Source organism: Streptomyces sp. NPDC048106 (assembly GCF_040706415.1).
GTDB lineage: Bacteria > Actinomycetota > Actinomycetes > Streptomycetales > Streptomycetaceae > Streptomyces.
Genome location: NZ_JBEZND010000027.1, coordinates 57076 through 114163, shown reverse-complemented (window position 1 = coordinate 114163; position 57088 = coordinate 57076). Strand labels below are relative to the sequence as shown.

Genomic DNA, 57088 nt, shown 5'->3' with positions numbered 1-57088 from the left:
CCGGTACAGCGCCGGCGGAAGACGCGGGTCGAATGCCTGGACCTCGGCACGGCGGAACAACGTCGGCACTCCTCGTGTACAGGGACGTGCGTGATCGTGTGCGTCCAGCGAAACACGGCGGTACCGGGGCCGCATTCGGTGCGGACAACCGCGGGAGACGGAGGCGTCCCGCCACGCCTCACGGTGTCGGACGCAGACCGGCCGGCCGCTGCCCGCGACGGGCGGTGGTCCCCCTGAATCGGGGGTCGCCGCGGCATCAGCTCGGGCGGTAGCCGTCGAGCCGCCCGAGGTTGCGCAACGCCCGTGATCCAGGCTCGCGTCCGGGCGGGCGACCACACCGGGCACGGACAAGCCCGCCGATGGTGCTGGGGCCGCGCGAGCGAGGCATGCGGGTGACACCCTGGCGTGGCGGAACTTACGACTGCACCGCAAGTGAGAACGTATCTGCACCTGCGGCGACTGGTGGGGCGGGTGGGACTCGAACCCACGGCCGACGGATTATGAGTCCGCTGCTCTAACCGGCTGAGCTACCGCCCCATAGCGGTGTGTCGCGTACAAGTGTGCGCGCCGTCTGCCGCAGCATAGCCGCTCATACGATCTCCTGCTTCGGATGGTCGGCTTCCGCTCTGCTCATGACCTTGAGGACATCGGTGCAGGCGTGACGGTTCCGGCGGACATGAAAAAGGACCCCTGAGGGGCCCTCGTTCAGCGTGCTCCCCCGACTGGACTCGAACCAGTAACCTGCCGGTTAACAGCCGGCTGCTCTGCCAATTGAGCTACGGAGGACCGAAGCTCCCCCGACTGGACTCGAACCAGTAACCTGCCGGTTAACAGCCGGCTGCTCTGCCAATTGAGCTACGGAGGATCGCCTCGATCGCATCGAACGTGCCTCCCTGGGTATTCGCCGGGGGGCGGTCGCTCGCTGCGACACATACATTAGCGCAAGCAGGGGGGTGCTCCGCCAATCGGTACTCCGCGAAACCTGCGTCGCACCAGAGACCTACGCACGGGAAGGGTGGCAGCCATGCGCTACCGGCTCACGTTCATCGCCGGACTGGCCCTCGGTTACGTACTCGGCACACGGGCCGGACGCGAGCGCTACGAGCAGCTGAAGAAGTCCGCTCGGCAGTTCGCCCAGAACCCCGCCGTCCGCAACACCGCCGAAAGCGCGGCCCAGCAGGGCCGTACGTACGCCGGCAAGGCCATCCACTCGGTCACGGACAAGGTGGGCGACCACGTGCCCTCGTCCGTGGCCCAGCGGGTGCGTTCCCTGCGGGACCGCTCGTCGGGCGACGACTGGGGCACCAGCAACACGTAGCACCCCGGACATGCGGCAAAATCCTCCGCATGGGGATAGTCGCCGGTTTGGACAGCTCACCTGATTTCACCCGCATCGTGGTCTGCGACACAGACACCGGTGCCGTACTCAGGCAGGGGTACGCCGCCCATCCGGTCGACCCCCTCGAAGGCGGTGGGAAGTCCAGTGACGTCGACCCGCAGGCCTGGCTCCTCTCCCTCGGGGAGGCCGCCGGCGGGGGTCTGCTGGAAGGCGTCCAGGCCATCGGCGTGTCCGCCCAGCAGCACGCGCTGATCCCCCTGGACGCCCAGGGCAACACCGTGCGCCCGGCCCTCGTCGGCGGGGACCGGCGCGCGCAGGTCGCCGCCGCCGACCTCGTGGACGCCCTCGGTTCACGGGAGGCCTGGGCGCAGGCCGTCGGCTGTGTGCCGGGGGCCGCGCAGCCCGTCACCAAGCTGCGCTGGCTCGCCAGGACCGAGCCCGAGAACGCCCAGCGCACCGCCGCCCTGCTCCAGGCCCACGACTGGCTGGTGTGGCAGTTGCTCGGGCGCCCGCCGCGGCGTACCACCGACCGCGGCGGGGCCTCCGGCACCGGCTACTGGTCCGCGGCCACCGGCGGCTACCGCTCCGACCTCGTCGAGCTGGCGCTGGGCCACCAGGTGATGCTGCCGGAGGTGATCGGCCCGTCCGAGGCGGCCGGCACGACCCCGGAGGGGCTGCTGATCTCGGCCGGGACCGGCGAGACCATGGCGGCCGCGTTCGGGCTCGGGATCGGGCTCGGGGACGCGGTGGTCTCCCTCGGCGCCTCCGGCTCGGTGATGGCCGTACACCCCCAGGCGCTGGCCGACCAGTCCGGGATGATCACCTCGCTCGCCGACGCCACCGGCATGCACCTGCCGGTCGTGACCACCCTGAACGCCGTGCGCACCCTGCGCGGCACCGCCGAACTCCTCGGGCTGTCCGACCTGCAGAGCCTGTCCGAGCTGGCGATGAAGTCCACGCCGGGCGCGCACGGCCTCGTCCTGCTCCCCTACCTGGAGGGCGAGCGCACGCCGAACCTGCCGCACGCCGCGGGCACCCTCGCCGGGCTGCGGCGCGAGTCGATGAAGCCGGAGCACCTGGCACGGGCCGCGTTCGAGGGCATGCTGTGCGGGCTCGCCGACGCGCTGGACGTGCTGCGCGGGCGGGGCGTGGAGGTACGGCGGATCTTCCTGCTCGGCCCGGCCGCCGAGCTGCCCGCCGTACAGGCCGCGGCGCCCGCGCTGTTCGGCACGCAGGTCGTCGTGCCGCAGCCCGCGGACTACACGGCGATCGGCGCGGCCCGGCAGGCGGCCTGGGCGCTGGGTGTCTCGCAAGGCGCGCTGGACCCGCACACTCCGCCGGCCTGGCAGGGCGCGGCGGCGCAGGTGCTGGAGCCGGGCGAGGAGCTGGCCGTCGGGCAGGCGGTACGGCAGCAGTTCACGGCGGTGCGGGAGCAGACCCATCCGGGCGCGTTCCACTGAGCCACGCGCCATCAGGCGTGCAAACCGGCTCAAACCGCTCAACAACAGTCAGCACCCGTAAAGCCCTACACAAATCCGCCATCGGGTTAATCAGTTGAGGTAACGCGGGTGGAGTGTCGGACGATAGGGGCCAAGGGCACACCGACCAGCCCCTGTCGCCGACTCCGAGAGACGTAGCGTGCTCATACGACTTCTACGGACCTATCTCAGGCCCTACAAGAAACCCATCACCCTGCAGGTCCTGCTGCAGTTCCTGCAGACCTGCGCCACCCTGTACCTGCCCACCCTGAACGCCCACATCATCGACAACGGTGTCGTGAAGGGTGACACGGGCTACATCCTGTCCTTCGGCGCCCTGATGATCGGCATCTCGCTCACGCAGGTCGTGTGCAACATCGGTGCCGTCTACCTGGGCGCCCGCACCGCCTCCGCGCTGGGCCGGGACATGCGCGCCGCCGTGTTCGACCGGGTGCAGTCCTTCTCCGCCCGTGAGGTGAACCACTTCGGCGCGCCCTCGCTCATCACCCGTACGACGAACGACGTCCAGCAGATCCAGATGCTGGTCCTGATGACGTTCACACTGATGGTGTCGGCGCCCATCATGTGCGTCGGCGGCATCGTGCTCGCGCTCGGCCTGGACGTGCCGCTGTCCGGGGTGCTGGTCGCGGTCGTCCCGGTGCTGGCCGTCTGCGTGACGCTGATCGTGCGCCGGCTGCGGCCGCTGTTCCGCACCATGCAGACCCGCCTGGACAAGGTGAACCGGGTGCTGCGCGAGCAGATCACCGGCAACCGGGTGATCCGCGCCTTCGTCCGCGACGAGTACGAGCAGACCCGCTTCGGCCGGGTCAACGGCGAGCTGACCGAGATGCAGCTGGCCACCGGACGGCTGCTGTCGCTGATGTTCCCGATGGTGATGACCGTGGTGAACGTGTCGTCCATCGCCGTGGTGTGGTTCGGCGCGCACCGCATCGACAGCGGCGGCATGCAGATCGGCGACCTGACCGCCTTCCTCGCCTATCTGATGCAGATCGTCATGTCCGTGATGATGGCCACCTTCATGTTCATGATGGTGCCGCGCGCGGAGGTGTGCGCCGAGCGCGTCCAGGAGGTCCTGGACACCGGCTCCAGCGTGCTGCCGCCGCTCGCGCCCGTCACCGAGCTGCGCCGGCACGGGCATCTGGAGATCCGCGCGGCCGGCTTCCGCTACCCGGGCGCCGAGGAGCCGGTGCTGCACTCCGTACGGCTGGAGGCGCGGCCCGGTGAGACCACGGCCGTGATCGGCTCCACCGGCAGCGGCAAGTCGACCCTGCTGGGGCTGGTCCCGCGGCTGTTCGACGCCACCGAGGGCGAGGTCCTGGTGAACGGCGTGGACGTCCGCGAGGTCGACCCGGCGCTGCTGGCACGGACGGTCGGACTCGTGCCGCAGAAGCCGTACCTCTTCGCGGGCACCGTCGCCACGAACCTGCGCTACGGCAACCCGGACGCCACCGACGAGGAGTTGTGGCACGCGCTGGAGGTGGCGCAGGCCAAGGAGTTCGTGACCCGGCTGGAGGGCGGTCTGAACGCGCCGATCGCCCAGGGCGGCACCAACGTGTCGGGCGGTCAGCGCCAACGCCTCGCCATCGCGCGCACGCTCGTGCAGCGCCCGGAGATCTACCTCTTCGACGACTCCTTCTCCGCGCTCGACTACGCCACCGACGCGGCCCTGCGCGGCGCGCTGGCCCAGGAGACCGCCGAGGCGACCGTCGTCATCGTCGCCCAGCGGGTGGCGACGATCCGGGACGCGGACCGGATCATCGTGCTCGACGAGGGCCGGGTGGTCGGCTCGGGCCGGCACGAGGAGCTGATGGCGGACAACGACACCTATCGGGAGATCGTGCTCTCCCAGCTCACGGAAGCGGAGGCCGCCTGATGGCCGGGCCCATGGGACGCATGATGGTCAAGGGCGGCCCCGACCAGCGGTCGATGGACTTCAAGGGGTCGGGCAAGCGGCTGCTCACCCAGTTCAAGCCCGAACGGGTCACCGTGTACGTCCTGCTGGTGTGCGTGGTCGCCAGCGTGGCGCTCAGCGTGGTCGGCCCGAAGATCCTCGGCCGGGCCACCGACCTGGTCTTCTCCGGCATCATCGGCCGGCAGATGCCCGCCGGGGCCACCAAGGAGCAGGTGCTGGACGGGATGCGCGCCCACGGCAAGGGCGCCATCGCGGACATGCTCCAGAGCACCGACTTCACCCCGGGCAAGGGCATCGACTTCGGCGCGGTCGGCGACGTGCTGCTGCTCGCGCTCGTCACCTTCCTGATCGCCGGGGCGCTGATGGCCGTGGCGACGCGGCTGGTCAACCGGTCGGTGAACCGCACGATGTACCGGATGCGCGAGTCCGTGCAGGCGAAGCTGTCCCGGCTGCCGCTGTCGTACTTCGACAAGCGCCAGCGCGGCGAGGTGCTGTCCCGAGCCACGAACGACATCGACAACATCGGGCAGACGCTCCAGCAGTCGATGGGCCAGCTGATCAACTCGGTGCTGACCATCATCGGCGTGCTGGCGATGATGTTCTACGTCTCCTGGATCCTCGCGCTGGTCGCGCTGGTCACGGTGCCGCTGTCCTTCGTCGTCGCCACGCGGGTCGGCAAGCGCTCGCAGCCGCACTTCGTGCAGCAGTGGCGCTCCACCGGCAAGCTCAACGCCCACGTGGAGGAGATGTACACCGGGCACACGCTGGTGAAGGTGTTCGGGCGGCAGGAGGAGTCGGCGAAGCAGTTCGCCGAGCAGAACGAGGCGCTGTACGAGGCCGCGTTCAAGGCGCAGTTCAACAGCGGTGTGATGCAGCCGCTGATGATGTTCGTGTCGAACCTGAACTACGTGCTGGTGGCGGTGGTCGGCGGGCTGCGGGTCGCCTCGGGCGCGCTGTCCATCGGTGATGTGCAGGCGTTCATCCAGTACTCGCGGCAGTTCTCCATGCCGCTGACCCAGGTGGCCTCCATGGCGAACCTGGTGCAGTCCGGTGTGGCCTCGGCCGAGCGGGTCTTCGAGCTCCTGGACGCCGAGGAGCAGGAGGCGGACCCGGTGCCGGGCGAGCGGCCGGCGGAGCTGCGCGGGCGCGTGCAACTGGAGCACGTGTCCTTCCGGTACGACCCGGAGAAGCCGCTGATCGAGGACCTCTCGCTCACGGTGGAGCCCGGCCACACGGTCGCCATCGTCGGCCCCACGGGCGCGGGCAAGACCACGCTGGTCAACCTGCTCATGCGGTTCTACGACGTGTCCGGCGGGCGGATCACCCTGGACGGGGTGGACGTGCGGAAGATGAGCCGGGACGAACTGCGGTCCGGGATCGGCATGGTGCTCCAGGACACCTGGCTCTTCGGCGGCACCATCGCGGAGAACATCGCGTACGGCGCCTCGCGTGAGGTGACCCGGAGCGAGGTCGAGGAGGCCGCGCGGGCCGCGCACGCCGACCGGTTCATCCGGACGCTGCCCGAGGGGTACGACACCGTGATCGACGACGAGGGCACGGGGGTGAGCGCCGGTGAGAAGCAGCTCATCACCATCGCGCGGGCGTTCCTGTCCGACCCGGTGATCCTGGTGCTGGACGAGGCGACGAGTTCCGTGGACACCCGGACCGAGGTGCTGATCCAGAAGGGCATGGCCAAACTCGCCGCCGGCCGCACGTCGTTCGTGATCGCGCACCGGTTGTCGACCATCCGGGACGCGGACACGATCCTCGTCATGGAGAACGGCTCCATCGTCGAACAGGGCGCGCACGCCGAGCTGCTGGCGGCGGACGGGGCGTACGCCCGGCTGTACAAGGCGCAGTTCGCGCAGGCGGTGGCGGAGCTGGACTAGAAGAGGTGGGGGCCGCCGAGGGGTGGCCCCCACCGTCAGTCCAGGTAGCCCCTGAGCTGGTCCGCGTACGCGTGGTCCCTGAGCTTGTTCAGGGTCTTGGACTCGATCTGGCGTATCCGTTCGCGGGTGACGCCGAAGAGGCGGCCGATCTCCTCCAGGGTGCGGGGGCGGCCGTCGAGGAGCCCGTAGCGCAGTTGCACGACCTTGCGTTCGCGCTCGCCCAGCGTGGACAGCACCGCGTCCAGGTGCTGCTTGAGCAGGAGGAACGCGGCGGACTCCATGGGGCTCGCGGCGTCGCCGTCCTCGATGAGGTCGCCGAGCGCCACGTCGTCCTCCTCGCCGACGGGGGCGTGCAGCGAGACGGGTTCCTGGGCGAGCCGCAGCACCTCGCCGACCCGCTCGGGCGGCAGGTCGAGATGGGCGGCGACCTCCTCGGGCGTCGGCTCGTACCCCCGCTCCTGGAGCATGCGGCGCTGCACGCGTACGACGCGGTTGATCAGCTCCACGACGTGCACCGGGACACGGATGGTGCGGGCCTGGTCGGCGAGGGCGCGGGACATGGCCTGGCGGATCCACCAGGTGGCGTAGGTGGAGAACTTGTAGCCGCGGGCGTAGTCGAACTTCTCCACGGCGCGGATCAGGCCGAGGTTGCCCTCCTGCACCAGGTCGAGCATGGTCAGCCCGCGCCCCACGAACCGCTTGGCGACGGACACGACGAGCCGCAGGTTGGCCTCGATCAGCCTTCGCTTGGCCACCCTTCCCATGACCACCAGCCGATCCAGGTCCTGGGCCAACCGGCTGTCCAGATCAGGGGTGTTGCTCAGCTTCTCCTCCGCGAACAGCCCGGCCTCGACCCGGCGGGCGAGTTCGACCTCCTCGGCGGCGGTGAGCAGCGGGATACGGCCGATCTCGCGCAGGTACTGCCGGAACAGATCGGCGGTGGGCCCGCCGCCGCTCTCCGGATGCAGGGGTGCGCGGCCCTGCGGTGGCACGGCCACCAGAACGTCCGGCTCCGCGTCCGGCTCGTCCACGACGCCACCGGTGCTGTGCGCGGTAGGGGTGAGGGTCTGGGTCTGCACGAGGGCGACCTCCAGGATGTTCGCCACTGGAGCGGGAGGTCCGGCGACCTGCACTCCACGGACTCGGCACCCCCAACAGTGTGGGGTACGACACATCGCCGCCACGAGGGGTGTGCGGTGACTTTTTGCGTCCGGTTGGTGACCCGTTGCTGACGGCACCCCGTCGGGGGTCCTGGAGCGCCCTACAGGGCCTCCGCGCCCCGCTCCCGCAGGGACTGGTCGTACTGCTGGAGTATCCACATCTCGTTCTGGACGGCGGCCAGTTGGGAGGGGTCGCCGCCGCTGGAGAGGCGGGTCATCTGGAATTCGATGTCGCGGATGCGGCGCTCGACGGCGCGGCGGCGGATCTGGACCAGGACGGTGCCGGCGTAGGTCTCGTCGACGGTGCGGCGCAGGATCGGTTCGACGGCGAGTTCGGTGACCATGGCGCGCGCGGTGTCGTCCGGTGCGGCCTCGCGGACGCGGACCAGGTACTCCTGCGGGTCGGACGCGCCGTACTCCGCGCCGCCCGCCTCCGCGATGGTCTGCCGTACGGCGGCATACGGGGGCGCGGTGAACTCGTCCACCCCGTACGCGTCGAAGGCCGGTGAGACCAACTCGGGGCGCTGGAGGGCGAGTTTGAGGAGTTCGCGCTCGGCGGCGTACACCGGGTTGCGCAGGGTGAGGGCCGGGCCCGAGGTGGCGGTGCGCGGGGCGGCCGCCCAGTGCTGTTCCGCGCCGCGCGGGCGGTCCTGCTGGGGGCCCCGGCCGCCCCGGTCCCGCGCCCAGCGGGCGAGCTGGGCCACCCGTCGCACCACGAACTGCGTGTCCAGGATGCCGAGCAGACCTGCCAGCTCGACCGCGACCTCGTGCTGCGCGCCGCTGTTCTTGATGCGGGCCACGATCGGCGCGGCCTCGTCCAGGGCGGCGGCGCGGCCCCCCGAGGTGTCCAGGTCGTACCGGCTCACCACTTGGCGCAGCGCGAACTCGAAGAGCGGGGTGCGGGGTTCGGCCAGTTCGGCCACCGCCTCGTCGCCCTTGGCGAGCCGCAGCTCGCACGGGTCCATGCCGTCCGGCGCGATGGCGATGTACGTCTCGGCGGCGAACTTCTGGTCGTCCTCGAACGCCCGCAGCGCGGCCTTCTGCCCCGCCGCGTCGCCGTCGAAGGTGAAGATCACCCGGGCCGATCCGTTGTCCATCAGCAGCCGGCGCAGGATCTTGATGTGCTCGCCGCCGAAGGCCGTACCGCACGTCGCGATGGCCGTGCGCACCCCGGCGAGATGGCAGGCCATGACGTCGGTGTACCCCTCGACCACCACCGCCCTGCTGGACTTCGCGATCTCCTTCTTCGCCAGGTCGATGCCGTAGAGGACCTGCGACTTCTTGTAGATCGCCGTGTCGGGGGTGTTGAGGTACTTGGGGCCGTTGTCCGACTCGTACAGCTTGCGGGCGCCGAAGCCGACGACCTCGCCGCCGATGTCCCGGATCGGCCACATCAGGCGGCCCCGGAAGCGGTCGATGGGGCCGCGCCGGCCGTCCTGGGACAGCCCGGAGAGGACCAGTTCCTTGTCGCTGAAGCCCTTGCCGCGCAGGTAGCGGGTGAGGTGGTCCCAGCCCTGGGGGCTGTAGCCGACGCCGAAGTGCTCCGCGGCGGCCTGGTCGAAGCCGCGCTCGGCGAGGAAGACCCGGCCGGTCTCCGCCTCGGGGCTCGCCGCGAGCTGCTCGGCGTACCACTGCGCGGCGATCTTGTGCGCCTCGACCAGCCGGATGCGTTCGCCGCGCTGGTGGGCCGGGTTGTACCCGCCCTCCTCGTACCGCAGCGTGATCCCGGCCTGGGCGGCGAGCCGCTCCACCGCCTCCGAGAAGGAGAGGTGGTCCACCTTCATCACGAAGGTGATGGTGTCGCCGCCCTCCTGGCAGCCGAAGCAGTGGAAGAGACCCTTGCCGGGGCTGACCTGGAAGGACGGCGACTTCTCGTCATGGAACGGGCACAGCCCCTTGAGGTTGCCGCCGCCCGCGTTGCGCAGCTGGAGGTACTCGGAGACCACGGCGTCAATCGGGACCGCGTCCCGTACCGCCTTCACGTCCTCGTCGTTGATCCGTCCTGCCACGAGTGAATTCTACGGTGGCGGAGGGACAGCCCCGGGGTTCGCGGTGTTCAGGGGACGAGGCGGTCGAGGGGCACGTGGGGGTCGGCGAGGGCGTCCGTGTCCACCTGGGCCCGGGACCGGATGAGCCGCTGCACCTGCTCCGTGACGTTCCACACATTCACGTTCATGCCCGCGAGCACCCTGCCCTCGCGCGCCCAGAACGCGATGAACTCCCGCCTGCCCATGTCACCCCGGATGACCACCTGGTCGTAGGAGCCCGGCGGCGCCCACCCGCTGTACTCCATCCCCAGGTCGTACTGGTCGGTGAAGAAGTACGGCACCCGGTCGTAGACGGCGTCCTGTCCGAGCATCGAGCGCGCCGCGGCCGGTCCGCCGTTGAGCGCGTTGGCCCAGTGCTCGACCCGGATCCGGGTGCCGAACAGCTCCAGCGGGAAGGCGGCGACGTCACCGGCGGCGTAGATGTCGGGGTCGGACGTGCGCAGCCGCTCGTCCACCACGATCCCGCCGCCGTGGGCCCGGTCGGCGATCTCCAGTCCCGCCGCCTCGGCGAGCGCCACCCGCGGCACCGCGCCGATCGCCGCGAGGACGTCGTGCGCCGGGTGCTCCTCGCCGTCGTCGGTGCGCACGGCGAGGACCATGCCGTCCTGGCCGATGATCTCGGTGAGCCGCCGCCCGAAGTGGAAACGCACCCCGCGCTCGCTGTGCAGCTGGGCGAAGACATTGCCCAGCTCGGGGCCGAGGGCGCCGTGCAGCGGCGTCGGCTCCGGCTCGATCACGGTGACCTCCGCGCCGTACTCGCGCGCCGCCGCGGCGATCTCCAGCCCGATCCAGCCGGCGCCGGCGATCACGAGGTGCCCGTTGTCCCGGCCGAGGGAGGCCAGCACGCCCTTGAGCCGCTCGGCGTGGGCGAGCCGGCGCAGATGGTGGACGCCCGCGAGGTCGGTGCCGGGGATGTCCAGGCGGCGCGGCTCGGCGCCGGTGCACAGCAGCAGCTTGTCGTAGCGCACGAGGGTGCCGTCGTCGCCGTAGCGCACGGTCTTGGCCGTACGGTCGATTCGGTCGACGCTCTGGCCGAGGTGCAGCTCGATGTCGTTCTGCGCGTACCAGGCGGGCTCGTGCACGAAGACGCTGTCGCGCTCCGCCTTGCCGAGCAGGAAGCCCTTGGACAGCGGCGGCCGCTCGTAGGGGTGGTCGCGTTCGTCGCAGATCAGTATCGCCCTGCCGGTGAAGCCTTCCGCGCGGAGCGTCTCCGCCGCCTTCGCGCCGGCGAGGCCGCCTCCGACGATGACGAATGTCTGATCCGCGTCGACCACTTGTCTGCCTCCTCGTAAGGGTGCTGCCACAGGGGAGCGTCCCCCACCCGGCGTGCGGCGGGAAGGGGGGGTGACCCGATCAGGCCACCCGGTGTCACGTTCCTCTCACATATGCCCGGTCAGTCTCGCGTGCAGCGAGAGCGCGGAGGCGTCGGTGAGGGATGCGATCTGGTCGACGATCACCCGCTTGCGCGCGTGGTCGTCCGATGCCCCGTCGAACAGCGCCCGAAACTGCGGATCCAGGCCGTCCGGCGCGCGGGCGGTGAGCGCCTCGGCCAGTTCCGCCACGATCACCCGCTGGTCGGCGCGCAGCCGTTCCTGCTCGGCGCGCTGCATCACGTACCGGTCGGCGACCGCCTTGAGCACCGCGCACTCCATCCGGGTGGCGCGGGGTACGACCAGCCGCGCGTCGTAGCGGGTGAGCCGGCCGCCGCCGTACCCGGCGCGGGTGGCGCCCTCGGCCGCCAGGCAGAACCGTCCGATGAGCTGACTGGTGGCGTCCTTCAGGCGGGCCTGGGCGACCGCGGTGCCGTCGTAGCCGTGCGGCCACCACTCCTCGTCCTGGAGCCGGTCGAGGGCCTCGGCGAGTTCGGCCGGATCGGTGTCCGCGGGGACGTAGCGGCCGATGGCGACCTCGAACACGGCCCGCCGTTCGGGCTCCGCGTACAGGCAGTCGGGGTCGATGTGGCCAGCGTGCAGACCGTCCTCGACGTCGTGCACCGAGTAGGCCACGTCGTCCGACCAGTCCATGACCTGGGCCTCGAAACAGGTGCGGGTGCCGGGGGCCGACGCCCTGACCCAGTCGAACACCGGGCGGTCGTCCGCGTACACCCCGAACTTCCCCGACGCGGGGTCGGTGGGGTGGGCGCCGCGCGGCCAGGGGTACTTGGTGGCGGCGTCGAGGACGGCGCGGGTGAGGTTGAGGCCGACGGAGCCCTGCTCGGTGAACCGTTTGGGCTCGATGCGGGTGAGGAGCCGCAGGGACTGGGCGTTGCCCTCGAAGCCGCCGCAGTCGTCCGCGAAGGCGTTCAGCGCCTGTTCGCCGTTGTGGCCGAAGGGCGGGTGGCCCAGGTCGTGGGAGAGGCAGGCCGCCTCGACGAGGTCCGGGTCGCAGCCGAGGGCGGCGCCCAGTTCCCGGCCGACCTGGGCGCACTCCAGGGAGTGGGTGAGCCGGGTGCGGGGGCTGGCGTCCCAGACCTGGCTGTGGCTGCCCGGCGCGACGACCTGCGTCTTGCCCGCGAGGCGGCGCAGCGCGGCGGAGTGCAGGATGCGGGCGCGGTCGCGCTGGAAGGCGGTGCGGCCGGGGCGTTTGTCGGGCTCGGGCGCCCAGCGCGCCAGGGCGGCGGGACCGTAGGGGCCGGGGGGTGCGCTGCCTTCCATGATTCGACAGTAGGCGCAGGTGGCGGCGAACGGGGGGTGCCGGGCGGCCCGGTCGTACGGCGGGGCGGGGATCAGGCCGCATCCGGCGGGCGGCCGAATCGCACACCGAGGCGAACCGGATCGCCGCCGCCGGCGTCCTCCTTGGTCGGGACCGGCACCGGGTTCCGTACCGAGGGGGCTGTATGAGGATCCGTCGACCGCGGCTGCCGCGCACCCGCGCCGGGCAGCGGCGGCTGGTGCGGGCCGTGGTGGCCGTCTGCGTGCTGGCGCTGCTGCCCGCGGCCTGGCTGTTCACGTCCACGGCGGACCGGCTGCGCACGGTCGCGGACGCGCCGCCCGCGCCGGTCGCGGTGGTGTTCGGGGCCGGGCTGTGGAACGGGGAGCCGTCGCCCTACCTCGCGCACCGCCTGGACGCGACGGCGAAGCTGTACCGCGACGGCCGGATCAGGGCCGTCCTGGTCACCGGCGACAACAGCCGCAAGGACTACGACGAGCCGGACGCCATGCGCGCCTACCTCACCCGGCACGGTGTGCCGGGCCAGAAGATCGTGCGCGACTACGCCGGGTTCGACACCTGGGACTCCTGCGTCCGGGCGAAGAAGATCTTCGGCGTGGACCGCGCCGTCCTGGTCAGCCAGGGCTTCCACATCCGGCGGGCGGTCGCGCTGTGCGAGGCGGCGGGCGTCGACTCGTACGGCGTCGGGGTCGACGAGCCGCACGACGCCACCTGGTACTACGGCGGCACGCGCGAGGTGTTCGCGGCGGGCAAGGCGCTGCTGGACACGGTCTTCCACCCGGCCCCGACCTTCCTGGGGCCCCGGGACCAGGGGCTCGCGAAGGCGCTCGCGGGGACGGGGAGTCCGGCTCGGCGCGGGAACGGCTGAGCATGGGGATCACCGATGGGACCGCCGGGGGGATCACCGATCTGACGCCCGCCGAGCGGCGGGTATGGGACGCCTTTCCGCTCGGCGAGGGGGTCGACTTCCGGGAGGGGGACGACGACGATCCCGCGCGGGGCGCCGACTGGGGGCCGGAACGCACCGTACGGGCCGAGGTGCTGCGGGAGTTGCTGCTGGCCGGGCCGGTGCGGGAGGGCCGTACGCCCGGTCTGAAGGTGGCGGGCGCGCGCATCACCGGGCGGCTCGACCTGAAGTACGGCACCGTCGCCTGCGCCGTCCGGCTGCGCGGCTGCCACTTCGAGCAGGCGCCCGACCTGTACGGGGCGCGGATCGTCGCGCTCGCCCTCAGCGACTCGGTGCTGCCGGGACTGACGGCCGGGGCGCTGCGCGCCGAGGGGGTCGTGCGGATCACGTGCTGCCGCGTCACGGGCCCGGTACGGCTCCAGGGGGCCAGGCTGTCCGGGGCGTTCTTCGCCAACGGGGCGCTGCTCGGGACGCCCGGGGAGGAACCGGCGGAGCCCGTGCTCCAGCTCAACCACGCCGAGGTGGCCACCGACGTGTGGGCGGCGGGGCTGGTCGCGCACGGCGAGGTGCGGCTGAACGGGGCCGTCGTCGGCGGTCAGGTGAACCTCAACGACGCGGTGCTCGACGCCCCCGGCGGCACCGCGCTGCACGCCGAGGTCCTGGCGGTCGGCACCGATCTGCACGCGATGCGGCTGCGCGCGCGGGGCCGGGTCAACCTGGGCGGCGCCCGCATCCCCCGCCAGCTCAACCTCGCCCACGCCCGGTTGTCCAACCCGGGCGGGCAGGCCCTGCGCGTCAGCAGCGGCGTCATCGGCGAGCTGTGGCTGCGCGAGGCCGCGCCGGTCGAGGGCTCCGTCAACCTGCGCCGCGCCCAGCTCGACCTGCTGCACGTGCCGCCGGAGGTGTGGCCCGGCCGGGTCCAGCTCGACGGTCTGTCCTACCGCGTCCTGGCCCCGCACCTGCCCGCGGCACAGCGCCTGCCCCTCCTGGAACGCGAGCAGGAGGGCTATCTCCCGCACCCCTACGAGCAGTTGACCACCGCCTACCGCACGGTAGGCGACGAGGCCGCCGCCCGCACCGTCCAACTGGCCAAGCTCCGCCGCCACCGCCGCACCCTGCCGGCGTACGCCCGCCTGTGGGGCCACCTCCAGGACGCGGCCGTCGGCTACGGCTTCCGCCCCATGCGCGCCGCGCTCTGGCTGCTGCTCCTGCTGTGCACGGGCAGCCTCGCCTTCGCCCTGCACCACCCGCCCGCCCTCAAGCCGTCCGAGGCCCCCACCTTCAACCCGCTCTTCTACACCCTCGATCTGCTGCTGCCCATCATCGACTTCGGCCAGGAACCGGCGTACGCGCCGCGCGGCGGCTACCAGTGGCTGTCGTACCTGCTGATCGCGCTGGGCTGGGTGCTGGCCACGACGATCGCGGCGGGCATCACCCGTTCCCTGAACCGGCAGTGAGCCCCGGTCAGGGCGCTTCCTGTGAACTCCCTATGGACAGAGCTTGTCATGCCCCCTTAAATCTCAGGAGCGTCCAGCGTCATCCCACGCCAGTCCGACGCCCTTCCGAGGAGACCGATGAGCCGAATACGGCAGCACGTCCGAGGATCCCGTCGTCTCGCCACCGCCGGTGTCGCCGTCACCAGTGCGACCCTGCTGGCCGTCACCCTCTCCCCCGCCGCCCAGGCCGCGCCCACGCCCACGCGGGACGCCGCCGTGCGGCACGCCGCGTCGGCGCTCGTGGCGCACGCGTCGAGCCTGGGGCTCGACTCCGCGCAGGCCACGAGCGTGCGGGACGTGATCGTGGACAAGGACGGCACCCAGCACGTCCGCTACGACCGCACCTACCACCGACTCCCCGTGATGGGCGGCGACTTCGTCGTCCACCTCGGCCCCGACGGCGGCTACCGGGGCGCCGACCGGGCCGGCCACGCCCCGATCGCGCTGCCCTCGACCACCCCGCGGGTGTCCGCCCCCCGCGCCGCCGGCCTCGCGGCGGACGCGTTGCGCGCGGCCCGTCACGGGGACCGGCTGCGGCAGGTACAGGCCAAGCCGCAGCTGGTCGTTGACGCGCTGCACGGCACCCCCCGGCTGGCCTGGCGCACCGACGCCGTCGGCCTCGACTCGCTCGGCAACCCGGTCGCGCGCACCGTGCTGACCGACGCCCGCACCGGTGCCCGGATCGACGCCTGGGACAGCATCGAGACCGCCACCGGCGACGGCCGGTCGCTGTACAGCGGCACGGTGCCGCTGGAGACGACCCTGTCCGGATCGTCGTACCAGCTCAAGGACCCGACCCGGGGCAACACCTACACCGGGGACGCCGCGAACAAGACCGACCTGTGCATCTTCGGCATCTGCATCGGCCGGGCGCCCTCGACCGTGTTCACGGACGCCGACAACCACTGGGGCACGGGCACCACCGCCGACCGCTCCTCGGCCGCGGTCGACGCCCAGTACGGCACCGACGAGACCTGGGACTACTACAAGAACGTCCACGGCCGCAACGGCATCGCCGGCGACGGCAAGGGCTCGTACAACCGCGTCCACTACGGCAACAACTACAACAACGCCTTCTGGGACGACAGTTGCTTCTGCATGACGTACGGCGACGGTGACGGGACCACCTTCGGGCCGCTCGTCGCGCTGGACGTCGCCGGGCACGAGATGTCGCACGGCGTCACCTCCAAGACGGCCGGCCTGGCCTACTCGGGCGAGTCCGGCGGCCTGAACGAGGCCACCTCCGACATCCTCGGCACGATGGTCGAGTGGTATGCGAACAACCCCTCGGACCCCGGCGACTACCTCATCGGCGAGGAGATCGTCCGCCCCGGCTTCGGGGGGACCGCCCTGCGCTACATGGACCGGCCGTCCAGGGACGGCAACTCGGCGGACTACTGGAGCAGTTCGGTCGGCGGCCTGGACGTCCACTACTCCTCCGGCGTCGCGAACCACTTCGCCTACCTCCTCGCCGAGGGCAGCGGCGCCAGGACCGTCAACGGCGTCAGCTACGACTCGCCCACGTACAACGGCGCCACGGTCACCGGCATCGGCCACGACAAGGTGGGCCGGATCTGGTACCGGGCGCTGACGGTCTACATGACCTCCTCCACCAACTACGCGGGCGCCCGGACGGCCACCCTCAACGCGGCCAAGGACCTCTACGGCGCGGGCAGCACGGAGTACAACGCGGTGGCGGCGGCATGGAGCGCGGTCAACGTGAACTGAACCGGTCACGGCCCGGGACCGGGGGCGCGCTCGCCCGCTCCCCCGGGCCCGGGTGACGCCCCGTCACCCGTTCAACGGCCCCCGTCGCTCCATTCGTGTGCTCTTCGTACTTTCTTCTCGCGCTCCCCGGCATCCCACCCCTGACCTGCCCGGATTCCCCCACGGCTCAGCCGTATGGCCGCCGGGCCCGCCACCCGTTCACCGCAGTCGGGACGATCTCCCGGCAAGCGGATCGCGCCGCGAGCCCTTTACCTCGGAAGGGCAGGGGACACACCAGTCGGACAAGCTCTGGGGAGCACCATGCGAGGCACCGCCCGTCTGCTGACCGGTACCGCGCTCGCCGTGGCCACGGCGGCGCTCGCCGCCGCGCCCGCGTACGGCGGCGCCGCGGCCGCGCGGCCCTTCCGCGCCCCCAGCGGCAGCCTGGAGGTGTACCCCTCCACCGCGGTGCCCGGCGGCCAGGTCACGGTGAACACCGCCGCGTGCGGGGACAGGTCCGGCGCGACCGGGGACGCGGGCGCGGTCGGCGCCGGCGTCTTCACCCTGGCGCCCACCACGCACCAGGGCGAGGCGATCGGCCAGTTCCAGGTGCCGCCGAGCGCGCAGCCGGGGACGTACGAGATCGTCGCGAAGTGCGCGGAGGGCAGCAGACAGGTGACGGGCGACCTGGTGGTGGCCCTCGGCGCGGCACACGAGCAGGTGCAGCCGCGCGGAAGCGTGAAGACGGGGGTCGGCGGCGCGCTCGGTCCCGACCCCGTGCAGACCGCGGCGGGCGTGGCGGCGCTGGCCGTCGCCGCCGCGGGCGGTACCTGGCTCCTGCATCGCCGGGCGAGAGGCGACGGGATCTGACGGACACCCTCCGCTGTCCGTCCGCCGGTACCGCAAGTCCCGCCCCCTCCGGGTCCGATGCCCCTCGCGGCCCGGAGGGGGAGGGGGTCCGGGTCCGCCACCACCGGCAGGACCGCCCCAGGTCCAGTTCGGGGGCCCGCCCCCGGGAGAGGGGTCCGCATGCGCGGCACACGCCGTACGACCGGGAGCCGCGTCCGTGGCGCCCGCGGCACCCGCCGGCGCGGGAGCCGGCTGGGGGACACCGCGATAGCCGCGGTCACCGTCGTGGCCCTCGCCTGCGGGGTCTGGCTGCTGGGCGGCCAGTCGCACACACCGCCGCAGCCGACGGCCGCCGAGGGCCGCCCCGACCCCGGCGAGGAGCGCCTCACCGCGCCCTCCCTGCCGCCGTCCCCGCCGCTGCGCATCCGCATCCCGGCCATCCGCGTGAACGCCCCGCTGACAGGTCTCGCCCTCACCCCCTCCGGCAGCCTGGACGTGCCGCCCGCGCGGGACAAGAACCTGGCGGGCTGGTACGAGGCCGGGACCATGCCCGGCGAGAGAGGCACCGCGATCGTCGCCGGGCACGTGGACAACACGGAGGGCCCGGCCGTCTTCTACGACCTGGGCGCGCTCAGGCGGGGCGCCCGGATCGAGGTGGACCGCCGGGACGGCACGGTGGCCGAGTTCACCGTGGACGCCGTCGAGGTCTACGCCGCGAACAACTTTCCCGACCAGAAGGTCTACGGCGCCGCCCGCCGCCCGGAGTTGCGCGTGATCACCTGCGGCGGCGGCTACTCGAAGACCACCGGCTACCAGGGCAACGTGGTCGTCTTCGCCCATCTGACCGGCAGCCGCTGAGCCGCCCCCGGTCTCAGTCGATCCCCGACCGCTCCACCCCGGCCACGATCCACCGCTGGAAACACAGGAACACCACCAGCAGCGGCAGGACCGAGACGGCGGCCGCGACGAACAGTTCGTGCAGGCGCACGACCTGGGCGGTGGTGAAGGAGGACAGCGCCACCTGCACCGTCCAGGCGTTCTGGTCCTGCCCGATCACCAGCGGCCACAGGAAGGAGTTCCAGGCGCCGAGGAACACGATGGTGCCGACCGCCGCGAACACCGGCCGCGCGTTGGGGACGACCACCAGCCAGTACGTCCGCCAGTGGCCGAGCCCGTCGACCTGGGCCGCGTCCTCCAACTCCCTCGGGAAGCCGAGGAAGTACTGCCGGAAGACGAAGCAGGCGAACGCCGGGAACAGGGTCGGGACGATCAGCCCGCGCAGCGTGGAGACCCAGCCGAGGGACGACACCAGCACGAAGCTCGGTACGAAGGTGACGGCGGCCGGGACCAGGAGGGTGCCGAGGATGCCGTAGAACACCTTGTTCGCGTGCCGGTAGGGGATGCGGGCGAGGCCGTACCCCGCCAGGGAGGCGAGCAGGAGGGTGCCGAGGGTGGTGGCGGCCGCGATCAGGGCGGAGTTGAGCAGCGACCGGGCGAACGGTACGGAGGGGTCCTCGAACAGCTCCCGTACGTTCCCCCACCGCACCTCGCCCGGGAAGAAGGTCCACTCGGGCGAGGTGATGTCCCGCTCGCTGGACAGCCCGTTGCGGACCAGCAGGTAGAAGGGGATGAGGAAGAGCAGCGCGAGCACGACGAGCACCACGGCCCGCAGCGCCCGGCCGGCCCTCACCAGCGCGTCATCCACCGGCCTCGCTCCTTCCCAGGCGCAGCCAGCGCGCCTGCCCCACCGTGACGATCGCGATGACCAGCGCGAGGATCACCGCGCCCGCGCTGCCGAGTCCCAGGTTCTGCCCCTGGCCGAGGGCGGTGTAGTAGAGGTAGACGAGCGGCGGACGGGCGTACGGCGGATAACCCCGCGCGTCCGACAGCAGGTTGTAGAACTCGTCGAAGGCCTGGAATGCGTTGATGACGAGCAACAGCACCACCGCGACCGAGGTGGCGCGCAGTTGGGGCAGGGTGATGTGCCGCAGCACGGTCCAGCCGGGCCGGGCGCCGTCCACGGCGGCGGCCTCGTAGAGCACCGGGTCGATGCGCTGGAGCCCGGCGAGGAAGAGGATCATGTAGAACCCGGCCTGGAGCCACAGCCGTACGGTCACGATGACCAGCCAGTACCAGGGCGGATCGGTGGTCGACAGCCAGGCCACGGGGTCGGCGCCGAACCAGCCGAGGACGGTGTTGGCGAGCCCGAAGCGCACCCCGTTGAAGAGGGACATCTTCCAGATCAGGGCGGCCACGACGTAACTGCACGCGGCCGGCAGGAAGAAGACCGATCGGAAGAACGCGCGGGCCCGCCGCGCCCGGTTGACCATCAGCGCGAGGGCCAGGGAGAGGGCGAAGGTGACGGGCACGATGAAGGCGGTGAAGACGAGGAAGGTCCACAGGCTCCCGGTGAACGCGTCGTCCCGCAGCATCGCCGTGTAGTTGTCCAGGCCGACGAAGTCCGTGGGCGTGACGGTGTTGTGCGCGTCGAAGAAGCTCAGCCCCACGCTCCACAGCAGCGGGACGTACGTGAACAGCGCGAGCCCGGCCGCGAAGGGCCCGACGAAGACCCAGAACCAGAGGGCCCTGCGCCGCCTCACGACGTGTGCCGCACGCGGTCGAGTTCGGCCGACACCTTCCGTACGACGTCCCGCAGTTCGTTCTCCGGACTCGCCCCGTCCTTGATGATCCGGCTCAGCGCGTCCTGGTAGGCGGTCTGGGCGGCCGGGGTCCACAGCAGCGGCTGGGCGTACCCGTACTCGGTGGCGAACCGGACGGCGTCGGCGGCGGCGTCCGACTTCAACGCGCCGGCCTTCTTCGCGAGCGAGATCCGCGCCGGAATATGGAACCCGTACCCGAGCGCGAAGTCCTCCTGGTAATCGGTCCGTTCGACCCAGAGCCACTTCACGTATTCCTTGGCCGCCTCCTTGTGCTTGCTCCGCGCGCTGACGGCGGCGCCGTACGCCCCGACGGGAACGGCCGGCTTCCCCGCGCTCCCGTCCCTCGGGAACGGCAACACCCCGAAATCGTCGCCGAGTTCCTTCTTCACCTGCGGCAACGCCCACAGCCCGGACCACTGCATCGCGGTGAGCCCCTGAAGGAAGGCCGACGGGTCCGACCAGTCGGCGGGGGCGCCGAGGAGCAGCGACTTGTCCGTGTACAACTGCCGTAACTTTCCCAGCGTCCGGGCCGCCGCCGGATCGTCGAACCCGACCTTTCCGTCCTCCGTGACCAGCCGGAGCCCCGCCGCGTACAGGGGCGTCCCCCCGAGAACCCCGGCACCCCCGTCATTCCCGAGAAACAGCCCTTTGACCTTCTTCCCGGTCAACTCCTTCGCGGCATCCACGAGTTCATCAAGCGTCTCGGGCGCCCGCAGCCCCGCGCCCCGCAGCATGCTCTTGCGGTAATAGAGCATCTGCATGTCGATGGTCTGCGGAATTCCGTAGACCTTCCCCTGATACGTCTTCGGCGCCAGCACCGCCGGATTGAAGTCGTCCTCGACCCCGTCGAGCAACGCGGTCAGATCCTCGACCTGCCCGCCCTGGATCTGGTCGAGCGAGGGCCCGTTGACCTCGAAGACGTCCGGCCCGGAATCGGTGAGCAGCGCCGCGGCCGTCTGCTGATCGTAGTTCCCGGGCCGCCACTGCACGTCGACGCGCGCCTTCTCGTACGCGGCGGCATAACGCTCAACGGCCTGCTCGGTCCCGGTCTCCCCGTACTGGTGATACCACTGCGCGAGCCGCACCCCACCCGAACCCCCGCCACCACGCCCGGTGTTGGACCCACAGGCCCCCACCACCCCCACACCGAGCCCGGCCCCCGCGCCCAGCAGTGCCCTACGGCTGATCGTCATGTCCTGCCCCTGACGTCGGTCCTCAACGCACAGCTCAACGATCAACCATGCGCGCCGATTACGAAAGGGGTGTTGCGGCGGTGTGTCACTGCAAGCGGACAGCGCGTGACACGGCGCCTGCCGCGGCCCGGTGCGCCGAGAGGCGGCACCCCCGCACAGGGTGCCGCCTCTCTTTCGTGCACCGGGCGCCGTCGGTCGGGTGAGGGTCGGGGACCGGCGGTGGGCCCGGGGTCAGCGGTGGTCGCTGCCTGTGGACTGGGTGGCCGCGCGGCCGGCTTCGAGGCGGGCGACCGGGATGCGGAACGGGGAGCAGGAGACGTAGTCGAGGCCGGCCTCGTGGAAGAAGTGGACCGACTCGGGGTCGCCGCCGTGCTCGCCGCAGACGCCGAGCTTGAGGTCGGGGCGGGTGCGCCGGCCGGCCTCCGCCGCCGCCTTCACCAGGGAGCCCACGCCGTCCTTGTCGATCGTCTCGAAGGGCGACACCCCGAAGATGCCCTTCTCCAGGTAGGCCGTGAAGAAGGAGGCCTCCACGTCGTCCCGGCTGAAGCCCCAGACCGTCTGCGTGAGGTCGTTGGTGCCGAAGGAGAAGAACTCCGCCGCCTCCGCGATCTGGCCGGCGGTCAGCGCGGCGCGCGGCAGCTCGATCATCGTGCCGATCGCCAGCTTCAGCTCGGTGCCCGTCGCCGCCTGGACCTCCGCGATGACCCTGTCGGCCTCCTCGCGGACGATCTCCAGCTCCTGGACCGTGCCCACGAGCGGGATCATGATCTCGGCGCGCGGGTCGCCCTTCGCCGACTTGCGCTCCGCGGCCGCCTCGGCGATCGCGCGGACCTGCATCGCGAACAGGCCGGGGATGACCAGGCCGAGGCGCACGCCGCGCAGGCCCAGCATCGGGTTCTGCTCGTGCAGCCGGTGCACGGCCTGGAGCAGCCGCAGGTCGTTCTCGTGCGGCTCCTGGCGGGACTCGGCGAGGGCCACGCGGACCGAGAGTTCCGTGATGTCGGGCAGGAACTCGTGCAGCGGCGGGTCGAGGAGGCGGATGGTGACCGGCAGGCCGTCCATCGCCTCGAACAGCTCGACGAAGTCCTTCTTCTGGAGCGGCAGCAGCTCCGTCAGTGCCGCCTCGCGCTCCTCCTCGGTGTCCGCGAGGATCAGCTTCTCGACCATCTCGCGCCGCTCACCGAGGAACATGTGCTCGGTGCGGCACAGGCCGATGCCCTGGGCGCCGAAGCGGCGGGCGCGCAGCGCGTCCTCGGCGTTGTCCGCGTTGGCCCGCACCCGCAGCCGGCGCTTGCGGTCGGCGAAGGCCATCATCCGGTGCACGGCCTCGACCAGCTCGTCGGCGTCGTCCGCGCCCGGGTGCATCCGGCCCTCGAAGTACTCCACGACCGGGGAGGGGACCACCGGGACCTCGCCCAGGTAGACCTTGCCCGTGGAGCCGTCGATGGAGATGACGTCGCCCTCCTCGACCACATGGCCGCCGGGGACCGTCATGCGGCGCCGCTTGGTGTCGACCTCCAGCTCCTCCGCGCCGCAGACACAGGTCTTGCCCATGCCGCGCGCGACCACGGCCGCGTGCGAGGTCTTGCCGCCGCGCGAGGTGAGGATGCCCTCGGCCGCGATCATGCCGTCGAGGTCGTCGGGGTTGGTCTCCCGGCGGACCAGGATGACCTTCTCACCCGAGCGCGACCACTTGACGGCCGTGTACGAGTCGAAGACCGCCTTGCCGACCGCCGCGCCCGGCGACGCCGCGATGCCGCGCCCGACCTGCTCGACCTTCGCCTTCTCGTCGAAGCGCGGGAACATGAGCTGGGCGAGCTGGGCGCCGGTGACGCGCTGAAGCGCCTCGGTCTCGTCGATCAGGCCCTGGTCGACCAGCTGGGTGGCGATGCGGAACGCCGCGCCCGCGGTGCGCTTGCCGACCCGGGTCTGGAGCATCCACAGCTGACCGCGCTCGATCGTGAACTCGATGTCGCAGAGGTCCTTGTAATGGTTCTCCAGCGTCTCCATGATCTGCATGAGCTGGTCGTACGACTTCTTGTCGATCCGCTCCAGCTCCGCCAGCGGGACGGTGTTGCGGATGCCCGCCACCACGTCCTCGCCCTGGGCGTTCTGGAGGTAGTCGCCGTAGACGCCCTGGTGTCCGGAGGCGGGGTCGCGGGTGAAGGCGACGCCGGTGCCGGAGTCCGGGCCGAGGTTGCCGAAGACCATCGAGCACACGTTGACGGCCGTGCCCAGGTCGTGCGGGATGCGCTCCTGGCGGCGGTAGAGCTTGGCGCGGTCGCCGTTCCAGGACTCGAAGACGGCCTTGACGGCGAGGTCCATCTGCTCGCGCGGGTCCTGCGGGAAGTCGCGGCCGGCCTGCTTCTTGACGATTTTCTTGAAGGCGGTGACCAGCTTCTTCAGGTCACCGGCCTCCAGGTCGGTGTCGACCTTGACCTTCTTGGCGGACTTGGCCGCCTCCAGCGCCTCCTCGAAGAGGTCGCCCTCGACGCCGAGGACGGTCTTGCCGAACATCTGGATGAGGCGGCGGTAGGAGTCCCAGGCGAAGCGCTCGTCGCCGGCCTGCTTGGCCAGGCCCTGGACGGACTGGTCCGACAGGCCGATGTTGAGGACCGTGTCCATCATGCCGGGCATGGAGAACTTGGCGCCCGAGCGCACCGACACCAGCAGCGGGTCGTCCGCCTGGCCGAGCTTCTTGCCCATGCGGGTCTCGAGGGCGTCGAGGTGCGCACTCACCTCGTCACGCAGTGCCGCCGGCTCCTCGCCGCTCTCCAGGTAGACCTTGCAGGCCTCCGTGGTGATGGTGAAACCGGGAGGAACCGGAAGGCCCAGGTTGGTCATCTCGGCGAGGTTCGCGCCCTTGCCACCGAGGAGGTCTTTGAGGTCCTTGTTTCCCTCGGTGAAGTCGTAAACGAACTTCGCTACCCGGGGTGCTTTGTTTTCCGACACGGGACTCGACTCCTTGAGGCCACGGTGGCTGCCCTGACGGCCAGGAACATACCCAGATCGAAGGCTCATGGGTACGTCCACTTGCGGGTCATGCGCGTGCGACCACCCGTCCGCCAGTGGATCGAAAGTCAAAGAATGGCAACGCAAGACGCGGCCATGTATTCACTTCCTGAAGGCAAGCGGTCCGGAAGGGTGGATTCCTCCGCTCACATGAGCGACTAATGCTTCGATTGAGTTTGATCGATGAACGATCAAAGGATGGCACCCAGTGCCACCCTTTGAGAAGTGCAGGCTCTTCATTTCCGCTCATATGAGCGGAGCCCTTATCAGGGGTGGCGAGAATCACGCCGTCTCAGAGCCCCGGATTTCACCATCCGGACCGGGGGCGGACCACGAAGCGGACGACGTCACCACTGGAGAAAAAACCATAAAGTCGACATTACGCCGACGTCACACCCCCAGCGCCCGCAACCGCTCCTCCACCCGCTCCGGCGCGTACAGATGCTCCACGACCAGCGCCCCCGCTCCGATGAGCCCCGCCCGCTCCCCCAGCCGGGAGGTGACCACGTCCAGATGGGCCGTGGAGCGCGGCAGCGCCCGCTGGTACAGCAGTTCCCGGACGCCGGTGAGGAAGGGTGTTCCGGCCAGATCTCCCGCGATCATCAGGACGCCCGGGTTGAGCAGCGTGACGACGGTCGCCAGGACGTCCCCGACCCGGCGCCCCGCCTCCCGGGCCAGCGCCGCCGCCTCCGGGTGCCCCGCCGCCAGCAGGTCCCGTACGTCCGAGCCGGAGGCGGCCGGCACCCCGGAGGCCGCCAGCCGCCGGGCCACCGCACCGCCGCTCGCGACGGCGGCGAGACAGCCGTACGAACCGCACCGGCACAGCGCGTCCGCGCCCACCCGGATGTGCCCGATGTCGCCCGCGCCGCCGTCGATCCCCCGGTATATGGAGCCGTCGACCACCACGCCGGCACCGATGCCCGTGGACACCTTGACGAGGACGAAGGCCGCGCAGCCGGGGTGCCCGGCGCGCTGTTCGCCGTACGCCATGAGGTTGGCGTCGTTGTCCACCAGGACCGGGACCGGCGGCGCCCCGGTGTGGTCGGTGAGGGCGCGGGAGAGGCGGGCCGTTATGTCGTACCCGTCCCAGCCGGGCATCATCGGGGGCTGCACCACCCGGCCGGTCGTGCTGTCCACCGGGCCCGGGACCGCGAGCCCGATCCCGCACACCTCGACCGGACGCTGCCCGGCCTTCTCCAGCAACTCGCCGAACCAGCACCCGAGTTCGGCCAGCACCGGCTCCGGGCCCTCCTCGACCACCAGGGTGCCGGAGTGCTCGGCCAGGATCTCGCCGGTCAGGGAGAGCACGGCCGCGCGCGCGTGCCGGGTGTCGAGGTCGGCGGCGAGGACGACGGCGTGGGAGCCGTCGAACTCCAGGGTGATGGACGGGCGTCCGCCGAGCGGCGACTCGACCGGCCCGCCCGCGCCCTCGCGCAGCCAGCCGGCCCGGAACAGCCGGTCCAGGCGCTGGCCGACGGTCGCGCGGGACAGCCCGGTCGCCTGCTGGAGCGCGCCGCGCGTCACCGCCCGTCCACTGCGCACCAGTTGGAGCAGATCCCCGGCGCCTGCCTGACTGCCGCTCCTGGAGTTCATCCCGCTCCTCCCCGGACGTCCGGTCATGCGCACCCCCTTGTGTTTCCCAAGCGTGCATTACATAGTGGGTTATGCGTGTTAAATAGACGTAACTCTATGGTGGCCGACGCCTAACCTCGTCGGCCGGCCGTCCGGACGTCGTCGTCTTGGGGGAGCCCCGAGTGGACCGCACCGCCCAACTCAGCGCCCAGTCACCGCCGTACGCGTCCCGGTCCGCGCTGCGGACGAGGGCCGCGGCGGTGCTCGACGCCAACTGGACGGGCGCCTCGACGGTCCCCTCCCGGAGCCTGTACCCCCACCAGTGGTCCTGGGACTCGGCGTTCGTCGCGATCGGGCTGCGGCACCTCTCGCCACTGCGCGCGCAGACCGAACTGGAGACGCTGCTGGCCGCCCAGTGGGCGGACGGGCGCGTGCCGCACATCGTCTTCAACCCCTCCGTCCCCCTCGACGCCTACTTCCCCGGCCCCGACTTCTGGCGCTCCACCACCGCCGGACACGCGGCGGGCGCCCCGCGCACCGTACAGACGTCCGGCATCGTGCAGCCACCGGTGCACGCGCTGGCGGCCTGGCTGGTGCACCGCGCCGACCCCGGCCTCTCGGACGCCCGGGGCTTCCTGGCCCGGGTGTACCCGAGGCTGGCCGCCTGGCACCGCTATCTGCTGCGGTGCCGGGACCTGGGCGGCGGCGGCCTGGTGTCCGTCGTACATCCCTGGGAGCAGGGGATGGACAACAGCCCCTGCTGGGACGCGCCGCTCGCGCGGATCACCCCGGCCCCGGCCCGCTCCTTCCGCCGCGCCGACCTCGACCACGGCGCGCCCGAGGACCGGCCGACGGACCTGGACTACGGGCGGTACGTGCGCCTCGCCGTGGACTACCGGGACGCCCGGTACGCCGACGGGCGGGGGGAGTTCGCGGTGGAGGACCCGTCCTTCAACGCCCTGCTCATCGCCTCCGAACACGCCCTCGCCCGCATCGCCGCCGAACTGGGCGCCAGCGCCACCGCCCGCCACGCACGTGCCGAGCGGCTGACGTCGGCGCTGGTGGAGCGGCTGTGGAGCGCGGAGTCCGGGATGTTCCTGTGCCGGGACGTGCGGGGCGGCGGGCTGGTCCCCGAGCGGGGCGTCACGGGCCTCGTCCCGCTCCTGCTGCCCACGCTCCCCCGCGCGCAGGTCACCGCCCTCGTGCGCACCCTGACCGGCCCGCACTTCGGGCTCGGCGGCGCGACCCGGCTCGTGCCCAGTTACGACCTGCTCGGCGAGGCCTTCGACCCGCACCGGTACTGGCGGGGTCCGGCCTGGTTCAACACCGGCTGGCTGGTGGAGCGGGGGCTGCGGCTGCACGGCGAGCGGGCGCCGGCCGACGCGCTGCGCGCGGCGGTGCTGGAACTGGCGGAGGCGACCGGGTTCGCGGAGTACGTCGACCCGTACACGGGCGAGGCGTGCGGCGCGACCGGCTTCGGCTGGACCGCCGCGCTCGCGCTCGATCTGCACCAAGGGCTGCTCGACGGGCCCGCGTAAGCGATGCCTCACCCGCACCAAGAGCGTCTCAAGCGACCTGCACGAAGAGCTCAAGCGTCCGTCGCGAGGCGTGTCCGAGGCGGGCACCGGCACGTTCGACAGGAGTGACGAGGGAAGGGACCGGGGATGACGGACCGGCATCATCTGCTCGTGCACGGCGCGACGTTCGCCGCCGTGGGCGATCGGGGCGACATCAGCGGGGTCCGGGGCGGCGGCTCCCCGGACGGGTTGTTCGTGCGCGACGCCCGGCATCTGAGCCGCTGGCAGCTCACCGTGGACGGCGCGGTGCCCGAGGTGCTCACGCCGGTCGCGGACGGCGGCACCGCGCGCTGTGTCCTCGTACCGCGCGGCGCCCGCCCGGAGCCGCCGGCGCACACGCTCTTTCGTGAACAGGCCGTCGGGGACAGCTCGTTCGTGGAGACGGTCCGGGTGACGAGCAACCGGCCGGTGCCGACGACCATCCGGCTGGCGATCACCGCGGACGCGGACTTCGCCGACCAGTTCGAGCTGCGCCCCGACCACCGCACGTACGTCAAGGCGGGCGCGCTGCGCTCGCGGATCGTGCTGGACGACGGGATCGAGTTCACCTACCGGCGCGCGGAATGGCGTTCGTGCACGACGATCACGGCCGATCCGGCGCCGGACGCGGTGGAGGAGACGGGTACGGGCGCCCGCCGCCTGGTGTGGACGCTTCAGCTGCCGCCGGGCGCCACCCGGGAACTGGTCCTGCGGGTGATGGCGCGCCCGCACGGCGACCGGCGCGCGCTCCGGGTGCCCCGGGACCCGGCCGCCCAGGCGACCCAACTCGCCGCCATGGAGGCCGAGTTCACGGAGGACGTGGCGCTGCCGGCCGGCTGGCCGGAGCTGGCGGCGGCCTGTGCGCGGGGGCTCACGGACCTGGCGGCGCTGCAGATCCCGGCCACCGGGCCGGACGGCGAGGAGCTGCGGGTGCCGGCCGGCGGGGCGCCCTGGTATCTCACGCCGCTCGCCCGGGACGCCCTGCTCACCTCCCTGTTCGTGCTCCCCTACCGGCCCCGCCCGGCCGTCGCGACACTCCTCGCGCTGGCCGCGACCCAGGCGACCGGGGCCGACGGCGTCCGGGGCGCCGAGCCGGGCAAGATCGTGCACGAGGTACGGCACGGGGAGCTGGCGCACTTCGGGCAGGTGCCGTACGCGCGGTACTACGGCTCGGTCGACGCGACCCCGCTGTTCCTCGTCCTGCTCGGCGCGTACACCGAGCGGACCGGGGACCCGGCGCCGGCCCGCCGGCTGGAGGCGCACGCGCGGGCCGCGGTGGGCTGGATGCTGGACCACGGCGGGCTGACCTCGCGCGGCTACCTCGTCTACCGCGCCGACGAGGGCGGCCTCGCGAACCAGAACTGGAAGGACTCCCCCGGCGCGATCTGCGGCGCCGACGGCACGCGGCCGAGCGGGGCGGTGATGGCGGCGGGCGCGCAGGGCTATGCGTACGACGCGCTGCGGCGGACGGCGTGGGTGGCGCGGACGGTGTGGGCCGACGAGACGTACGCGGCGCTGCTCGAACAGAGCGCGGCGGACCTGCGCGACCGCTTCCAGCGGGACTTCTGGATGCCGGACGCGTCCTTCCCGGCGCTGGCCCTGGACGGGGAGGGCCGGCGGATCGACGCGCTGGCCTCCGACGCGGGGCATCTGCTGTGGACGGGGCTGCTGGACAAGGAATACGGCGAGGTGGTGGGCCGCCGCCTGCTGGAGCCGGACTTCTTCTCCGGCTGGGGCGTCCGCACGCTGGCCGCCGGCCAGCCCGCCTACCACCCGCTCTCCCCGCACCGCGGTTCCGTCTGGCCGCACGACAACGCCCTGATCGCCCTGGGCCTGGCCCGCTACGGTCTGCACGACGAGGCCCGCGCTGTGGCTCACGCCCTGGTCGACGCCTCCCTGTCCACCGCCCACCGCCTCCCCGAGGTCCTGGCGGGCTACCCCCGCGCCACCCATCCGGAACCGGTCCCCTACCCCCACGCGTGCGCCCTCGAATCCCGCTCGGCGGCGGCGCCGCTGGCCTTGCTGACGGCGGTCGGGGGAGCGTGAGGCGCGGGGCCGGGTACCGGGGCGCGGGGCGGAGCCCTCCGGGGTCAGCCGCCCGAGGTGTCCAGCTCGGCGTCCGCGCTCACGCCGGCGCGGTCGTACGGGTCCTTCAGCCAGCCGTCCGGCAGGACGACCCGGTTGTTGCCGGAGGTGCGGCCACGCGGGCCGTCCGCGCCGGCGGGCCACGGCTGGTCGAGGTCCAGCTCGTCGAGGCCGGCGCGCAGCTCCGCCAGGGACGAGGTGATCGCGAGGCGCCCCCGCATCTCGGAGCCCACCGCGAAGCCCTTCAGGTACCACGCGACGTGCTTGCGGAAGTCGATCACGCCCTTGGCCTCGTCGCCGAGCCACTCCCCGAGCAGCCGGGCGTGCCGGACCATCACGTCGGCGACCTCCCGCAGCACGGGCCGCCGGTAGTCGGACCGGCCCTCGAACGCGGCCACGAGGTCGGCGAAGAGCCAGGGCCGGCCCAGGCAGCCACGCCCCACGACCACCCCGTCGCACCCGGTCTCCCGCACCATCCGCAGCGCGTCCTGCGCCGACCAGATGTCCCCGTTGCCGAGCACGGGGATCTCCGGCACATGTTCCTTCAGCCGTGCGATGGCGGACCAGTCGGCGGTGCCGCCGTAGTGCTGCGCCGCCGTACGACCGTGCAGCGCGATCGCCGTCACCCCTTCCTCGACGGCGATCCGCCCGGCGTCGAGGTAGGTCATGTGGTCGTCGTCGATGCCCTTGCGCATCTTCATCGTCACGGGCAGGTCGCCCGCCCCGGACACCGCCTCGCGCAGGATCGCCCGCAGCAGGTTCCGCTTGTACGGCAGCGCCGACCCGCCGCCCTTGCGGGTCACCTTGGGGACGGGGCAGCCGAAGTTCAGGTCGATGTGGTCGGCGAGGTCCTCCTCCGCGATCATGCGGACGGCCTTGCCGACGGTCGCGGGGTCGACGCCGTAGAGCTGGATCGAACGCGGCGTCTCGCTCGCGTCGAACCTGATCAGCTGCATGGTCTTCTCGTTGCGCTCGACCAGCGCCCGGGTCGTGATCATCTCGCTGACGTACAGCCCCTTGCCCCCGCTGAACTCCCGGCACAGCGTGCGGAAGGGCGCGTTGGTGATCCCCGCCATGGGTGCGAGCACGACGGGCGGTGTCACGGCGTGCGGGCCGATGGAAAGCGGGTGGGACATCAGACGGCTCCGGGGCGGATCTGTGACGGACGAACAGCGCGGGACAGGGACCCATTGTCCCCCACCGCCCGGCGTGCCGGACGACCCCGCCTCCCCCGGCGGCCGCGAACCCGTGTAGAAGTCATTAGTTAGACGCACTATCGACATCGGCGTACGATGACGCCCATGCCAGAGTTGAGTCCCCGCAGGCGCATGCTCGTGCTTGCGATCTGCTGCATGAGCCTGCTGATCGTGAGCCTCGACAACACCGTGCTGAACGTGGCGCTGCCGTCGATGCAGCGTGAACTGCACGCCACCACGTCCGGTCTCCAGTGGACCATCGACGCCTACACACTCGTCCTGGCCTCGCTGCTGATGCTGTCGGGTTCCACCGCCGACCGGATCGGCCGCAAGCGGGTCTTCATGATCGGCCTCGTGGTGTTCACCGTCGGCTCGGTGCTGTGCTCGCTGGCCTCCAGCCTCTCCCTGCTCGTCGTCTTCCGCATGGTCCAGGCGATCGGCGGCTCGATGCTCAACCCGGTCGCCATGTCGATCATCACCAACACCTTCACCGACGCCCGCGAACGCGCCCGTGCCATCGGCGTCTGGGGTGCGGTGGTCGGCATATCCATGGCGCTGGGCCCGCTGGTCGGCGGCCTGCTGGTGCAGTCGGTGAGCTGGCGCGCGATCTTCTGGGTCAACCTCCCCATCGGCCTCGCGGCCCTGCTGCTCACCCTGCGCTTCGTCCCGGAGTCCCGCGCCCCCAAGGGCCGCCGCCCCGACCCGGTGGGTCAGGTGCTGGTGATCGCCCTGTTCGGCGCGCTGACGTACGGGATCATCCAGGCGCCGGACTCGGGGCTCGCCTCGGTGACGCCGTACTTCGTGATCGCCGCCGCCGCCCTGGGGGCCCTGCTCTGGTACGAGCCCCGGCGTGACGAACCCCTCATCGACCTGCGCTTCTTCCGCTCCGCGCCGTTCAGCGGGGCGACCGTGATCGCGATCAGCGCCTTCGCCGCGCTCGGCGGCTTCCTCTTCATGTCGACGCTGTACCTCCAGAACGTGCGCGGCCTCGACGCCCTGCACGCGGGCCTGTGGATGCTGCCCATGGCCGCGCCGACCTTCCTGTGCGCCCCCCTGTCCGGCCGGCTGGTCGGCACCCGCGGTCCCCGGGTGCCGCTCCTGATCGCCGGTACGGCCATGACGGTCAGCGGCGTCCTGTTCGCCGTCTTCGAGGCCGAGACCTCGAACGTCACCCTGTTCATCGGCTACGTCCTGTTCGGTATCGGCTTCGGCTTCGTCAACGCGCCGATCACCAACACGGCGGTCTCGGGCATGCCCCGCTCCCAGGCCGGGGTCGCCGCCGCCGTCGCCTCCACCAGCCGGCAACTGGGCCAGACCCTCGGCGTCGCGGTGATCGGCGCGGTCCTCGCCTCCGGCATCGGCTCGTCGTCGTACCGCGGCGCCTTCGTCTCCGCCGCCCGGCCGGGCTGGTGGATCCTCACCCTGTGCGGTCTCGCGGTGCTCACCCTGGGCCTGCTCACCAGCGGCCACTGGGCCCGGCGGACGGCCGAGCGCACGGCACAGCGGCTGGAGACCACGGAGATCCGCCAGGTGGTGGGCGCCTCCCACCGCGGCTGACACCGCACACGGACGCGGTCAACTCCCCTGGGCCAGCAGGTGGAGCCGCGCCAGGCGCTCCCGGGTCTCCTCGTTCTTCGGCGTGTACGTCACCATCCGGCCGCCCAGTTCGGGGGCCAGCCACAGATCGGTGTGCTCCAGCGTCAGGTGCCCCACATGGGGGTTGAGGAACTCCTTGGTCTTGGAGCGGTGGCCGACCACCTCGTAACGCTCCCAGTTCTCCCGGAACTCCGGCGACTCCTGCAACCGCTTGAGGAGCACCTTCCAGGCCGGCTCGCCGAGATGACCGGCCAGTGCCGCGCGCAGCCGGGCGGCCATCAGCCGCTGGCTCTCCTCCAGGTGCACGATCGCGGCCCGCCAGTCGGGGTTCGTGTAGGCGAGCAGGATGCAGTTGCGGTCCTCGGGCGGGATCGTGTCCAGGTCGGTGCCCATGAGGAGGGCGTAGGTGCGGTTGTAGGCGACGATGTCGTACCGGCTGTTCTGCACGGAGGCGGGGATCGGCCCGAGCCGGTCCAGCATCTCGCGCAGCGCGGGCGTGACACTCGGGCAACGGGCCCCCGGCGCCGGGTCGTTGGCGCCGGCCAGCTGGAACAGATGGGCGCGCTCGCTGGGGTCGAGCCGCAGGGTGCGCGCGAGGGCGTCGAGGACCTGGACCGAGACCTGGATCGCACGGGCCTGTTCGAGCCAGGTGTACCAGGTGACGCCGACCGCGGACAGGTGCGCCACCTCCTCGCGGCGCAGGCCCGGCGTACGGCGGCGCCGGCCGCGCGGCAGGCCGACCTGCTCGGGCCTGATGCGCTCGCGCCGGCTGCGCAGGAAGGCGGCCAGCTCGTGCCGCCGGATCTCGGCGCCGCCCGCGGCGCTCCCCTGTTCCGGTGCGATGGTGGTCATGGTGGCCATGCTCCCAGGGTGCCGTTCCGGTCAGCCTGTTTCCAGGTACTCCTGGTACCAGGATGAGGACACTCTGGTACCCGTCTGGACCGCGGCGCAGGCTCGGGGGCATGAGTGAGACCGTCACCGTCCACGCCGTCCGCCCGGCGGCCGCACCGCCCGCGCTCGGCGGTCCCGGGTTGTTCACCGTCCTGCTGGCCGCGGCGCTGCCGCTGGTCGACTTCTTCATCGTCAATGTCGCCCTGCCGACCATGGGCACCGACCTGCGCGCGAGCGAGGCCGTGCTGGAGCTGGTGGTCGCGGGGTACGGCGTCGCCTACGCCGTGCTGCTCGTGCTCGGCGGGCGGCTCGGGGACCTCTTCGGACGCCGCAGGCTGTTCCTCGGCGGCATGGCCGCCTTCGGGCTGACCTCGCTGGCCTGCGGGCTCGCGCCCGGCGCGTGGAGCCTGGTGGCCGCGCGGGTGGCGCAGGGCGCCGCGGCCGCCGCGATGCTGCCGCAGGTGCTGGCCACCATCCAGTCCGCCACCCAGGGCGCGCGCCGCGCGAAGGCGATGAGCCTGTACGGCGCCACGGCCGGCCTGTCCATGGTGGCCGGGCAGATACTCGGCGGGGTCCTGGTCGCCGCCGACATCGCCGGGAGCGGATGGCGGGCGGTGTTCCTGGTCAACGTGCCCGTGGTCGTGCTGGGCCTGGTCCTCGCCGTCCGGCTCGTGCCCGAGACCCGCTCCCAGCACCCGGAACCCGTCGACGGTCCGGGCACCGCGCTGCTCGCGGTGTCCCTGCTGACGCTGCTCGCCCCGCTCACCGAGGGCCGGGCGGCGGGCTGGCCGCTGTGGACGTGGCTGTCGCTGGCCGCGTTCCCGTTCGCGGCGGCCGGTTTCTGGCTGGTGGAGCGGCGGGCGGACCGGGCGGGGCGCACCCCCCTGGTGCCGCCGAGCCTGCTCGGGCTCGCCTCGCTGCGGCGCGGGCTGGTGCTGATCGTGCCGTTCACGGTGGGCTTCAGCGGGTTCATGTTCGTGATCGCGCTGGCGCTCCAGCAGGGCGCCCACCTGGGCCCGGTGCCGGCCGGGCTCGCGCTCGCGCCGATGGCCGTGGTGTTCCTCTGCGTCTCGCTCGCGGGGCCGCGGCTGATCACGCGGTACGGCACGCGGGTGGTGCCGGCCGGGTCCGTCGTGCAGGGCGTCGGGGTGCTGCTGATCGCGGCTGCCGTCTGGCGGGACTGGCCGCACCTGAGCCTCGTCACGCTGCTGCCGGGGATGGCGGTGGCCGGTGCCGGGCAGGCGCTCCAACTCCCCAACGTGATGCGGCTGGTGCTGTCCGAGGTGCCGGCGGCCCGGGCCGGCGTGGGCGGTGGCGTGCTGGTCACCACGCAGCAGTCGGGACTGGCGCTCGGGGTGGCGACGCTCGGGACGCTGTACCTCGCGCTCGTGCCGCACACGGGGACGCGGGAGGCGCTGATCGTCACGCTGCTCGCGCAGGTGGCGGGGATCGTCCTGACGGGGGTGCTCGGGCTGCGGCTGCCGCGGCGGGTCGGCTGAGCCCTGGTGTCGGCGGGGGCTGGCACCGGGGCCGGGCGCCGGGGTCTGGCGCCGGGGTCCGCGAAGGGCCCCGGAAACTGCCGGGAAGCGCCTCTGACCTGCGCTTTCATAGATCCTTTTCCTGGTCACTCAGCGCTTCGAGTGGCCGACGGAGCGAAGTCGGGTCAGCCTGGGAGACGTCCGATCGAGCGAACGATCGAGCAAGGAGACAACCATGAACTCCGTACTCCGCCACCACCGCTACGGCCGCGCTCTGGGCGCCGGCGCCCTGTCCGTCGCGCTGCTCTCCGGCGGTACGGCCGGAGCCTTCGCGGCGACCAGCACCCCCCACCCCGACGCGGCCGCGACCCGCACGGCCATGCCGACCAAGAAGCCGATGCCGACGCGCACGGCGCCCATGAAACCGATGCCGACGCGCACCGCGATGGGTTCCATCACGGTCTCGGCCACCCACAAGACCGTCCGGCACGGCGAGACCGTGGCCTTCGCCGGCCGCGTCAAGGGCGTGAATGCCGGCACCACGCTGGTGCTCCAGCACCGGACGAACGGCAAGTGGACCGCGCTGCGGACCACGACCACCGTCAACCGCAACGGCAGCTTCACCATCCGCCGGGCCTTCACCGCCAAGGGCGACCAGACGGTGCGCGTGGTGACCAAGGACGGCAAGGTCATGTCGTCGCCGGTCAGCGTGAAGGTCAGCTGACCTCGGCAGACGTCAGCGAAGACCCCGCAACAGCAGGTCCACGACGGCCGTGAACTCCTCGCCGACGCCGGGCCGGGTCCACTCCCTGGCATGACAGGGGTCGTGGAAACGGCCGGTGGCCTGGAAGACGGCTCGGGCCGCGGCGGCCGGGTCGGGCACCGAGAAGGCGCCCGACCCGGCCCCTTCTTCGATGACGCGGGTCAACTGCGCGGTCAGTTCGGCTATGTGCTCGCCGACGGCCGCGCCGTTCTCGTCCGCCAGCACCGTGTAGGTGGCGAACAGCTCCGGATCGTCGCCCGCCTTGTGCCGCTTGGCCTCGAACAGCGCGGCGAGCCAGTCCCGCAGCCGGGTCCCGGGGTCCGGGTCGCCCGCGGCGGCGATCCCGGCGAGCCGCTCGGAGGTCCGGTCCAGCCAGCGTTTGGTGACCGCCTCGCGCAGCGCGGCCTTGGTACGGAAGTGCCGGTAGACACTGCCGTGGCTGACACCGAGCGCGCGGGCCACGTCCACCACGGTGGCCTTGGCCGGGCCGTGCCGCCGCAGCACCTCCTCGGTCGCTTCGAGGATGCGCTCGGCGGTCAGGGTCTCGCTGGTCGGTGCCATGCCTAGACCGTACCCGGCACCGTGGTCAGCGCTCGCTGTCCAGGTGTGCCATCTGCGCGCTCGGGTAGCGGTCGCCGGCCGCCGCGTCCGCCGGTACGGCCCGCTCGATCGCCGCCAGGTCGGCCGCGTCCAGGGTCACCTCCAGCGCGCCGAGCGACTCGGCCAGCCGCTCGCGGGTGCGGGCGCCGATCAGCGGCACGATGTCCGCGCCGCGCGACAGCACCCAGGCGATGGCGGTCTGCGCCACGGTGGCGCCCTTGCGCTCGGCGATCTCGCGCAGGGCGTCGACCAGGTCCAGGTTGTGCTGGAGGTTCTCGCCCTGGAAGCGGGGCGAGTGGGCGCGGAAGTCGTTGCCGGCGAGCTGCCGGTCGCGGGTGAAGTGGCCGGAGATCAGGCCCCGGGACAGCACGCCGTACGCGGTGATGCCAATGCCCAGCTCGCGGGTGGTGGGCAGGATGTCCCGCTCGATGCCGCGGGAGATGAGCGAGTACTCGATCTGGAGGTCGGCGACGGGCGCGGTGGCGGCGGCCCGGCGGATGGTCTCGGCCCCGACCTCGCTGAGGCCGACGTGGCGGACGTACCCCTTCTCGATCAGTTCGGCGATGGCGCCGACGGTCTCCTCGATGGGGACGTCCGGGTCGAGGCGGGCGATGCGGTAGACGTCGATGTGGTCGACGCCGAGGCGCTGAAGGGAGTAGGCGGCGAAGTTCTTCACGGCGGCGGGCCGGCCGTCGTAGCCGCTCCAGTTGCCCTCCGGGTCGCGCAGGGCGCCGAACTTCACGCTGATTTGGGCCTGTTCACGCCGCGCGGCGGGCGCGGTGCGCAGGGCCTCGCCGATCAGCATCTCGTTGTGCCCCATGGCGTAGAAGTCGCCGGTGTCCAGCAGGGTCACGCCCGCGTCGAGCGCGGCGTGGATGGTCGCGATGGACTCGGCGCGGTCGGCGTCGCCGTACAACGCGGACATGCCCATGCAGCCGAGGCCGAGAGCGGAGACCTGGGGGCCGGTGGTGCCGAGGTTTCGGGTGTGCGGCGTCGTCGTCATGAACCCAGCATGGCATGACAGCTGACAGATTTCAATATCTGTCATTCCATATTTGACCCCACACTTGACCCCACACTTGACCCCACACTTGACCCCACACTTGTCCCAGCGCTTGTCGCGGGGAGGGAACGCGAAAGCCGGGCGGGCCGTTCCCCTCGGCCCGCCCGGCTTCCACGGTTCGCGACTAGGCGCCGATCAGGCGCTGCGCCAGGTACCCCTCGATCTGGTCGAGCGACACCCGCTCCTGCTTCATCGAGTCACGCTCGCGCACCGTGACGGCGTTGTCGTCGAGCGTGTCGAAGTCGACGGTCACGCAGAACGGCGTACCGATCTCGTCCTGGCGGCGGTAGCGGCGGCCGATGGCACCGGCGTCGTCGAAGTCGATGTTCCAGTTCTGCCGCAGCGCCTGCGCCAGGCCCTTGGCCTTGGGCGACAGCTCCGGGTTGCGGGACAGCGGCAGCACCGCGACCTTCACCGGGGCGAGCCGGTGGTCGAGGCGCAGCACCGTGCGCTTCTCCATCTTGCCCTTGGCGTTCGGCGCCTCGTCCTCGACGTACGCGTCGAGCAGGAAGGCCAGCATGGTGCGGCCGACACCGGCCGCCGGCTCGATGACGTACGGCGTCCAGCGCTCGCCGGCCTCCTGGTCGAAGTAGGAGAGGTCCTGGCCGGAGGCCTTGGCGTGGGCGCCGAGGTCGTAGTCCGTACGGTTGGCGACACCCTCCAGCTCGCCCCACTCACTGCCACCGAACTGGAAGCGGTACTCGATGTCCGCCGTCCGCTTCGAGTAGTGGGAGAGCTTCTCCTTCGGGTGCTCGTACCAGCGCATGTTCTCGGTACGCAGGCCGAGGCCCGTGTACCAGTTCCAGCGCTGCTCCATCCAGTATTCCTGCCACTGCTCGTCCTCGCCCGGCTTGACGAAGAACTCCATCTCCATCTGCTCGAACTCGCGGGTGCGGAAGATGAAGTTGCCCGGCGTGATCTCGTTGCGGAACGACTTGCCCATCTGGGCGATGCCGAACGGCGGCTTGCGGCGCGAAGTGGTCTGCACCTGGGCGAAGTTGGTGAAGATGCCCTGCGCGGTCTCGGGCCGCAGGTACGCGACGGAACCGGAGTCCTGCGTCGGGCCGAGGTGCGTCGACAGCAGGCCGGAGAACTGCTTGGGCTCGGTGAACTGGCCCTTGTTGCCGCAGTTCGGGCAGTTGACGTCGGCCAGGCCGTTCGCCGGGGCGTGGCCCTTCTTCTCCTCGTAGGCCTCTTCGAGGTGGTCGGCACGGAACCGCTTGTGACAGGCGGTGCACTCGGTCAGCGGGTCCGTGAAGGTGGCGACGTGGCCGGACGCGACCCAGACCTCGGGGGCCAGGATGACGGACGAGTCGATACCGACCACGTCCTCGCGGGACGTCACCATGTAGCGCCACCACTGGCGCTTGATGTTCTCCTTGAGCTCGACACCCAGCGGTCCGTAGTCCCAGGCGGCACGCTGGCCGCCGTAGATCTCACTGCACGGGAAAACGAAGCCACGGCGCTTGCTCAGGCTGACGATGGTGTCGATCTTGTCGGCGGCCACGGTGCTCTCTTCATTACGACGACGGGCGTTGAAGCGAGATGCTTCCAGCGAATGATTCAGGTTACCGGCGCAGCCTCCCCCACGGCCAAATCGGCCCCCGTCGCAGGGCCTCCCGGGGGCCTCCACGGGGCCTTGTTGACAACGGTTTCCATTTTTGTTGAAAATGACTGTCATGAACATACGTGGACGCCTCCTTCCCGCCGCCGCTCTCACGGCCGTCACCGCGCTCGGTGTCGGCACCCTCTCCGCCTGCTCCCAGGACGGCGCGGCGGCGACCGGCGACGGCAGGCTCGACGTCATCGCGTCCTTCTATCCGATGTCCTTCCTCGCCGAACGGATCGGCGGCGACCACGTCCACGTCACCAGCCTCACCACGCCCGGCCAGGAGCCGCACGACCTGGAGATCAGCCCCAAGCAGATCGCCGCGATCGACGACTCGGACGCCGTCCTCTATCTCAAGAACCTCCAGCCCTCCGTGGACGACGCGGTCGCCCAGTCCGGGGTGCGGACGAAGATCGACGCCGGCTCCCTGGTCACCCTGGAGGCGCACGGCAACGAGGTCGGCGGCCACTCGGCCGCGCACGACACCCGGCCGGGCGAGGAGTCCACGGGCAAGGACCCGCACCTCTGGCTCGACCCGGTGCGCTACGCCCAGGTCGCCCAGGGCGTCGGCAAGGCCTTCGAGAAGGCCGACCCCGGACACGCCGCCGACTACGAGAAGAACACCGCGGCCCTGGTCAAGCAGCTCGGCGACCTCGACCGGCGGTTCCGCGACGGCCTCGCGCACACCGGGTCCAAGGTCTTCATCACCACCCACGCCGCCTTCGGCTACCTCGCCGAGCGCTACGGCCTCACCGAGGAGGCGATCAACGGCCTCGACCCCGACTCCGAGCCGAGCGCCGCGCGCGTGCGGGACCTGGAGCACCTGGCGAAGGCCGACCACGTCTCCACCGTCTTCTACGAGACGCTCGTCAGCGACAAGACCGCGAAGACCATCGCGCACGACGCGGGCCTGAAGACCGACGTCCTCGACCCGATCGAGGGGATCACGGACAAGTCCCGCGGCACCGACTACTTCTCCGTCCAGAACGCCAACCTCAAGGCGCTCCAGCAGGCGCTGGGCGCCAAGTGACAGGAGACGGCATGCAGACGCGACGCGAACCCGTCGTATCCCTGCGCGGCGTGCGGGCCGACCTCGGCGGCCGACCCGTCCTGCGCGGCATCGACCTCACCGTCCGCCGCGGCGAGGTCGTCGCCCTCCTCGGCGCCAACGGCTCCGGCAAGTCCACGGCGATCCGCGCGATCATCGGCCAGGTCCCGGTCACCGAGGGCGCCGTCGAACTCTTCGGCACCCCCCGGCGCGCCTTCCGCGACTGGGCCCGCGTGGGCTACGTGCCCCAGCGCACCACGGCCGCGGGCGGCGTCCCGGCGACGGTCACCGAGATCGTCTCCTCCGGCCGCCTCGCCCGCACCCGCTTCGGCCTCTTCCGCAAGGACGACCACGCGGCCGTGCGGGGCGCCCTGGAGCAGGTCGGCATGGCGGACCGCGCCAAGGACTCGGTGAACGCCCTGTCCGGCGGCCAGCACCAGCGCGTCCTGATCGCCCGCGCGCTGGTCGCCCGGCCCGAACTGCTGATCATGGACGAGCCGATGGCCGGCGTCGACCTGGCCAGCCAGGAGATCCTGGCCCGCACCCTGAAGGCCCAGGTGGCGGCGGGTACGACGGTCCTCCTGGTGCTGCACGAACTGGGCCCCCTGGAACCGCTGATCGACCGCGCGGTCGTCCTGCGCGACGGCTGCGTCCTGCACGACGGCCCGCCCCCGAGAGCCGTCGGCCAGCATGCCCTGCCGGGCCACGACCACGTACACCCGCACGCCCCCGGGGCCACCGGACCGATCCGCACGGGACTGCTGAGCTGATGGACTTCCTGAACTACGCCTTCATGCAGCGGGCCCTGCTCGCCGCCGTCCTGGTCGGCGTCACCGCCCCGGCCATCGGCATCTACCTGGTCCAGCGCCGCCAGGCCCTGATGGGCGACGGCATCGGACACGTCGCCATGACCGGCGTCGGCCTCGGCTTCCTGCTGTCCGCCTCCCCGGTGTGGATGGCGACGGCGGTCTCCGTGGTGGGCGCCCTCCTGATGGAGCTGATCCGCTGGTACGGCAGGACGCGCGGCGACATCGCGCTCGCCATGCTCTTCTACGGCGGCATGGCGGGCGGCGTGCTGTTCATCAACATGGCGCCGACGGGATCCAACGCCAACCTCACCACGTACCTCTTCGGCTCCCTCTCCACCGTCTCCCGCTCCGACGTCCTGGCGATCTGCCTGCTGGCCGCGTTCGTGGTGCTGGTCACGCTGGGCCTGCGCCGCCAGCTGTTCGCGGTGAGCCAGGACGAGGAGTTCGCGCGGGTCACGGGCCTGCCGGTGCGCGCCCTGAACCTGCTGACGGCGGTCACGGCGGCGGTGACGGTGACGGTCGCCATGCGCGTCGTCGGACTGCTCCTGGTCTCCGCGCTGATGGTGGTGCCGGTGGCGGCGGCCCAGCAGCTCACCCGCAGCTTCGCCGCGACGTTCGCGATCGCGGTGGCGCTCGGCATCACCGTGACCGTCAGCGGCACGATCACGTCGTTCTACCAGGACGTACCGCCCGGCGCGACGATCGTGCTGCTCACCATCGCCGCGTTCGTCGTGCTGACCGTGCTGGCCGCTCCGCTGGCCCGGCGGCGCGCCCGCGCGGCCATGGCGGCGGGGCCCGGCGGGGATCCGGCGGAATGCGTGATTCCCGCCGCGAGAGGCACCGGCGAGGAGATCAACGCCTGACCTCGGGGGTACCGGGCTGGCACAATGACCCGGGTCAGGGGTGAGACGTGAGGAGGCAGCAGTGACGACCGCTGGACCGCCCGTGAAGGGCCGCGCGACCCGTCAGCGGGCAGCAGTGGCGGCGGCGCTGGACGAGGTCGACGAGTTCCGCAGCGCGCAGGAGCTCCACGACATGCTCAAGCACAAGGGCGACTCCGTCGGCCTCACCACCGTCTACCGCACGCTCCAGTCCCTCGCCGACGCCGGCGAGGTCGACGTCCTGCGCACGTCCGAGGGCGAATCCGTCTACCGCCGCTGCTCCACCGGCGAGCACCACCACCATCTCGTCTGCCGCGCCTGCGGCAAGGCGGTGGAGGTGGAGGGCCCGGCGGTGGAGAAGTGGGCGGAGGCGATCGCGGCGGAGCACGGGTACGTCAACGTGGCACACACCGTGGAGATCTTCGGCACCTGCGCCGACTGCGCGAACGGCTGACCGCCGCGGGGCGGCGGCTCAGGCCGAGCCGTCGCCCTCCATGGCCAGCAGCTCCTCGTTCGGGATCGCCCCGCCGAACCGCCGGTCGCGGGAGGCGAATTCGAGGCACGCGCGCCACAGGTCACGCCGGTCGAAGTCCGGCCACAGCACGTCCTGGAAGACCATCTCGGCGTAAGCACTCTGCCAGAGAAGGTAGTTGGACGTCCGCTGCTCCCCGCTGGGCCGCAGGAAGAGGTCGACGTCCGGCATGTCCGGGTAGTACAGGTACTTCTGGATCGTCTTCTCGGAGACCTTCGACGGGTCCAGCCGCCCGGCCCGCACGTCCTCCGCCATCGCCTTGGCCGCGTCGGCGAGTTCGGCCCGCCCGCCGTAGTTCATGCAGAAGTACAGTGTGAGCAGGTCGTTGTCCTTCGTCTGCTCCTGCGCGACCTGGAGCTCCTTGGCGACCGACTTCCACAGCCTGGGCATGCGCCCGGCCCACCGCACCCGGATCCCCAGCTCGTCCATCTGGTCCCGGGTCTTGCGGATGAAGTCGCGGTTGAAGTTCATGAGGAAGCGCACCTCCTCGGGCGACCGCTTCCAGTTCTCGGTGGAGAAGGCGTACAGCGAGATGTTGCGCACGCCGATCTCGATCGACCCCTGGAGCACGTCGAACACCCGCTCGGCGCCGACCTTGTGCCCCTCGGTCCGCGGCAGCCCCCGCTCCTTGGCCCACCGCCCGTTGCCGTCCATGACGATCGCCACGTGGTTCGGGACCAGCTCACCGGGGAGCTTCGGCGGACGGGCACCGGAGGGGTGCGGCTCCGGCGCCGAGTACTCGCGCCGCTGGCGCCCCAGGATCCCGCGTACCACCATGTGCTCCGACTCCCTCTACGACTCTCTGTGCCGGCTCTCTGCGCCGACTCTCCAGGTCCGGCTAGGACTTTTCCACGTACCGCAGCGACCGCAGCCCGCGCTCCAGATGCCAGTGCAGATAGGCGGAGACCAGCCCGCTGCCCTCCCGGACGTACCGCGCCTCGCAGGCGTCCGCCGTCTCCCAGTCTCCCGTAAGCAGCGCGCCCAGCAGGACCAGGGTCCCCGGGGAGGGTACGACGCTGCCGGGCACCCGGCAGTCGACGCACACGGAGCCGCCGGAGGCGACGGAGAAGAACCGGTTGGGGCCGGGCATCCCGCACTTCGCGCAGTCGCCGAAGCTGGGCGCGTACCCGTTGACCGCGAGCGAGCGCAGCAGGAACGCGTCCAGCACGAGGTGCGGGGCGTGCTCCCCCCGGGCCAGCGTCCGCAGGCCGCCGACCAGCAGCAGGTACTGCTGCACGGCCGGCTCGCCCTCGTGGTCGGTGAACCGCTCGGCGGTCTCCAGCATGGCCGTGCCGGCGGTGTAGCGCGCGTAGTCGGTCACGATGCCGCCGCCGTACGGCGCGATCGTCTCGCTCTGCGTGCACAGCGGCAGCCCGCGCCCGACCAGCTCGCTCCCGCGCGCGAAGAACTGCACGTCCACGTGGGAGAAGGGCTCCAGCCGGGCTCCGAACTTCGACTTGGTCCGCCGCACGCCCCGCGCCACGGCCCGCACGCGGCCGTGGCCCCGGGTGAGCAGGGTGATGATCCGGTCCGCCTCGCCCAGCTTCTGGGTGCGCAGCACGATGCCGTCGTCGCGGAACAGACTCATGCCGCCATTGTCTCCCATGGCTTCCCGGCCGCGTCGCGCCCCGGGCACGACCGCCACTGTCACCATCCTGGGAAGGAGGACCCGTCGACCGTCACCCACCCGCAGGAGCCGTGCATGACCTTCCCCGCCCCGCTCACCGGAGTCGTCCCGCCCGTCTGCACCCCCCTCACGCCCGAGCGCGAGGTCGACGTGCCCTCGCTGCTGAGGCTGGTGGACCACCTCGTGGGCGCCGGGGTGCACGGGCTGTTCGTGCTCGGCTCGACCTCGGAGGCGGCCTTCCTCACGGACGCCCAGCGGCGGCGGGTGGTGGAGGCGGTCGCCGGGCACGTGGGCGGGCAGCTGCCGGTGCTGGCCGGGGTCGTCGACATGACGACGCCGAGGGTCCTGGAGCACGTCCGGGCGGTCACGGCGGCCGGCGCGGAGGCGGTCGTGGTCACCGCGCCGTTCTACGCCCGCACCCACCCCTCGGAGATCGTCCACCACTACCGCCGGATCGCGGCCGCCGGCCCGGTGCCGGTGATCGCCTACGACATCCCGGCCGCCGTGCACACCAAGCTGCCCCCCGAGCTGGTGCTCGGGCTCGCCGGGGACGGGGTGCTGGCGGGCGTCAAGGACTCCAGCGGGGATCTGGCCGCCTTCCGGGAACTGGTCACCGGGGCCCGCGCCCACCCCGGCTTCGCCGTGCTGACCGGCTCCGAGCTGGTCGCCGACGCCGCGCTGGCGCTGGGCGCGGACGGGGCGGTGCCGGGGCTGGCCAATGTCGATCCGCACGGATACGTACGGCTCTACCGGCAGTGCCGGGCGGGCGACTGGGCGGGGGCGCGGGCCGAACAGGAGCGGCTGTGCGCGCTGTTCGGGCTGACCGGGGCGGGCGATCCGGCGCGGATGGGCGGCAGTTCCTCGGCGCTGGGCGCCTTCAAGGCGGCGCTGCATCTGCGGGGGGTGATCGCATGCCCGGCCACCGCGGAGCCGCAGGTGCCGTTGTCGGGCGAGGAGACGGAGAAGGTCGCCAAGTTCCTCGCGTCGGCGGGGCTGTTGTAGCGGCCCGCGCGAAATCCGCGCCGGGAGTCGGCGCCGGCGTTCGGCGCCCGGAAATCGGCATCGGGAACCGGTATCGGGGACTGGCGTCGGGGACAGGCGTCGGGAACGGCGCCAGGAATCCGCCCGGCGTAATCCGGCCCGGTCCGGATCTCTGCCCGGATATCTGCCCGGTTCTCCGTCCGAATCTCCGTCCGAATCTCCGTCCGGCTCGGTCCGGCTCAGTCCGGTTCCGAGTAGGCGCTGATGCGGGTCTCGGCCCAGGCGACCAGTTCGGGAGCGTGCAGCCCCGGGACCCACAGGTCGGCCCGTTTCGCGCCGTCGCCGGTGGGGCGGGGGCCCACCCCGAGCACCCTCAGCCCGGCCCGGTGGGCGGCCTCCACGCCGGTCAGCGAGTCCTCGACGGCCAGTGCCCGCAGCGGGGGCACACCGCACAGGCGGGCCGCCAGGAGGTAGACGTCCGGCCATGGCTTGGGGCGTACGGAGTCCCCCGTCTCCGGTACGACGATGTGCTGGAAGTGGGTGCGCAGCCCGGCCCGTTCGAGGCTGCCCTCCACCACCACCATCGGGCAGTTGCTGGCCACCGCCAGCGGCAGCCGGCCCGACAGCAGCCGCACCAGATGGGCGGCGCCCGGCATGGTCACGGGGTCGTCGGTGACCAGTTCCAGGAAGTGGTCGAGGAGCGCCCCGGTCAGACCGGCCGCCAGCTCGGGCTTGTGCACCGAGTCCGCCATCAGCCTGCCGCACTCCTCGTAGTGCATGCCCTTGGCCTGCTCCGCGAACCCGGGCGGCGCCTGGAGGCCGAACTCCCGGAAGGCCCGGCTGCGGGCCTCCTGCCAGTGGCGTTCACTGTCCATCAGGGTGCCGTCGCAGTCGAAGACGACAGCCTGCGGCGACCAGTCGAGCAGAGGGCGGGCGTGAGGGGTCACAGTGGTCTCCTAAGGTGGCAGGGACGGGGGGCGGCGTGCGGGGCACGCGTCGTCGATATGCGTCATTCCCAACGTTCCATGGCGAACGAAAAGATAGCGACGACTACGATATTTTCGCGCCGGGAAATCCTGCAATAACCCCATGGAGGGACTGGACCGCGACGGAGTCCGGGTGTATGGGACTTACAGAGCAGGCTTACCGGACACCCCCTTACCACCCGACCGCGTTCCCCTTCGAAAGAAATACGTAATTACCGCGCGAGTGTGATTCGTGTTTGCTCCCGGCGTGCGCGGGCGCACTACATTCTTGGCCGTCGGAAATGCCGAGCGAGGGCAGGCGGAACGTTGCAGGAACGGGCCAGGACAACCCGCAGATCACTTCTGGAAGCCGCCGCCCGGCTCTTCGCCGAACAGGGATACGCGGGCACCAGCGTCAACGACATAAGCGCCCGGTCCGGCCGGACCAGTGGCGCCGTCTACTTCCACTACGCCAGCAAGGAGGGCATCGCCCGCGCCGTCGTCCAGGACCGCTTCGCCACCTGGCCCCAGCTCACCGCGCGCTACGCGGACGCGGCGGTCCCCCCGGTCGAAAGGCTCGTCGCGCTGAGCTACGACATCGCCCGCGCCCTCGCCGAGGATCCGGTGACGCGCGCGGGCGCACGCCTGTGGGCCGAGCGCGCCACCATCGACGCCCCGCTGCCCGACCCCTTCGCCCTGTGGACCGCGGCCGCGACCCGTCTGCTGGCCGAGGCGCGGCACGCGGGCCAACTGGCCGCGCACGTCCGTCCCGCCCCCACCGCCCGGACCCTGGTGCGCGCGTTCTTCGGCCTGTGCTCCCTCACCGAGGCGCTGGAGGGCGCGGCCACCGTCACCGACCGGCTCACCGACTGGTGGCAGCTGACCCTGCCCTCGCTCGGGGCCGCCCCGGGAACGCGTCCGCCGGAACCCAGGCCGGCGGACGGATGAGGGCGGGGCCGGGCATCAGGAAGGAGACAAGGAAGGGGGATCAGGAGGGGGTGCGCGCGGCCTCCAGGAGCCTGGTCACGTCGTCGGCCGGGAGCGTCAGGGCCGCGCCGACCGTGGTCAGGGCGTCGCGTTCGGCGGGGGTGTAGGGGCCGTCGGCGAGGGCGATGCGGGCGCCCTGGAGGAGCAGGGCCTCGCGCCCGGCCGGGGCGAGGTGCGGGGCGAGCGGGTCCAGCGCCTCGTGCAGCTCTATCGTCAGGCTGGCGCCGCAGGGTTCGCCGAGGACCCGCCCGGTGTCGGCGGCCAGGGCGTCGACCAGGGCGGCGAGCTGTTCCTCCGTGCAGTCCTCGACGCCGCCCGCGCGGACCGCGGCGCAGGCCGCCTCCAGGGGGGCGCGGGAGCCGGTGCCGCCGGCGGCGAGCACGGCGAGGGCGACGGTGTGCACGCCGTCGCGGAGCATCGCGGAGAAGCGGCGGGTGGTGGGATGGTCGAGGACGTCGGTGCCGTAGTGGTGGCCGCAGGCGGCGCACTCCACGACGGGCCCGGTGGTCCCGCGCGGCAGCACCGGCACCCCGAGCACGGTGAGCCGGCGGCGCCCGGTGAGCCGCTGGTAGTTGCGGTCGCCCCCGCAGCCGGGGCAGTAGAACTCTCCGTCGCCGACGGGCGTCCATGCGGTGCGGGTGCCCAGAAGGCACAGGGCCCTGGCGGCACGGTCGTCTCGTCCCCGTACTGGCAGCACGTCGCACCTCCTCTTGGCACGGCACCATCGCCGCGCTGGCGTGATGTTAGCCACACCACGGAGGCTGAGTCAGTACCCCGGACGAGACCAATCTGTGACCTGTCCGGCCCTATGGCCGAGAAACGACGGGGCTCCGGCCGCCGTATCCGGCGACCGGAGCCTCGAAACCCCCGGTGGGGGTGGGTCAGCGGGTGGCGCGGTTGACGGCCGAGACGACCGCCTTCAGCGAGGCGCGCGTCGTGTTCGCGTCGATGCCGATGCCCCACAGAACCTTGCCGTCGATCGCGCACTCGATGTAGGAGGCGGCCTGCGCGGAGGCGCCCTCGCTCATCGTGTGCTCCTGGTAGTCCAGCAGGCGTACGTCGATGCCGATGGACTCCAGCGCGTCGAAGAAGGCCGAGATCGGACCGTTGCCGGAACCGGTCAGCACGCGGTCCTCGCCGTCCACCGTGGCCTCGACGGTGAGGGTGTCCACGCCGTCGTCGTCGGTGGTCGACTGCCCCTTCTCGACCTGGATCCGGCCCCAGGGGTTGGCCGGGTTGGGCAGGTACTCGTCCTGGAAGACCGCCCAGATGTCCTTCGGGGTGATCTCGCCGCCCTCGGCGTCCGTCTTCGCCTGGATGATCTTCGAGAACTCGATCTGCATCCGGCGCGGCAGGTCCAGCTTGTGGTCGTTCTTCAGGACGTAGGAGACGCCGCCCTTGCCGGACTGGGAGTTGACGCGGATGACGGCCTCGTAGGAGCGGCCGACGTCCTTGGGGTCGATGGGCAGGTACGGCACCGCCCACTCCAGGTCGTCCACCGTGACGCCCTTGGCCCTGGCGTCGGCCTCCATCGCGTCGAAGCCCTTCTTGATGGCGTCCTGGTGGGAGCCGGAGAAGGACGTGTAGACCAGGTCGCCCACGTACGGGTGGCGCGGGTGGACCTCCATCTGGTTGCAGTACTCCCACGTACGACGGATCTCGTCGATGTCGGAGAAGTCGATCTGCGGGTCGACGCCCTGGGAGAACAGGTTCATGCCCAGGGTGACCAGGTCGACGTTGCCGGTGCGCTCGCCCTGGCCGAACAGGCAGCCCTCGACGCGGTCGGCGCCGGCCATCACGGCCAGCTCGGCCGCCGCCACCGCCGTACCGCGGTCGTTGTGCGGGTGTACGGACAGGCACACGTACTCGCGGCGGGACAGGTTGCGGTGCATCCACTCGAAGCGGTCCGCGTGCGTGGACGGGGTCGAACGCTCCACCGTGGCGGGCAGGTTGAGGATGATCTCGCGGCCCGGACCCGGCTGGTAGACGTCCATGACCGCCTCGCAGACCTCCAGGGCGAAGTCCAGCTCGGTGTCCGTGAAGATCTCGGGGCTGTACTGGTACCCGAACTCGGTCTCGGGGCCCAGCAGCTTCTCGGCGTACTCCATCACCAGGCGGGTGCCGTCGACGGCGATCTGCTTGATGTCGTCCTTGGAGCCGCGGAAGACGACCCGGCGGAAGACCGGGGCGGTGGCGTTGTACAGGTGGACGGTGGCGCGCCGGGCGCCCTTCAGGGACTCGACGGTCCGCTCGATCAGGTCCTCGCGGGCCTGGGTCAGGACGGAGATGGTCACGTCCTCGGGGATCGCGCCCTCTTCCTCGATGATCGAGCGCACGAAGTCGAAGTCGGTCTGGCCGGAGGCGGGGAAGCCGACCTCGATCTCCTTGTAGCCCATCTTGACCAGTTGGTCGAACATCCGGCGCTTGCGCTCGGGCGACATCGGGTCGATCAGGGCCTGGTTGCCGTCGCGCAGGTCGGTGGAGAGCCAGCGGGGGGCGGTGGTGATCCGCTCGCCGGGCCAGGTGCGGTCCGGGATGTCCACCTGGTCGTAACGGCCGTACTTGTGGATCGGCATGGAACTGGGCTGCTGGCGGTTGGCCATGATGCGTGGCTCCTCAAGGGGGTCCGGATGTCCGACTGGACGGCCGACGACGCAACGCCAAGCTCCGCGGGGAGGGAGTCGGCCTCGACTACAGACCCTCGCCGCGGCAGCTAAGAAGAAGCAGCCAGAAACGCATGATGCTGTGCAGCCTAGCCGAGCGGTTCAGGATGTGGGGACGTCGTCCAGTATGCGGGACCGCTAGGACAAAAGGGGTGAAAAGTGCGGGACGCCACAGCGGTGTCGTGCGGGCCCCGCAGAGGGGGCGCACCGCCGTACCACAGCGTCACGCTGCGTCGCGCCCCCTGTCCCGGTATTTCACCAATCATGGTTGCGAGTAGTGACTTTGATGTCACCCAGTGCGATGGTCGATGGCATGACGACGAAGAACGGGGGCTTCGAGCCCGTCTTCTGCACGATCGTGCCGCCGCACGTCCTCGACCAGCTCTCCCGGGCCGAGGACCCGGACGTGTCGGCGCCCGCCCGCCGCTCCCTGGAGCACGACGCCTACCAGCGCACCCGCCGCCGGCTGACCACGGTGCTCGGCGCGACCGCCGCCGCGCTGCCCGAAGGCGCCGCCGCCGACCAGCCGCACCGCACCCTCTACGACACCCACCACACCCAGGACCTGCCCGGCACCAAGGTCCGCGAGGAGGGCTCGGACCCCGGCTCGGACGCCTCCGTCAACCGCGCCTACGCGGGCCTCGGCGCCACCTTCGACCTGTACCTGAAGGTGTACGGCCGCCACTCCATCGACGGCAACGGCATGCCGCTGGACGCCACCGTGCACTTCGGGGAGGACTACGACAACGCCTTCTGGAACGGCGAGCAGATGGTGTTCGGCGACGGGGACGGCAAGGTCTTCCTCGACTTCACCATCCCGGTCGACGTCATCGGGCACGAGCTGACCCACGGCGTCACCCAGCACACCGCGAACCTGGAGTACTTCGGCCAGTCCGGCGCGCTCAACGAGTCGCTCTCCGATGTCTTCGGTTCGCTGATCAAGCAGTACGCGCTCGGCCAGACCGCCGCCGAGGCCGACTGGCTGATCGGCGCCGGGCTCCTCGCCCCGGGCGTGCACGGCACCGCGCTGCGCTCCATGAAGGCGCCGGGCACGGCGTACGACGACCCGCACCTCGGCAAGGACCCGCAGCCCGCGACCATGGAGCACTACGTGCGCACCGGCCGCGACAACGGCGGCGTGCACATCAACTCCGGCATCCCCAACCACGCCTTCTACCTGGCCGCCAAGGCGCTCGGCGGCCATGCCTGGGAGAAGGCGGGACAGGTCTGGTACGACGCGCTGACCGGCGGGGACCTGAAGCCGGACGCCCAGTTCGCCGACTTCGCCACGCTCACCGTGAAGGCGGCGCGCGAGCGGTTCGGCGCCGACGAGCTCCAGGCCGTGCAGAAGGCGTGGGAACAGGTCGGGGTGCCCACGCGGTAGCGCCCGCGCTGCGACACTGGACCCATGCGGATTCAAGTGAGGCGCACGGGCGGTTTCGCGGGCATCGAGCGCCGGGCCGAGGTGGACACCTCGACCCGGCCCGACGCCCAGGAGTGGCACGCGCTGGCCGGACGCGCCCTCGCGTCCGGCCGGCCCACTCCCCCGGCCGGCGTCCCGGACGGCTTCAGCTACGAGATCACGGCGGACGGCCGCACGGTGTACGCGGCCGACCCCCGACTGACCGAGGACCAGCGGGAGTTGATCTCCCGGGTACTCAAGGAGGGCGCCTGACGACAGCGGGGGCGCCTAGCAATAGCCCCTCTTCAGGAAGCCGCGCCGGCCCGGGGTGCCGAGGTCCAGCGGGATGTCGACGTGGCTCGGCAGCTCGCCGAAGGACGCGTTCGGGAGGATGAACTCCCGGCCGGTGTACCGCTGCCGTACGGTCTGGGCGGCGGCGGGCTCGCACACGAACGGGTTGGCGTACGTGTTGTAGCCGAGGCCCACGCCGGTGTTGAGGAACCCGGCGTCCTGGCACTGGTACAGCACGGCGCGCAGCGCGGCGGCGTCGCGCGGGCCGGTGTAGCGCGACTGGAAGTTGGCGAAGCAGGTCAGCGAGGAGGCGCCGTCGTACGGGGAGGGCCCGGCGGCGGCCAGCGCGTCGAGGAAGTCGCGGTCGCAGCCGATCGCCGCCGAGGGCGCCGCGCCCTGGAGGAGCCGGGCGCGCCGGCACCCGGTCACCTCCTGGAAGGCGCCGACCACGTCCTCGCCCTTGCCGAGGCGTGAGTAGGCGAGCACGAGGTCGCGCTGGGCGGCGAGCGGATAGGCGTCCGTGTGGCCGAACCGCTCGTCCAGCAGCCGGAACCAGGTCTCGAACGCCGGGACCTGGGCACGCACCCCGGACGGCACGGTGTAGACGGCGAGGTCGGTCGGCGTGGTCCAGCTGTCGAGCCCCGGGTAGCCGACGAAGGACAGGACGCCGATGCCGGTCTTCGGCGGCTGGTCGCCGTACCGGCTGCGCAGTTCGAGATACCGCTCCAGATTGGTGTTCGAACCGGCCCACGCGTACCAGAAGCCGCTCGGGTAGAGGGTGGTGTCGCCCCGGGTGTGGGTGGTGCCGAACAGGGCCGGCGACACGCAGCGCACCTGGCGCGCGTCCCAGGCGGCCTTGTACTCGGCCGGGGTGGAGAGGCAGGCGGCGGGGTCACGGCGGGCGTCGGCGAGCGCGCCGGGCACGCCGCCCAGCAGGACGCACAGGCACGCCGCGAGCACGGCGAGTAGTCGTGCGCGCGGCCTCGTGATCAGCTGATGGACAGTCATGCGGCTCAGTCTCGGGACGACGTGGCGTCGTATGCCAGTCGATTGGGCCATGCGGCCCACGCCGAGGCTCACTATGAGCCGCCGTACGCACGGGCGTTGACTTCGCTCACCGGCGGTACGGATGATCCGGCCATGGCGACTGACGCGGGCGATCCGATCCCCCGGTTCCCGGCCGGCTTCCTGTGGGGCGTGTCGACCTCCGCCCATCAGATCGAGGGGGCGGCCGACGAGCGCGGGCCCTCCGTGTGGGACGTGTTCACCGCCGAGCCGGGCCGGGTGAAGGACGGCTCGACGGCGGCGGTGGCCTGCGACCACTACCACCGCTATCCGCAGGACGTGGCCCTGCTGGCCGGCCTCGGAGTGGACGCCTACCGCTTCTCCGTCTCCTGGCCCCGGGTCGCCTCCCCGGGTGGCCTCGACTTCTACGACCGGCTGGTGGACGAGCTGTGCGCGGCGGGCGTACGGCCGGTCGTCACCCTCTTCCACTGGGATCTGCCCGCGTCCCTGGACTGGCTGGAGCGGGACACGGCGGCCCGGTTCGCCGACCACGTGTCGGTGGTCGCCGGCCGCCTGGGCGACCGCGTCGCCAAGTGGATCACCCTCAACGAGCCCGCCGAACACACCCTCCTCGGCCACGCCCTCGGCGTCCACGCCCCCGGCAGGCGGCTGCTGTTCGACGCCCTCCCGGTCGCCCACCACCAGCTCCTCGCCCATGGCCTCGCGGTCCGGGCGCTGCGCGCGGCCGGCGCGGAGGACATCGGCATCGCCAACTCCCACGGTCCGACGTGGCCGGCCTCCTCCGCTCCGGCGGACGTGGCGGCGGCGGGCTTCTACGACACGCTCCTCAACCGCCTCTTCGCGGAGCCGGTGCTCCTGGGCGAGTACCCGGACGGGCTGGGCGAGCTGATGCCCGCCGAGGACCTGTCGGCGGACCTGCGGGTGATCGCCGAGCCCCTCGACTGGTACGGCGTCAACTACTACGCGCCCACCCTGGCGGGCGCGCCACTGGCCACCGAGACCGAGTTCGCGGGGGTGCCGATCCCGGCCGAACTCCCCTTCTCGGTCCGGGAGATCGAGGGCCGCCCGGTGACCGACTTCGGCTGGCCGGTGGTCCCGGAGGGGCTGACCGAGCTGCTGTGCGGCTTCCGCGACCGCTACGGCGACCGGCTCCCGCCGATCATCATCACCGAGAACGGCTGCTCGTACGAGGGCCTCGACGACCAGGACCGCATCGCCTACCTGGACGCCCATCTCCGCGCCCTGCACGCCGCGCTGACGGCCGGGGTGGATGTGCGCGGCTACTTCGTGTGGTCCCTGCTGGACAACTTCGAGTGGGCCGAGGGCTACGCGCGGCGCTTCGGTCTGGTGCACGTGGACCACGAGACGCTGGAGCGCACCCCGAAGGCGTCGTACCGCTGGTTCCGGGACGTGCTGCGGGCCCAGCGATGAGGGTCAGAAGCCCAGCTTGCGGAGCTGCTTCGGGTCCCGCTGCCAGTCCTTCGCCACCTTCACGTGCAGATCCAGGAACACCGGCGTGCCCAGCAACGCCTCGATCTGCTTGCGCGACTTGATGCCGACCTCCTTCAGCCGCTTGCCCTTCGGGCCGATGATGATGCCCTTCTGGCTGGGCCGCTCGATGTAGACGTTGGCGTGGATGTCGAGCAGCGGACGCTCCGCGGGCCGGTCCTCGCGCGGCAGCATCTCCTCCACGACCACCGCGATGGAGTGCGGCAGCTCGTCCCGCACCCCCTCCAGCGCTGCCTCGCGGATCAGCTCGGCGACCATCACCTGCTCGGGCTCGTCCGTGAGGTCGCCCTCGGGGTAGAGCGCCGGCCCCTCGGGCAGCAGCGGGACCAGCAGGTCGGCCAGGAGATCCACCTGCTGGTCGCCGACCGCGGACACCGGCACGATCTCCGCCCACTCGAACCCCAGCTCCTTGCCGAGCTGGTCGATGGCGATGAGCTGCTCGGCGAGGGCCTTGGAGTCCACGAGGTCGGTCTTGGTGACGACGGCGACCTTGGGCGTCTTCCTGATCCCGGCCAGTTCCTTGGCGATGAACCGGTCACCGGGCCCGAGTTTCTGGTCGGCCGGCAGGCAGAAGCCGATCACGTCGACCTCGGCCCACGTGGTGCGCACGACGTCGTTCAGCCGCTCGCCCAGCAGCGTGCGCGGCTTGTGCAGGCCGGGGGTGTCGACCAGGATCAGCTGGGCGTCCGGCCGGTGCACGATGCCCCGCACCGTGTGCCGGGTGGTCTGCGGCCGGTTCGAGGTGATCGCCACCTTCTGCCCGACCAGAGCGTTCGTGAGGGTGGACTTGCCCGCGTTGGGGCGGCCCACGAAGCAGGCGAAGCCGGCGCGGTGGACGGTTTCCGCCGGCTGCTCGGATGACTGGGTGCGAACGCTCATGCCGTTCATTGTCCCTGATCCCGAAGCCCCCGCCGTACCGCGCACTTTCGGTGACCCCACGTCACCCTTTCGTCACGCAGAAGCGCCGGCCGCGCCCCTGACGGTTCAGCCCGCGGAGAGGGTGGCCCGCACGGTGCCGTCCGCCCCCGCGAGCAGCACCGGGGTGCCCGCGCCGCCGAGGTCGGCCACCGCGGCCAGGTCCTCGGCCGGCAGCGACTCGGTGTCGCCGACCACCGCCGCCGCCTCCAGCGACGCGGCCCCGGACGCCACCGCCATGGCGACGGCGGTGCGCAGCGCGCTGAGCTTCAGCGAGGCCAGGTCCACCGTCCCGGCGACATAGGTGCGCCCGGTGTCGTCCCGCACGGCCGCCCCCTCGGGCACACCGTTGCGGGCCCGCGCGGAACGGGCCAGGGTGACGATCTTGCGGTCCTCGGGGTCAAGCGCGCTGGTCTCGGTCATGCCCCGAGCATACGAAGCCGTACCGCGCTCATCCCGCCACGGGGTACATCGCGCCCCGCCGTCCCTCCGGGGAGGCCAGCCACTCCAGCTTCGCCGCGGTGTTCGCCTCGTCCAGCGGGGTGTGCAGCACGATCATCAGATCGGGCCGGGCGGGCACCTTCAGCACCGTCGACTCCACGACGAGCAGCCCGGCCAGCGGGTGCGTCAGCTCCTTGCGCACCTGCCCCTGGTCCTCGATGTCCCGCTCCGCCCACAGCGCCGTGAACTCCTCGCTGGCGGCGCTCACCTCGGCGAGCACCGCCCGGAAGCCGTCGTCGTCGGGGCGTGCCGCGCACGCGGCCCGGAACTGCGCCACCACGGTGCGCGCGTTGCGCTCCCAACTGTGGCTGCGCTCGCGGTACAGCGGGTCGGTGAAGAAGTCGACCAGGCAGTTCTGGGTGATGCCGGGGCGCATGCCGAGCACGATCGCGGCCGCGTCGTTGTACATCACGCAGTTGTAGTAGAGGTCCATGATGTGCGCCGGGTACGGCATCCAGGTGTCGATCAGCCGCCGCAGCCCGTCGCACATGTCCTGTCTGCCGGGCACCACCTGGGGCGTGGGCGGGTTCAGCCCGGCCAGCAGGTACAGGTGCCGCCGCTCGGCGTCACTGAGCCGCAGCACCCGGGCGACCGCGTCCAGCACCTGCGGGGAGACGGAGATCTCCCGCCCCTGCTCCAGCCACTGGTACCAGGAGGCGCCCACCCCGGCGAGCACGGCGACCTCCTCCCGGCGCAGTCCGGGCGTGCGGCGCCGGCCGCCGCCGGCCGGCAGTCCGGCGTCCTCGGGGCTGACCCGGGCGCGCCGGCTCATCAGGAACTCCCGCAATTCGTCTCGTCGATGACTGCGCGTCGCCTCAGCAGCGGGCACGTGCCGCCCCTCCCCCGTCGGGTCCTGTCTGGTGGTGCCACCACCACCATAAGTTGCGACTCCCCACCCGTATTCCGCTCGGCCGAAGCTCTTGCCATGGCGATCGACACCACCACCCAGACCTCCTCCGCAGCGGTCACCCCGCCCGACACCCCCCGGCTGTCGACGCGTGACAAGCTCGTCCTCTTCGTGCTGTGCGCGGCCCAGTTCATGGTCGCGCTGGACTTCTCCGTGCTGAACGTGGCCCTGCCCGACCTCGGCCGCGACCTCGGCATGAGCCGGTCCGCGCTCCAGTGGGCCGTCACCGCGTTCGCGCTGCCCTCCGGCGGCTTCCTGCTGCTGTTCGGGCGCGTCGGCGACCTGTTCGGGCGCCGTCGGCTCTTCCTGACCGGCCTGGCCCTGTTCGGCGCGGCCTCGCTGCTGTCCACCCTCGCCTGGGACCCGGCCTCCTTCCTCGCCGGGCGCGCCCTGCAAGGGCTCGGCGCGGCGGCGATCGTGCCGACGGGCATGTCCCTGCTGACGACGACCTTCCCGGAGGGCCCGGCCCGCGACCGCGCCCTCGGCATCTCCGGCACGCTGCTGTCGCTGGGCTTCACCATCGGCATGGTCGCGGGCGGCACCCTCACCGACGCCTTCGGCTGGCGCTCCACGATGGCCCTGCTGACGGTGTTCGCGCTGATCGTGCTGCCGCTGGCGCCCGGCCTGCTGCCGGAGTCCCGCACCCCGGACCGGCCGCGCCTGGACATCCCCGGCGCGGTCACCGTCACCACCGGACTGCTGTCGCTGATCTACGCCCTGTCCACGGCCGCCGACCACGGCTTCGGCCGCGCCGACGTCATCGCGGCGCTGGCCGCCGGGCTCGTCCTGCTGACCGCGTTCGCGCTGGTGGAGTCCCGCGCGGCCGCGCCCCTGGTCTCCCTGCCGATGCTGCGCCGGCGCACGGTGGCGTGGGGCAACCTGGGCGGTCTGGTCACCTTCTCGATGATGTCCACGATCGTCTTCGTGCTGACCCTGTACCTCCAGGAGATCCTGCGCCTGTCCGCCTTCGAGACCGGCCTGGTCTTCGGCTTCCAGGGCCTGCTGTCCGTCGTCGCCGGCACCCTCGCCCCGAAGGTCATCGGCCGCTTCGGCGCCCGCCGCACCCTGGTCGGCTCCCTGGCCGGCCAGGGCGCGCTGATCGCGACCCTGCTCCTGCTGGACAGCCACGGCCGGTCGGTGTGGCTCGCGACGGCCGCGGTGGCCCTGGCCAGCATGTGCCACCTGGGCGCGATCATCTCGTACGGCCTGACGGTCACCTCCGGGGTGCCGGACGAGGAGCAGGGCCTGGCGACCGGGCTGGTGACCTCCACCCAGCAGGTCGGCATCACCGTCG

At 71.7% G+C, this 57088-nt stretch carries 48 protein-coding genes and 3 tRNA genes (2 of these 51 running past the window's edge); 24 read left to right on the top strand and 27 right to left on the bottom strand.

Translation table 11 applies throughout. From position 1 onward, the window contains the following. The 4 genes from AB0927_RS25785 to AB0927_RS25770 all read right to left on the bottom strand — a co-directional run. A protein-coding gene (locus tag AB0927_RS25785) for a PP2C family protein-serine/threonine phosphatase (protein WP_366670076.1) crosses the window boundary here: on the bottom strand, window positions 1-60 show its 5' end (the start). It extends 1194 nt beyond the left edge of the window; only the first 60 of its 1254 coding nucleotides appear in the window; it begins with the start codon at window positions 58-60; its stop codon lies beyond the left edge, outside the window. A gap of 400 nt (window positions 61-460) precedes the next feature. Beyond that, window positions 461-537, bottom strand: a tRNA-Ile gene (locus tag AB0927_RS25780). Window positions 538-713: 176 nt separating this feature from the next. Then, window positions 714-786, bottom strand: a tRNA-Asn gene (locus AB0927_RS25775). A 6-nt stretch (window positions 787-792) separates the two neighbouring features. Beyond that, window positions 793-865 (bottom strand) — tRNA-Asn (locus AB0927_RS25770). Between the two features lie 159 nt (window positions 866-1024). Here AB0927_RS25770 and AB0927_RS25765 point away from each other — a divergent pair. The 4 genes from AB0927_RS25765 to AB0927_RS25750 all read left to right on the top strand — a co-directional run bounded on the left by AB0927_RS25765 (window position 1025) and on the right by AB0927_RS25750 (window position 6639). Then, window positions 1025-1318 (top strand): YtxH domain-containing protein, encoded by a 294-nt coding sequence (locus AB0927_RS25765; protein WP_366670075.1) that lies wholly within the window; start codon window positions 1025-1027, stop codon window positions 1316-1318. Between the two features lie 29 nt (window positions 1319-1347). Next, complete coding sequence (locus tag AB0927_RS25760; protein ID WP_366670074.1) at window positions 1348-2799, top strand: FGGY family carbohydrate kinase; 1452 nt, start codon at window positions 1348-1350, stop codon at window positions 2797-2799. Window positions 2800-2977: 178 nt separating this feature from the next. Continuing rightward, the gene (locus AB0927_RS25755) at window positions 2978-4711 is read left to right on the top strand and encodes an ABC transporter ATP-binding protein (protein ID WP_366670073.1); all 1734 of its coding nucleotides are present in this window, start codon (window positions 2978-2980) and stop codon (window positions 4709-4711) included. Continuing rightward, complete coding sequence (locus AB0927_RS25750) at window positions 4711-6639, top strand: ABC transporter ATP-binding protein (RefSeq protein ID WP_366670072.1); 1929 nt, start codon at window positions 4711-4713, stop codon at window positions 6637-6639. Before AB0927_RS25755 ends, AB0927_RS25750 begins: the two co-directional genes overlap by 1 nt. Window positions 6640-6674: 35 nt before the next feature. Here AB0927_RS25750 and AB0927_RS25745 read toward each other — a convergent pair whose 3' ends face one another. The 4 genes from AB0927_RS25745 to AB0927_RS25730 form a co-directional block, all read right to left on the bottom strand. Continuing rightward, window positions 6675-7814: an RNA polymerase sigma factor gene (locus AB0927_RS25745; RefSeq protein ID WP_366670071.1), complete on the bottom strand. Its 1140-nt coding sequence runs from the start codon at window positions 7812-7814 to the stop codon at window positions 6675-6677. An 86-nt stretch (window positions 7815-7900) separates the two neighbouring features. Then, complete coding sequence (gene dnaG / locus AB0927_RS25740) at window positions 7901-9808, bottom strand: DNA primase (protein ID WP_366670070.1); 1908 nt, start codon at window positions 9806-9808, stop codon at window positions 7901-7903. Window positions 9809-9855: 47 nt separating this feature from the next. Next, window positions 9856-11121, bottom strand: coding sequence for an FAD-dependent oxidoreductase (locus AB0927_RS25735; protein WP_366670069.1), 1266 nt, complete (start codon window positions 11119-11121; stop codon window positions 9856-9858). Window positions 11122-11226: 105 nt separating this feature from the next. Then, entirely contained in the window at window positions 11227-12501 is a 1275-nt protein-coding gene (locus AB0927_RS25730) for a deoxyguanosinetriphosphate triphosphohydrolase (RefSeq protein ID WP_366670068.1), read from the bottom strand. A gap of 182 nt (window positions 12502-12683) precedes the next feature. Here AB0927_RS25730 and AB0927_RS25725 point away from each other — a divergent pair, with 182 nt between their 5' ends. From AB0927_RS25725 to AB0927_RS25705, 5 genes are all read left to right on the top strand, one after another. Continuing rightward, complete coding sequence (locus AB0927_RS25725; protein ID WP_366670067.1) at window positions 12684-13385, top strand: ElyC/SanA/YdcF family protein; 702 nt, start codon at window positions 12684-12686, stop codon at window positions 13383-13385. A 2-nt stretch (window positions 13386-13387) separates the two neighbouring features. Further along, the gene (locus tag AB0927_RS25720; protein WP_366670066.1) at window positions 13388-14881 is read left to right on the top strand and encodes a membrane-associated oxidoreductase; all 1494 of its coding nucleotides are present in this window, start codon (window positions 13388-13390) and stop codon (window positions 14879-14881) included. Between the two features lie 117 nt (window positions 14882-14998). Next, window positions 14999-16648 carry a M4 family metallopeptidase gene (locus AB0927_RS25715; RefSeq protein WP_366670065.1) on the top strand — a complete coding sequence of 550 codons (1650 nt, stop codon included), beginning with the start codon at window positions 14999-15001 and terminating at the stop codon, window positions 16646-16648. Window positions 16649-16948: 300 nt separating this feature from the next. Then, window positions 16949-17497 carry a hypothetical protein gene (locus AB0927_RS25710; protein WP_366670064.1) on the top strand — a complete coding sequence of 183 codons (549 nt, stop codon included), beginning with the start codon at window positions 16949-16951 and terminating at the stop codon, window positions 17495-17497. Between the two features lie 159 nt (window positions 17498-17656). Next, complete coding sequence (locus tag AB0927_RS25705; protein WP_366670063.1) at window positions 17657-18334, top strand: class F sortase; 678 nt, start codon at window positions 17657-17659, stop codon at window positions 18332-18334. Between the two features lie 13 nt (window positions 18335-18347). Here AB0927_RS25705 and AB0927_RS25700 read toward each other — a convergent pair whose 3' ends face one another. The 5 genes from AB0927_RS25700 to AB0927_RS25680 form a co-directional block, all read right to left on the bottom strand. Further along, the gene (locus tag AB0927_RS25700; protein WP_366670062.1) at window positions 18348-19181 is read right to left on the bottom strand and encodes a carbohydrate ABC transporter permease; all 834 of its coding nucleotides are present in this window, start codon (window positions 19179-19181) and stop codon (window positions 18348-18350) included. After that, window positions 19174-20076 carry a sugar ABC transporter permease gene (locus AB0927_RS25695; protein ID WP_366670061.1) on the bottom strand — a complete coding sequence of 301 codons (903 nt, stop codon included), beginning with the start codon at window positions 20074-20076 and terminating at the stop codon, window positions 19174-19176. Before AB0927_RS25695 ends, AB0927_RS25700 begins: the two co-directional genes overlap by 8 nt. After that, window positions 20073-21329: a sugar ABC transporter substrate-binding protein gene (locus tag AB0927_RS25690; RefSeq protein ID WP_366670060.1), complete on the bottom strand. Its 1257-nt coding sequence runs from the start codon at window positions 21327-21329 to the stop codon at window positions 20073-20075. The genes AB0927_RS25695 and AB0927_RS25690 overlap by 4 nt, the downstream gene beginning before the upstream one ends. Window positions 21330-21560: 231 nt before the next feature. Next, window positions 21561-24281 carry a pyruvate, phosphate dikinase gene (gene ppdK, locus AB0927_RS25685; protein WP_366670059.1) on the bottom strand — a complete coding sequence of 907 codons (2721 nt, stop codon included), beginning with the start codon at window positions 24279-24281 and terminating at the stop codon, window positions 21561-21563. Window positions 24282-24731: 450 nt separating this feature from the next. Further along, window positions 24732-25961: an ROK family protein gene (locus tag AB0927_RS25680; RefSeq protein WP_366670058.1), complete on the bottom strand. Its 1230-nt coding sequence runs from the start codon at window positions 25959-25961 to the stop codon at window positions 24732-24734. Window positions 25962-26152: 191 nt separating this feature from the next. Between AB0927_RS25680 and AB0927_RS25675 the strand changes: the two genes are divergently transcribed. Both AB0927_RS25675 and AB0927_RS25670 read left to right on the top strand, forming a co-directional pair. Further along, entirely contained in the window at window positions 26153-27451 is a 1299-nt protein-coding gene (locus AB0927_RS25675; RefSeq protein WP_366670082.1) for a hypothetical protein, read from the top strand. A gap of 126 nt (window positions 27452-27577) precedes the next feature. Continuing rightward, complete coding sequence (locus tag AB0927_RS25670) at window positions 27578-29515, top strand: glycogen debranching N-terminal domain-containing protein (protein ID WP_366670057.1); 1938 nt, start codon at window positions 27578-27580, stop codon at window positions 29513-29515. 44 nt (window positions 29516-29559) lie between these two features. Here AB0927_RS25670 and dusB read toward each other — a convergent pair whose 3' ends face one another. Continuing rightward, complete coding sequence (dusB, locus tag AB0927_RS25665) at window positions 29560-30690, bottom strand: tRNA dihydrouridine synthase DusB (RefSeq protein WP_366670056.1); 1131 nt, start codon at window positions 30688-30690, stop codon at window positions 29560-29562. A gap of 165 nt (window positions 30691-30855) precedes the next feature. On the opposite strand from dusB, the gene AB0927_RS25660 reads away from it, so the two are divergent. Continuing rightward, entirely contained in the window at window positions 30856-32307 is a 1452-nt protein-coding gene (locus AB0927_RS25660) for an MFS transporter (RefSeq protein WP_366670055.1), read from the top strand. An 18-nt stretch (window positions 32308-32325) separates the two neighbouring features. On the opposite strand, the gene AB0927_RS25655 is transcribed toward AB0927_RS25660, so the two are convergent. Continuing rightward, window positions 32326-33198: a helix-turn-helix transcriptional regulator gene (locus tag AB0927_RS25655; RefSeq protein WP_366670081.1), complete on the bottom strand. Its 873-nt coding sequence runs from the start codon at window positions 33196-33198 to the stop codon at window positions 32326-32328. A 110-nt stretch (window positions 33199-33308) separates the two neighbouring features. Between AB0927_RS25655 and AB0927_RS25650 the strand changes: the two genes are divergently transcribed. Continuing rightward, complete coding sequence (locus tag AB0927_RS25650) at window positions 33309-34736, top strand: MFS transporter (protein ID WP_366670054.1); 1428 nt, start codon at window positions 33309-33311, stop codon at window positions 34734-34736. 214 nt (window positions 34737-34950) lie between these two features. After that, window positions 34951-35439: a hypothetical protein gene (locus AB0927_RS25645; protein ID WP_366670053.1), complete on the top strand. Its 489-nt coding sequence runs from the start codon at window positions 34951-34953 to the stop codon at window positions 35437-35439. A gap of 12 nt (window positions 35440-35451) precedes the next feature. On the opposite strand, the gene AB0927_RS25640 is transcribed toward AB0927_RS25645, so the two are convergent. The 3 genes from AB0927_RS25640 to AB0927_RS25630 all read right to left on the bottom strand — a co-directional run bounded on the left by AB0927_RS25640 (window position 35452) and on the right by AB0927_RS25630 (window position 38648). Further along, entirely contained in the window at window positions 35452-36039 is a 588-nt protein-coding gene (locus AB0927_RS25640; protein WP_366670052.1) for a TetR family transcriptional regulator, read from the bottom strand. A gap of 25 nt (window positions 36040-36064) precedes the next feature. Further along, the gene (locus AB0927_RS25635; protein WP_366670051.1) at window positions 36065-37081 is read right to left on the bottom strand and encodes an aldo/keto reductase; all 1017 of its coding nucleotides are present in this window, start codon (window positions 37079-37081) and stop codon (window positions 36065-36067) included. A 184-nt stretch (window positions 37082-37265) separates the two neighbouring features. Beyond that, the gene (locus AB0927_RS25630) at window positions 37266-38648 is read right to left on the bottom strand and encodes a glycine--tRNA ligase (protein ID WP_366670050.1); all 1383 of its coding nucleotides are present in this window, start codon (window positions 38646-38648) and stop codon (window positions 37266-37268) included. Window positions 38649-38820: 172 nt separating this feature from the next. Between AB0927_RS25630 and AB0927_RS25625 the strand changes: the two genes are divergently transcribed. From AB0927_RS25625 to AB0927_RS25610, 4 genes are all read left to right on the top strand, one after another. Then, a complete protein-coding gene (locus AB0927_RS25625; protein WP_366670049.1) occupies window positions 38821-39780 on the top strand; it encodes a metal ABC transporter substrate-binding protein in 960 nt (319 codons plus the stop codon). Between the two features lie 11 nt (window positions 39781-39791). Then, the gene (locus AB0927_RS25620) at window positions 39792-40568 is read left to right on the top strand and encodes a metal ABC transporter ATP-binding protein (protein WP_366670048.1); all 777 of its coding nucleotides are present in this window, start codon (window positions 39792-39794) and stop codon (window positions 40566-40568) included. Further along, the gene (locus AB0927_RS25615; protein ID WP_366670047.1) at window positions 40568-41470 is read left to right on the top strand and encodes a metal ABC transporter permease; all 903 of its coding nucleotides are present in this window, start codon (window positions 40568-40570) and stop codon (window positions 41468-41470) included. Before AB0927_RS25620 ends, AB0927_RS25615 begins: the two co-directional genes overlap by 1 nt. A gap of 61 nt (window positions 41471-41531) precedes the next feature. Then, window positions 41532-41942 carry a transcriptional repressor gene (locus AB0927_RS25610; protein ID WP_366670046.1) on the top strand — a complete coding sequence of 137 codons (411 nt, stop codon included), beginning with the start codon at window positions 41532-41534 and terminating at the stop codon, window positions 41940-41942. A gap of 18 nt (window positions 41943-41960) precedes the next feature. Here the strand turns inward: AB0927_RS25610 and AB0927_RS25605 are convergent, their stop codons facing one another. Together AB0927_RS25605 and recO are read right to left on the bottom strand one after the other, a co-directional pair. Beyond that, window positions 41961-42797, bottom strand: a complete 837-nt coding sequence (locus AB0927_RS25605; protein WP_366670045.1) for an isoprenyl transferase — start codon at window positions 42795-42797, stop codon at window positions 41961-41963. Between the two features lie 61 nt (window positions 42798-42858). Next, window positions 42859-43608, bottom strand: a complete 750-nt coding sequence (gene recO, locus AB0927_RS25600; protein ID WP_351874595.1) for a DNA repair protein RecO — start codon at window positions 43606-43608, stop codon at window positions 42859-42861. Between the two features lie 114 nt (window positions 43609-43722). On the opposite strand from recO, the gene AB0927_RS25595 reads away from it, so the two are divergent. Next, a complete protein-coding gene (locus AB0927_RS25595) occupies window positions 43723-44649 on the top strand; it encodes a dihydrodipicolinate synthase family protein (RefSeq protein ID WP_366670044.1) in 927 nt (308 codons plus the stop codon). 218 nt (window positions 44650-44867) lie between these two features. Here AB0927_RS25595 and AB0927_RS25590 read toward each other — a convergent pair whose 3' ends face one another. Continuing rightward, window positions 44868-45575 (bottom strand): HAD family phosphatase, encoded by a 708-nt coding sequence (locus AB0927_RS25590; protein ID WP_366670043.1) that lies wholly within the window; start codon window positions 45573-45575, stop codon window positions 44868-44870. A 345-nt stretch (window positions 45576-45920) separates the two neighbouring features. Between AB0927_RS25590 and AB0927_RS25585 the strand changes: the two genes are divergently transcribed. Further along, on the top strand, window positions 45921-46541 hold the full coding sequence (locus AB0927_RS25585) for a ScbR family autoregulator-binding transcription factor (RefSeq protein WP_366670042.1): 621 nt from the start codon (window positions 45921-45923) through the stop codon (window positions 46539-46541). 40 nt (window positions 46542-46581) lie between these two features. Here the strand turns inward: AB0927_RS25585 and AB0927_RS25580 are convergent, their stop codons facing one another. Both AB0927_RS25580 and leuA read right to left on the bottom strand, forming a co-directional pair. Beyond that, complete coding sequence (locus AB0927_RS25580; protein ID WP_366670041.1) at window positions 46582-47277, bottom strand: TerB family tellurite resistance protein; 696 nt, start codon at window positions 47275-47277, stop codon at window positions 46582-46584. 184 nt (window positions 47278-47461) lie between these two features. Next, the gene (gene leuA / locus AB0927_RS25575) at window positions 47462-49183 is read right to left on the bottom strand and encodes a 2-isopropylmalate synthase (RefSeq protein ID WP_366670040.1); all 1722 of its coding nucleotides are present in this window, start codon (window positions 49181-49183) and stop codon (window positions 47462-47464) included. Between the two features lie 373 nt (window positions 49184-49556). Between leuA and AB0927_RS25570 the strand changes: the two genes are divergently transcribed. Both AB0927_RS25570 and AB0927_RS25565 read left to right on the top strand, forming a co-directional pair. Then, the gene (locus AB0927_RS25570; protein ID WP_366670039.1) at window positions 49557-50627 is read left to right on the top strand and encodes a M4 family metallopeptidase; all 1071 of its coding nucleotides are present in this window, start codon (window positions 49557-49559) and stop codon (window positions 50625-50627) included. Window positions 50628-50651: 24 nt separating this feature from the next. Further along, window positions 50652-50918, top strand: a complete 267-nt coding sequence (locus tag AB0927_RS25565) for a protealysin inhibitor emfourin (RefSeq protein ID WP_366670038.1) — start codon at window positions 50652-50654, stop codon at window positions 50916-50918. 15 nt (window positions 50919-50933) lie between these two features. On the opposite strand, the gene AB0927_RS25560 is transcribed toward AB0927_RS25565, so the two are convergent. Further along, window positions 50934-51944: a hypothetical protein gene (locus AB0927_RS25560; RefSeq protein ID WP_366670037.1), complete on the bottom strand. Its 1011-nt coding sequence runs from the start codon at window positions 51942-51944 to the stop codon at window positions 50934-50936. Window positions 51945-52076: 132 nt separating this feature from the next. Here AB0927_RS25560 and AB0927_RS25555 point away from each other — a divergent pair, with 132 nt between their 5' ends. Continuing rightward, window positions 52077-53393, top strand: a complete 1317-nt coding sequence (locus AB0927_RS25555; protein WP_366670036.1) for a GH1 family beta-glucosidase — start codon at window positions 52077-52079, stop codon at window positions 53391-53393. 3 nt (window positions 53394-53396) lie between these two features. Here AB0927_RS25555 and era read toward each other — a convergent pair whose 3' ends face one another. From era to AB0927_RS25540, 3 genes are all read right to left on the bottom strand, one after another. Next, a complete protein-coding gene (era, locus tag AB0927_RS25550) occupies window positions 53397-54350 on the bottom strand; it encodes a GTPase Era (protein WP_366670035.1) in 954 nt (317 codons plus the stop codon). A gap of 105 nt (window positions 54351-54455) precedes the next feature. Then, complete coding sequence (locus AB0927_RS25545) at window positions 54456-54809, bottom strand: cytidine deaminase (RefSeq protein ID WP_366670034.1); 354 nt, start codon at window positions 54807-54809, stop codon at window positions 54456-54458. A 28-nt stretch (window positions 54810-54837) separates the two neighbouring features. Further along, on the bottom strand, window positions 54838-55659 hold the full coding sequence (locus AB0927_RS25540; protein ID WP_366670033.1) for a helix-turn-helix transcriptional regulator: 822 nt from the start codon (window positions 55657-55659) through the stop codon (window positions 54838-54840). A 153-nt stretch (window positions 55660-55812) separates the two neighbouring features. On the opposite strand from AB0927_RS25540, the gene AB0927_RS25535 reads away from it, so the two are divergent. Further along, a protein-coding gene (locus tag AB0927_RS25535) for an MFS transporter (protein ID WP_366670032.1) crosses the window boundary here: on the top strand, window positions 55813-57088 show its 5' portion. Its footprint extends 140 nt past the window's final position; only the first 1276 of its 1416 coding nucleotides appear in the window; the start codon lies at window positions 55813-55815; its stop codon lies off the right edge, out of view.

Excerpts from the sequence above, each read along its gene's own strand:
- AB0927_RS25765 (WP_366670075.1), top strand. The coding sequence starts at position 1,025 with ATGCGCTACCGGCTCACGTTCATCGCCGGACTGGCCCTCGGTTACGTA.
- AB0927_RS25760 (WP_366670074.1), top strand. The coding sequence starts at position 1,348 with ATGGGGATAGTCGCCGGTTTGGACAGCTCACCTGATTTCACCCGCATC.
- AB0927_RS25750 (WP_366670072.1), top strand. The coding sequence starts at position 4,711 with ATGGCCGGGCCCATGGGACGCATGATGGTCAAGGGCGGCCCCGACCAG.
- AB0927_RS25745 (WP_366670071.1), bottom strand. The coding sequence starts at position 7,814 with ATGTGTCGTACCCCACACTGTTGGGGGTGCCGAGTCCGTGGAGTGCAG.
- AB0927_RS25730 (WP_366670068.1), bottom strand. The coding sequence starts at position 12,501 with ATGGAAGGCAGCGCACCCCCCGGCCCCTACGGTCCCGCCGCCCTGGCG.
- AB0927_RS25725 (WP_366670067.1), top strand. The coding sequence starts at position 12,684 with ATGAGGATCCGTCGACCGCGGCTGCCGCGCACCCGCGCCGGGCAGCGG.
- AB0927_RS25720 (WP_366670066.1), top strand. The coding sequence starts at position 13,388 with ATGGGGATCACCGATGGGACCGCCGGGGGGATCACCGATCTGACGCCC.
- AB0927_RS25715 (WP_366670065.1), top strand. The coding sequence starts at position 14,999 with ATGAGCCGAATACGGCAGCACGTCCGAGGATCCCGTCGTCTCGCCACC.
- AB0927_RS25710 (WP_366670064.1), top strand. The coding sequence starts at position 16,949 with ATGCGAGGCACCGCCCGTCTGCTGACCGGTACCGCGCTCGCCGTGGCC.
- AB0927_RS25705 (WP_366670063.1), top strand. The coding sequence starts at position 17,657 with ATGCGCGGCACACGCCGTACGACCGGGAGCCGCGTCCGTGGCGCCCGC.
- AB0927_RS25690 (WP_366670060.1), bottom strand. The coding sequence starts at position 21,329 with ATGACGATCAGCCGTAGGGCACTGCTGGGCGCGGGGGCCGGGCTCGGT.
- AB0927_RS25680 (WP_366670058.1), bottom strand. The coding sequence starts at position 25,961 with ATGACCGGACGTCCGGGGAGGAGCGGGATGAACTCCAGGAGCGGCAGT.
- AB0927_RS25670 (WP_366670057.1), top strand. The coding sequence starts at position 27,578 with ATGACGGACCGGCATCATCTGCTCGTGCACGGCGCGACGTTCGCCGCC.
- dusB (WP_366670056.1), bottom strand. The coding sequence starts at position 30,690 with ATGTCCCACCCGCTTTCCATCGGCCCGCACGCCGTGACACCGCCCGTC.
- AB0927_RS25660 (WP_366670055.1), top strand. The coding sequence starts at position 30,856 with ATGCCAGAGTTGAGTCCCCGCAGGCGCATGCTCGTGCTTGCGATCTGC.
- AB0927_RS25655 (WP_366670081.1), bottom strand. The coding sequence starts at position 33,198 with ATGACCACCATCGCACCGGAACAGGGGAGCGCCGCGGGCGGCGCCGAG.
- AB0927_RS25650 (WP_366670054.1), top strand. The coding sequence starts at position 33,309 with ATGAGTGAGACCGTCACCGTCCACGCCGTCCGCCCGGCGGCCGCACCG.
- AB0927_RS25645 (WP_366670053.1), top strand. The coding sequence starts at position 34,951 with ATGAACTCCGTACTCCGCCACCACCGCTACGGCCGCGCTCTGGGCGCC.
- AB0927_RS25640 (WP_366670052.1), bottom strand. The coding sequence starts at position 36,039 with ATGGCACCGACCAGCGAGACCCTGACCGCCGAGCGCATCCTCGAAGCG.
- AB0927_RS25635 (WP_366670051.1), bottom strand. The coding sequence starts at position 37,081 with ATGACGACGACGCCGCACACCCGAAACCTCGGCACCACCGGCCCCCAG.
- AB0927_RS25625 (WP_366670049.1), top strand. The coding sequence starts at position 38,821 with ATGAACATACGTGGACGCCTCCTTCCCGCCGCCGCTCTCACGGCCGTC.
- AB0927_RS25620 (WP_366670048.1), top strand. The coding sequence starts at position 39,792 with ATGCAGACGCGACGCGAACCCGTCGTATCCCTGCGCGGCGTGCGGGCC.
- AB0927_RS25615 (WP_366670047.1), top strand. The coding sequence starts at position 40,568 with ATGGACTTCCTGAACTACGCCTTCATGCAGCGGGCCCTGCTCGCCGCC.
- AB0927_RS25605 (WP_366670045.1), bottom strand. The coding sequence starts at position 42,797 with ATGGTGGTACGCGGGATCCTGGGGCGCCAGCGGCGCGAGTACTCGGCG.
- recO (WP_351874595.1), bottom strand. The coding sequence starts at position 43,608 with ATGAGTCTGTTCCGCGACGACGGCATCGTGCTGCGCACCCAGAAGCTG.
- AB0927_RS25595 (WP_366670044.1), top strand. The coding sequence starts at position 43,723 with ATGACCTTCCCCGCCCCGCTCACCGGAGTCGTCCCGCCCGTCTGCACC.
- leuA (WP_366670040.1), bottom strand. The coding sequence starts at position 49,183 with ATGGCCAACCGCCAGCAGCCCAGTTCCATGCCGATCCACAAGTACGGC.
- AB0927_RS25570 (WP_366670039.1), top strand. The coding sequence starts at position 49,557 with ATGACGACGAAGAACGGGGGCTTCGAGCCCGTCTTCTGCACGATCGTG.
- AB0927_RS25565 (WP_366670038.1), top strand. The coding sequence starts at position 50,652 with ATGCGGATTCAAGTGAGGCGCACGGGCGGTTTCGCGGGCATCGAGCGC.
- AB0927_RS25560 (WP_366670037.1), bottom strand. The coding sequence starts at position 51,944 with ATGACTGTCCATCAGCTGATCACGAGGCCGCGCGCACGACTACTCGCC.
- AB0927_RS25555 (WP_366670036.1), top strand. The coding sequence starts at position 52,077 with ATGGCGACTGACGCGGGCGATCCGATCCCCCGGTTCCCGGCCGGCTTC.
- era (WP_366670035.1), bottom strand. The coding sequence starts at position 54,350 with ATGAGCGTTCGCACCCAGTCATCCGAGCAGCCGGCGGAAACCGTCCAC.
- AB0927_RS25545 (WP_366670034.1), bottom strand. The coding sequence starts at position 54,809 with ATGACCGAGACCAGCGCGCTTGACCCCGAGGACCGCAAGATCGTCACC.
- AB0927_RS25540 (WP_366670033.1), bottom strand. The coding sequence starts at position 55,659 with ATGAGCCGGCGCGCCCGGGTCAGCCCCGAGGACGCCGGACTGCCGGCC.